Origin of the sequence: Siphonobacter aquaeclarae, from assembly GCF_900103285.1 — a bacterium.
GTDB classification, from domain to species: domain Bacteria; phylum Bacteroidota; class Bacteroidia; order Cytophagales; family Spirosomataceae; genus Siphonobacter; species Siphonobacter aquaeclarae.
Genome location: NZ_FNGS01000008.1, coordinates 1 through 53,748, shown reverse-complemented (window position 1 = coordinate 53,748; position 53,748 = coordinate 1). Strand labels below are relative to the sequence as shown.

Below are 53,748 nucleotides of genomic sequence, written 5' to 3'. Positions count from 1 at the left end.
TCAACAGAGCCAACGCCCAGCTCTTTGAACAGGACTTTCCAGTATTCCGAAATAGCCGGGTTATTGATTTTGGAGGACGCGGTAGGTTCGAACGGCAGCACCATGCGGATACTGGCCTTTGGCAGGTTCGGGTACTTGCCGAGGATCGTCTTCGCATCAGATTTGGCCCACAGTTCCGCTTCAGTTGAAGAAGCAGGCGGTGTCCGGTGAAAATCCCGGCGACCGGCTTCTTTCATGCTTTCCACCATATCCGAAAAGAAATAGGCTTTCACGCTGTATCCCTCGCTGACTTTCTGATTGATGGCGTCGAGACTGGCCCGGATATCCGTTTGCTGATTGCTTTTGGAATCGTTCGGGATTTCGAGCTGATCGACAATCTGTTTCGCGAAACCGGTACGCTCCTTCTGAAGAGACAGATCATAGGTGGTTTTCGCGGCTTCGATGTCGGTAGGACTCATGCCTTCGGTACTACCCATTTCCGAATGGGCGGTGAGCTCCAGGGCTTTGCCTTTCGCGGTATTTTCATGAAGGAGCCATACCTCGACTTCGTCACCTGCATTTTGAATACCCGATTGGACGAGTTCGTTGATCGCCTTCGTGTATTTCTGCGTCACAAATGCCTTATTGGCATTGACGCTAAGCGATTTATCCAGGAAAACCAGCGTACTGGCATGTACGGCTGAAGCTGTTTCGGTTGCTGGCGTTTCCGTTTGGGCTTGCTGGCTATCCTGCCCTCCGCAGGCCCAGAGAAGAACGGGAAAAAGAAGAAAATACCTTTTCATGGTGATGGTGCGGACGCATTCCTGTCCGGAAAATATGTACGAGAAAAACGCCAAATCGGTGCTGATCAGGCAAAGAGAACGGCCAGCAGTGCCAGCACCGCGGGAAGCCCCTGTTTGATAAAGATCGAACGGGAAACCGTCATCCATCCGTATAATCCGGCGACGATCACACATCCCAGAAAAAAGCAGGCCACGTTTTTCGACCAGGCCGGATCCTGAATGAGCAACGACCAGATCAGACCAGCCGACAGAAACCCGTTGTACAGCCCCTGATTGGCGGCAAGCGCTTTGGTCGGCTCGAAAAGCTCCGCCGGGAAGCCCCGGAATGTTGCTTTGCCCTTTGTGGTCCAGGCAAACATTTCGATCCAGAGGATATACAGGTGTTCGACGGCCACAAGGCCTACCAGAATTTTCGGAAGAAGGGACATGGGTAGTCGGCTTGGAATTGCCTCCGAATTAGCAACTATTTTTTACCTTCCGGGAAGGTTTCGTAAAAAAAATTACCCCGGGGGGCAACCCTCGCCCTCCTTCCGGCATATATACCGATGAAACCCGGCCTGCATGGACAAGGAACTACTCGACGCTTTACGGAAACAGAACCCGTTCGCCCAGAAACGGGTGTACGACCAGTATGTGCGCCGGATGTTCCGGGTATGCCGCCGGTACCTGGCCTCGGACGAGGAGGCACAGGACGCCCTCATGACCGGGTTCGTGAAGTTTTTCCGGCATGCAGACCGGATCGAGGTACCCGGAGGCCACACACTGGAGCCATATCTCCGGAAAGTCATGGTCAACGAGTGTCTCCAGCTTCTCCGGAAACAGCGCGTCACTTTTGTGTCCATCGATCATTTGCCCGAGGGAGAAGAACCCTTCGAGCCGCCTGGTGAAAACTGGCAGGCAGAAGAATTATACCAGCTTGTCCTGAGCCTGCCCGACGGATACCGGACCATTTTCAACCTCTATGCGCTGGAAGGGTACAGTCACCGGGAAATTGCCGACAAGCTGAACATTACCGAGAGTACCTCGAAAACCCAGTTGCACAAGGCACGTCTTTGGTTACAGAAAAAACTCAGCGGAACAGACTATGGAAGAACCTATCGATAAGTGGCTGAACGAACGGCTGGAAGACCTTCCGGAAACCGTTCCGTTTGATCCCGAAGCGCTCTGGAAATCCGTGCAGCAGGCGCAGAAAGCGCCCCGGAAACGCCGCTGGACAGTACCGGCCGCCGCCGCGCTGGTCATCCTCGCCGGTCTTGTTACCGCATCCCTGTTCCATGACACGCCGCAGGCAAATCACGTAGCCGCAACCCCGCCTGCAAAAGCTGCTCCGGCGCCCGAAGTACCTGTCGCGGTGACGCCTCAGGTACCTTTGCTCACGCATTCGCCGGCTCCTTCCCGGAAACCGGCTATCAAAACCAGGCCGTCCGTTACGGAGCCGGTCGCCATTCACCCTGCGGAGGAAAAGCCCGCCGACATCCCTCAGGCGGAGGTTGTTCCGTTACCCGATGTCGCGGTGGCCGTGCCTGCCCCTGCATCTCCGGCGGTCGTTGCCCAACCGACAACGAAGCCGGGTACTGCAAAAGCCTCCCGCCCCCGTTTCCGTATTTCTCACATCAATGACCTGCGGGAAGAAGAAGAGACCCGGGCGAAAGTATACAAATCCGAATCCTTCGTCCGGATGGGTATCTCCGAAGTTTCGCCGGGTCCTGCTCCCAGCCTTTCCACTCGAAACAAACAATTCTGATGACACAACGCGTATGGTGGCTTGTCCTGCTCCTTTTGCTGAGCGGGGCCGGGCCTGTACTGTCCCAGGGGCCGAATCTGCCCAAGCAATACCGGCTCAACAACCAGATTCTCCTGAAACTGGAAAAAGGAAGTATGCTGGGTATCAACTATGAACGGTACGAGGACTTGCTCCGCCACAAAAACATCGACTCTGTCCTTCACCTTTTTGTGCAGGATTATGACAAGATCCGGGATACGACCCGGCCGCTCGACGGGCGGCGGGTTACCTTCCACGTTAACCGGCATCTGCGGAATATTCAGGTAGAGTTTTTCCCGCAGAAGTCCGACTATTTCGGGTTTCGGGAAGGAGACGACCAGCCCGTTCAGCTAAAAACGGGCACGGATACCCTGCTGATTCCGGGGTGGTCGGACAACGAGGCTTCCCGCCGGCGCATCGGTTACTATCTGATCCTCAACAACATCGACCAGGTACGGCAGTACCTTTCGGAGGGAGGGTTCAATACCCGTATCGATTCGGCACAGGCGGAGATTATCCGGTTCAAAAAACATCCCCTGACCAAAGACCGGGTCTCGTATCGCCTGGAAATGACAGGGCGAAAGGCGGAATTTTCCCGGTTGCATTCGCAAACAGCCGGCTTTCTGTCCATACAGCCACGGGTAGAGGCCGGTTTGGTCCGGCACCGGCTGGTACCTTCTCTGGTATTCGATGTCCAGGTAGTTCCGAACAGCTTCCATCGCCTGGGCTATTCCATCGGAATACGGTCTGACTTTTTCTTCCGGGAACGACCGGAGGGGGGGTATACCACCGAACGCAATGACTTTCTCAACTTCGGTCTGCATATCTATAAGAAGGAAAGCGGTGAAAAGCGGGCCAATTTCAACAAACTTTTTACCAGCCTGTATGTGGGTATTCCGATCCGGCGGCGGGGAGATTATTACGACAGCAATACCATCCGCATCGGAGGCACAGCCTATACGAAAGGCCTCGTCCGGATTCAGCCGGAACTGTATATGAATGGCTTTTTCCGGAATGTTTTTCCGGGAGTACGGGTGGGTTTCGGGCTGTAGGCAATACACGGTAGACGGTGTGTTTATTCACTTTCTTTTAACCATCCCTTACGAAGTCCGGCTGGTAATCAATAGCCGATAGAGATCCAGATAATCTTCAGCTGTCTTCCCCCAACTGAACTGTTCAGACCAGCTTTTGATTTCACGGCTGTTGTCTTTCGTCTGTATTTTTTCCAACGTTAGAGAAGCCATATCACTCACCTCGTCAGTCTCAAAACCCCGGAAGTAATGCGCGTGTGGTCCACCGATCTCCGGCAGAGAGGTAGCTGTCGACAAAAGCACATTCTTTCCAAAATGCATCGCCTCTATGACAGGCAGGCCAAATCCCTCTGCCAGCGAAGGGAAACAAAATAACTCGCAGTGCTGCAAAAGCCAGTATTTTTCCTCCTCAGTCACCGGGCCGATAATGCGGGTTCTATCTTTGACACCTAATCGTTTGGCTTCTTCCCATATTTTGTTGCGATATGCTTCGTTATCAGCCACACCAACAATGAGTAGGTCATAATCATTGTTGACGAGAGCCGCGGGCAACACGTGAAAATTTTTCTTAGGGACAACCGTACCAATACTTAGCAAAAACGGCCGGTCAACTCCAAAACGAGGTTTCCTTGGAATGATACTTTCCTGGATATTGCATCCGTTATAAACAACGTCAACCCGACGCCCGCTCAGATCGAGATAATCCATCATCTCTTTCCGGACATAGTTTGAGATCGTAACGATGGCATCTGAATAGTCTATCTTCTTCTGAAGACTGTCCAGGTATTTCTTCTTTTTCCGTTCAGACGTGAATTCGTGAAGAAAATTGAGATCATGAACAGTCAGAATTTTCTTCGCTCGGCTTTGAAAAGGGAAGTAATGTGTATTTTGATAGGTTGAGTGCCAAATATCGACAGGAATCGACAAGCGGAACTTGTGTAGAATATTCTGTCGGCGAGTCTCTGCATCTCCGAAAACCCCAGTTAGACCTCGTGGAACAAAATACTCAACGATTTCGCTCGCTCTTTTCTTCTTCTGCAACGCTTTTCCCAATTGCAGACAAAAGTGATAAAGCCCTGTATGAGGATATTTCATCCGCTCGCAATCGAGCAGAATCCTCGTGTTTTGGTTGTTCATTTCAAGACAGGTGGTACTATAGAATGGTAATATTCGAAACCGGCTGCAACCAGATTTCCAGACTAATTAACGCTGGCTGGCAGGCGCTCATTTCATTCATACTCCAGATTTGAGCTGGCGCCGAAGATCCTGCGACTGGATGGCGCATTGAAACAGCTAATAACTAAGATAGTTGGAATACGAAGAAACGTCTGGAACCACGCCGCCCTGAGGAGTTTTCCGGATCGCCCAAATCTCATACCAGAATCTATTAGTTTAGCTTTCGTACGTGGATTCATAAAGGCCTATAGCGTTTTGGGATGCACGGAGACTGCCTGCGGCAAAACCTCCGTAAAGACAAATCTCATGTACTTTTGGTTGGAAGTCAATCGAAAAGGTAATTGTTTTTCATATACGTATAAACAAAAACCCCGGCTGTTGCCGGGGTTTTTGTTTGATTGATTCTGCTCTGTGTCAGGGGTTAGCTGCCGCCGGAGCGTTCTTGAGGGAGTTGATCCACGCCGCAATTTTGAGAGCATCTCCGCGCGGAACCTGGGGCATCGGGGCCATCGGAGTGGCGTATCCCGGCCAGTTTTCCGGCTTCGGATTGTAGATCAGGTCCACGATTTTCTCGTTGGAATAGTTACGCTTCGCTACGTCGCGGTACGCCGGACCAACCTGGCGCTTGTCTGCGTTATGGCAGGCGAGGCAGGTATACTTCGTCAGAAGGGGCTTTATTTCCTCAAACGACAGTACTTTGGTCGCTGCCTTGGCGCCGCCTTTGGCAGGGGCTTCCTTCGCAGGCGTAACCGGCTTTTTGGTCGTCGCTTCGGCTGTGGCTGAGGACTTCGTGCTTACGCCGCTGAGCGACAGCTTCTCCCCGGCGGGGATGTTGTTCAGCGTATAGTAGGCGTTGGTATGCACGAGGCTGAACTTGCTGTTCTTTTCGCGGATGCCGTCGAGCGTCAGCTGGTGAATGTAGTACTGGCGCAGGCCGTCTACGATGATGCGGGCCTTCAGCCCGTCTTCCGATACTTTCACACCCTTCACGGCATTATTGACTTCATTGATAGTCGGGCTGCCATACGTAGAGTGATACTTATAAATGAAGCTCTTGACCTTGTAGCTGGCGAGGTCTTCGGCGCTGGCGCGATCAATCGGCTGGGTAAACTCGATTTCGAATCCGTCGGGTTGTGCCCGGACCGTCTTCATTTCGAAAGGAGTTTTACCCGTCCAGACCAGACGCTGAAGTCCTTCGTTCGCTTCTCCGGCAGAACCCCAACCGCGGTTGGTTTCACCTACAAAGAGGGAGTTGTCTTTCGCAAAAGCCATCCGGAGTACCCCTGACTGGAAGCCGGAACGGAAATCGAAGGCTACGCCCTGGAATTCGCCGTTGACTTTTTCGAGGGATACGCGCATGATTTTCGACTGACCCTGATCGCCTACGAGCATCTGGCCGGCAAACGGACCGAATGCTCCGTGGGTATCGTCGCTGATGATTTCAGAGTTTGAAATACCCAGGACGCCGTGGGGCAGCCATACTGCGGGTAATTGAATTTCCGGGAATTTCTTTTTGGCTTCGAAGAGGAGCAGCGGGTTTTTGTCCGTCGCGTCGTTTTCGGGTTTGATGGCCCGGCCGTTTGCGTCACGCTTCCGGCGCTCGTCGAACGTTTTGTAGAATTCTTCCTGGGTAAGTTTGACGGGAGAGTTCGGAAGACCGGTCCAGCGCAGACCTGCCGGGTGACCGACAAAAGCGCCTTTCTTCACGTGCCATACCCCGCCTGAACCCATCCAGTCACCCTGGTTGTCGGTGTAGAACAGTTCACCGTCAATCATACCAAGTCCGCACGGAGAGCGCATACCGGTAGCCCAGGGCTCCATTTTACCGTCCGGAGAGATCTTCATGACCCAGCCGCGGTAAGGTACCTTGCTTTCTCCTCTCCACCACTCTTCGTCGCCGAAGGCCACGTTAGCACTGACGAAGAAGCTGCCGTCCGGCGCAATCTTCGGGCCAAAGCTGTACTCGTGGTAGTGGCCGGATACGGGCCAGGCAAAAACGGTTTCATACTTATCGGCCTTGCCGTCTCCGTTGGTATCGGTCAGCTTGGTCAGCTCGCCGCGCTGGGCGCAGTAGAACGAACCGTCTTTCCAGACCAGACCCAGAATTTCGTGCAGACCGCTGGCAAATTTCCGGAAAAACGGCCGGGGGCTGGTCGGGTTTTCGATCACCCAAACTTCGCCGCGGCGGGTAGAAACGGCCATGTCGCCATTCGGAACGGAAGCCACGCCACCGATTTCCAGGATAATGCCTTCGGGGGAACTTACTTTGACAATTTTATAGAGATCACTCTCCGCCGGTGAGCTGTCCTGCGCATAGGCAGACGTCGCCAGAGCCAGGCTGAGGAGTGCGGTTTTAAAAACGTGTTTCATCGCATCAGAACTATTTCCGAATAAGAAGAAGCCGCTGATTTTCGCTTGTTCTTACTCCTGTTGTGTGAAAATCAGAACAGTACTTCGTATTTGATTTTGCCTTCGCTCACGGGAAGGATCAGCTCCTGGCGGTCGCCGGATTTGCGCAGCTTCGCACCGGTAGCCCGGACGTAGTAGCTTTTTCCGTCAACGGCATAGAGTCCCGGCTGAAGCTCGGTAATATCCTTGCCGGCCGCTACCAGGTGATAGAGGTTGGCGGCGGGTTTCTTCACCGTGATTTCGCGGACGAGGTACTTGTTGCCTTCTGCGGGACGAATCACATCCTGTACGTCTCCGCCAAAATAGACATAGCGGAACGTCGGGAGACCGGCTTCGTCAACGTCGTATCCTTTCGGCACAAAGTTGCCGCCTTCTGCGGGAGCCGTTTCCGTCCAGGCCTGATCAGGAGAGCTGAGGACAGCAAAAGCGGGGGAATCGTTCAGGGCAACGACCAGACCGCGCGGACGGGAAGAACCGTCGCCGCGGTCGTGCCACATCGGAGTAGCGTCGAGGAATTCGCCTCTCCATACCTGCGCCAGAGCGCCGTTATCGAGATCGAAGGTATAGTGAATGCCTTCCGGAGAACCTACCTGAACCGCGTGCACGATACGCTTGACACGCTTGCCGTCCCGGAAGTAATCCATGAAGCTGCGGGTAATCGTGTTTTCGCGGGCGTCGATCAGGATGGGATCGGTAGCCGGCGGCGTCAGCATGGAAGCCGGAGCGGTGAGCGTCGTCCGACGGAAGCCGGGGCCTTCCACTTCAACACCCAGTGCCGGGCGTACCCATTCATCACGCTTTACATACGCGATTTCGACGGAAGCTTCACCGGCGGGAAGGGTCACCTTACCTGTCCGGTATCCGCCGGGCTGGTTCCAGCTTTCCTTTACTACTTCCTGTCCGTTGACCTTGAGGCGTGCCGTTCCACCCTGTGAAAGGAAGAACTGGTAGTCGCCGGCAGTCGGAACATTCAGTTTCGCGGTGTAGACCACACCGAAATTGTTGGTCTGATTCGCAACATCCCAGGTTACTTCCTGGCCGTTGCCGCCGCCGGTAGACTTCAGCTTCGCGAAATCGGGGATTTTGGCGAAGTTATCCGCATCGGTCGGCTGGTATACCTTGTATTGAATACCGGTCAGGCTGGGCTGCTGGCCGGCATAGCTGCGGTACTTGATGTTGCGGAAGGCAACAGCTCCGTGATCGCCCTGGATCATGATGGGGCCGACAGCCGCTTCCTGCTCGGAAATCGGACCGCCGGTCGGGCCGGACAGCTCGACGTTTTCCTGAATCGTCACACCGTTGAGGACGATGCGGATTACTTTGGCATTCGCGATTTTCTTTCCGGATGCATCAAAACGCGGAGCCTGGAAGGAAATATCGAAGTGTTGCCAGAGGCCCGGAGCTTTTCCGGCATTGACGCGGGGAGCGTGTCCTTCGTACATGCGGCCGGAGGGCAGCTCGCGGCGCTTGTAGATTCCGCCGACGTCTCCGGTAGAGGGGGATTTGACGCCCCAGCTGTCGAGCAACTGCACTTCATACCGTCCCTGGAGGTAAAATCCGGAGTTGGAGTGGGTAGCCATCATGAAATCGAACTCAATGTCGAGATCACCGTGCTCAAAAGCGGTTTGAAGATTGGCCCGGTTTTTCGGGTCGGGTTGGTTGACGAGGATACCGGAACCGGCGCCTGTCGTCAGGACTTCTTTCTGATTGAGATCGGCGGAGACATCTCCGGCGATTTTCCAGTTGGCGGCACCGGTGGGGCGAAACGCACTCAGATCGGTCAACGGGACGGATTGCTGGGGGGTACCAAACTGTGCCGAAGCAACTCCGCTCAGCCCGGCCACGAGCCATCCGGCGGCCCACAGCCGAAGAAGAGGTTTTCTCATAGTTAAACGTCGAAATGTGAAATAGTTAGTAATCAGTACGCAAAACAACGGGAATAGAAGAAGATTTCCTCACACTAATACTGCATTCACCATAAATTCTTCCATATTATCCAACCTTAAGTACTATTTGTTTGGTTTCAGCCAAACCCGTACAAGTCAGAACATCTCCCGCCTCCATTTCCCGCTCGGTCAGCACGTCGTTGATCGTCATTTTGACGCGGCCCTCGAGGCACCGGGCCACACACGTGCTGCAACGCCCTCCCCGGCAGCTGTACGGCAGGTCGATGCCGGCCTTCAGCGCCGCGTCCAGCAGGTAGGTTCCTGCCGGTACGGTCAGCGAGCGGGTTTCTCCTTTATATAGTATCCGGACGTCGGCTTCAACTCCAAAACCGACAGGAATTTCCGGAGAAGGTGCAATTATGACGAAGTTCTCTTTCCGGATAGCGTCTGCCGGGAAGCCCATAAACAGCAAAACGATGCGCGCCATGCGCATGAAATCCTCCGGCCCGCAGAGGAAAAACCGCGGGTTTTCCTCCTGGATATAGGCAGCGGCGGCCTTTTCGAGCAGGGTATTGTTAAGCCGCCGGGGCGTTTGGGTGCCTGTTGTAAAAAAATACTCGACATCAAGCCGTCCCGGATACTGTGCTGCGAGGTCATCCAGATCCTTCTTAAAAATGGTTTCGCCCGGATGGTGACTGCTATACAGCAGGACGAGGCGCGGTCCGTCTGCCTGCGCAAGCGACGACTTGATAAGCGAAAAAATCGGGGTAATACCGCTACCGGCAGCAACGAATACGAGCAGGCCCGTGTCTTCGTCCGACAGGACAAACCGGCCGGCCGGTGGCAGCGCATACAGCAGGTCCCCTTCCTTCAGCGTATCGAGCATCCACCGGGAAATTTCTCCGTTAGCGACCCGCTTCACGGTGAAGTAAGGATAGGGGTCTGTCTCTGGCGCCGATCCCAGCGAGTACGACCGCCGGACTTCATGGCCCTGGTGCCGGAGGAGTAACGTCAGAAACTGCCCGGGCTGGTAGGACAAGGGTCGCCCGTCGGTTCGTTCGAGAAAAAAACTCTTGCTTTCGCGGGTTTCCGGACGGATTTCCCTTACCCGCAATTCGAGCACGTCACGCATGTTTGGCCTTTTTCATTCCGAAGGGACCTGTGTTACCAGAGAACCAACCGGAAAATGTCTGTATTTTTTAACTTTTGTTTCGTTTTTTAAATCAAACGATTGACTGAATAACGAAACCGTCTATCTTTGCTCGACTAAAAGCTACAAAACACGTACACGATTCAGCATATCCGTCAATCCAACCCATTTTAACCTTATTATTTTGTTTCAGAGCTGCCATCTACCTTTTCATCCCTCCGATCAAACGCTTCGTCAGAAATTGGTAGAGGGCTGGTCTTTTTCGGCGCAGCTTTGAAACGTGAAAGACAGGAAAAAGGTCTTTCGTTTGGCCGGGGCCGCCTCCGGCAGAACCGTCCAGGAGTTGTGCAATACTGAGGATCAGACCCCGAACCGTTCAACCCTGTTCACAGACCACTCTTCCAAAATCGTCAAGAAACTTTACGACTTGCGAAAGTTTCCGTAGTTTTGACCCCTGTGTCACTAACTGGCCGGGGAGTCATCCGCCGGCACCGGAAACGTCCATTGTGGAAATAAGCGAGCGCATATTACTCAGTGCAGAGGAATTGTTTTTTCGTTACGGGGTCAAATCCGTCACAATGGATGAGATTGCCCGGGAATTAGGGATTTCGAAAAAGACGATTTATCAGCACTTTCCGGATAAGGACGAACTGGTTTTTCAGGTGGTGGAAAAACGGATGGTGAAAAACCGGACGGACATGGTTTGCAGCGTCGGAGCGGGGAAAAACACCGTGGAGCGGGTTGTTCTCATGAACGAAGTCATGCGCCAGATGCTCTCCGTCGTCAATCCGGGCATTCTTTTTGAGATCAAGAAGTATTATCCGAGAGCCTGGCAGGTGTTTCAGAAGCACATGCAGGAGCACGTGCTCATCGACACGGTCGCGGACTTGCGGCAGGGCATTGCAGACGGGCTTTTCCGGTCCGAAATAAATGTCGACGTCATGGCGCGGCTACGGCTCAAGGAAATAGAGTTCGGATTTGACAACCAATGGTTTCCACCCAATGAATACAGTCTCGCACAGGTCCAGTATGAGTTCATGGACCATTTTCTCAGGGGCATTCTGACCGACGAAGGCCTCTCCGTTTACCTCAAACACTACCCTGCCTAAGGGGACAACCTATCGGACGTCCGGTGTCCGTGATCGCCGGCCTGTCTCGTTCAACTCAAAACGATTCCCATGAAAACACTCTACCTTTTCCGGTGGGGCGGCTTACTATGCAGTCTCATCGTGAGTTTTTCCCTTAAAAGCCATGCCCAGCAATCCTTCTCGCTGAAGGAAGCCGTTGATTACGGCGTAAAAAACAATCTGAATGTCAACAGTTCCCAGCTCGACCAGGCCATTGCCAAGGCCCGGATCGGCGAAATCAAAGCATCCGGCCTCCCGCAGGTGACGGTCGCGCTGGGACTCTCGCACACCATCAAACCCCAGCCCTTCTTTCTCCCTCCGGGATTGAGCTTCGGCGGTCCGGCTCCGGCCGATCCCGACGAAGAAACAGCCCTGTCTCTCGGCGGGGTTCGCTACTCTTCCAATGCCGTAGCGAACCTGAACTGGCTGTTGTTCAGCAACTCCTACCTCCTCGGCCTGAAAGCCGCGAAGGTTTATACGGAGCTGGCGGTGAAGAACGTCACGGCAAGCAAGATTACCGTGGCTGAAAACATCGCTAAAGCGTACTATGGCGTACTGGTGAACGAAGAGCGGCTTTCGCTGCTGGATGTGAACGTTTCCCGGCTTGACAGCCTCCTGCGCGAAACCCAGGTATCGAACAAGGAAGGCGTCGTCGAGAAACTGGACGTACAGCGTATTGAGGTACAACGGAACAACCTGGTTACGGAACGGCAGAACGTCATCCGGCTGCAGGAACTGGCCCTGATACTGCTCAAGTACCAGATGGGCTATCCGCTGAATCAGAACCTCGTTCTGACCGAAAAACTGGCCAAAATAGACCTGAACGAAAACACGATTCAGGATGTAAAGCGGCCCTTTACCTACGGAGACCGTATCGAATACTCCACGCTTCAGACGCAGCGGGTACTCCAGACGATCGATGTGGAAAACGTCCGGAAAAGCAATATGCCGACGCTGTCGCTGGCCGGAAACTTCGGCTACTTCAACGGTCGCCAGAGCATTGCCCGGTTTGTGACGCGGCCCTGGCTGGAAGCCGGATCGATCGGATTCAACATCAATGTACCGGTCTTCGATGGTTTCACACGGAAATACAAGCTGTCGCAATCGAGAAGTAACCTTCTGAAAGTAGAGAACAACATCAAGCTGCTGGAGCAAAGCATTGACATGCAGCTCAGCCAGGCGGAAATACAGCTCCGGAACTACTGGTTCACGCTTCAGGAACAGCGGAAAAACCTGGAACTGGCCGAAGAAGTAGTCCGCGTAACCCGCGTGAAGTACAAGGAAGGCGTCGGCGCCAACATCGAAGTGATTAATGCCGAGGCCAGCTTCCGCGAAGCGCAGACCAACTACTATACGGCGCTGTATAATGCCCTCGTGGCCAAAGTAGACCTCGACAAGGCAGCCGGCAAACTCTACTCGGAATAACCTTCCTCAACCAATCTTTCACTTCTTATTGAACTACTTCGGTATGAAAACCCAATACATCGTCCTGTTGACTCTCACCCTGGCAGCCTGCTCTCAGAAGAAAGAAGGAGGGCTCGACGGTAAAAAAGCGGAACTGGCCGAACTGCAAAAGCAGCAAGGCGAGCTGAACACCAAGATCCAGACGCTCGAGGCTGAGATTCTCAAACTCGATCCCAAGAAAGCGGAAGAAGCAAAAGTGAAGTCAGTGGCCGTGACGCCCCTGGCCGCTTCCACGTTCAAGCACCTGATTGAAGTACAGGGTACGGTCGACGCGAAAAACAACGTATCCGTCAGCCCGCAATCTTCCGGTGTAATCAAGGCCGTTTACGTGAAGGAAGGCGACGCGGTTGGCGTTGGTACCGTTCTCGCGAAACTGGACGACGATATCCTCCGCGAATCCATCGAAGAAACGAAAAACCAGCTTTCCCTGGCCAATACGCTGTACGACAAGCAGAAGCGCCTCTGGGATCAGCAGATCGGCACCGAAATTCAATACCTCCAGGCCAAGAATAACAAGGAATCCCTGGAAAAACGCATCGCGACGTTGCAGGTACAGCTCGGTCAGTCGAAAGTACTGGCGCCGATCGCCGGAACGGTAGATCAGGTCGACGGAAAAGTAGGCATGATGGCCTCCCCCGGCGTCGGTATTCTCCGGGTCATTAACCTCAGCAGCCTGAAAGTAGTGGCGAAGGTGGCCGATTCGTACGTTGCCAACGTTCGTCGCGGCGACGCGGTGACGATCCGTTTCCCGGACCTGCAGAAGGAAATCCAAGCGAAGGTATCGTTTGTCTCGACGGCGGTGGATCCCCTTTCACGGACGTTCACGATCGAAGCTCTTCTTCCGGCGTCGAAAGACCTGAAACCCAACATGCTGGCACAGGTTTTAATCAATGACGTGACGAAAAACAACGCGCTGATCATCGACCAGAACCTGATCCAGAATACGGAAAACGGACAGATCGTCTACGTAGCTGTTTCGGAAGGCAACAAGAAAGTAGCAAAGGCCCGCACGGTGAAGACCGGATTGAGCTACGCCGGTAAAATCGAAATCACCGAAGGGCTGAAGGCGGGTGATGAACTGATCACCATTGGATACCAGGAATTGACGGACGGGCAGCCTATCAGCTACTAGTCCTGTGCATCTGACCAAAAAGCCATAGCGAAATGAAATTCGAAGAATACAAAACCCTCGGTTTCACCAACTGGTGCGTGGAAAACCGAACCACCGTGTACATCTTCACGGTGATCATCACACTCGCGGGTTTTCTGATTTACAACAACCTGCCGAAGGAGCAGTTTCCCGATATCAAAGTACCCCAGGTATACATCAATACCGTGTACTTCGGGACGGCTCCGGCTGATATCGAAAACCTCATCAACAAACCCATTGAAAAGCAACTCAAGTCGCTTTCAGGGGTGAAATCGGTGAAATCCAATGCGTTGAATGACGTATCCGTTATCCTGGTGGAATTTCTTCCGGAAGTCAATTCCGAAGTAGCCCTACAGCGTGTCCGGGACGCCATTGACAAATCGAAGCAGGATTTGCCGGTCAAGCTCGATGCCGGTCCGACAGCCCAGAACGTGGAATTTTCCGAATTCCCGATCATGAACGTCAACCTCGCCGGAAACTTCCCGCTGCAAAAGCTGAAAGACTATGCCGAGGACCTGCAGGATGCGTTTGAAGGACTCCCCGAAATCAGCCGCGTCGATATCGTCGGCGCCCTGGAGCGGGAAATCCAGATCAACCTCGACCTGAAGCGTATGCAGGCTGCCGGGCTGACGTTTTACGACGTACAGACGGCCGTTCAGGGTGAAAACATCAACATCTCCGGTGGTGAACTCAATGTGGACAATGTCCGCCGGACGCTGCGCGTCAAGGGTGAGTTTACCGACGTGACGCAGATGCGGGAATTGCAGATCCGGACGTCAACCGGCGCGACGGTCCGCCTCGGCGACGTTGCCGACGTGGAAGACAGCTACGAAGAGCGGCAGGATTTTGCCCGTCTCGACAACAAGTCGGTCGTTACCCTCAACGTCATCAAGCGTGCCGGTACCAACCTGATTTCAGCTTCTGAGTCGATCGAAAAGATCATCGAAGAATACAAGCAGAATCATTTCCCGTCCGGGTTGAAAGTACAGATTACGGCCGATCAGTCGGAACGGACCAAAGCCGATATCCATGACCTGATCAACACGGTTATCCTCGGTTTTATTTTCGTGGTACTCGTCCTCATGTTCTTCATGGGCGTACGGGACGCGATCTTCGTAGGTCTGTCGGTGCCGTTGTCCACGCTGGTGGCATTTGTGGCCTTCCCGATCGTCGGTCCTATCATCGGATCTGTCTTTACACTGAATACCCTGGTACTTTTCGCATTCCTGCTGGGTCTGGGTATTGTGGTGGATGACGCCATCGTGGTTATCGAAAACACGCACCGGCTCTTCAACCAGCACAAGGACTGGGATATCAAACAAGCGGTAAAAGCGGCAGCTGGTGAAGTATTCATTCCGGTACTTTCCGGTACGCTGACGACAATCGCGCCGTTTTTCCCGCTGCTGTTCTGGCCGGGTATTGTCGGGGAGTTTATGAAATTCCTGCCCATTACGCTGATTATCACGCTGTTTGCTTCGCTTTTCGTGGCCTATGTCATGAACCCGGTGTTTGCCGTATCGTTCATGAAACGGCACGATGACGAGCACGGGGATCACGTTGAGAAGAATCACTGGAAAGAGCTGCGCCGGCCGACTATCGCGATGGCCATTCTGGCTATCCTCGGTTATTTCATCCACGTAGGCATCGGGAATTTCATGGTGTTTTTCCTCCTGCTGTACTACTTCAATCATTTTATTCTGACGCCGCATATCCTTGTTCCCTTTCAGGAAAACCTCCTGCCGAAACTGCGGAACGGGTACCGGAAGCTCATCAGCTGGGTCATTACCGGCTACCGCCCGATTTTCGCGGTACTCGGTTCGGTTGTATTGCTGGTTCTCGCTTTTGTGGCGACGGCTATCCGCCAGCCGAAGGTGATCTTCTTCCCCAGCGGCGATCCGGATTATGTCTATATCTACAACGTCATGCCGGTAGGTACTGACGCGTTGGTGACGGACAAGGTAACCAAGGAAATCGAGCGCCGGGTATTCAAGGTACTCGACGACAACAAGGCTCGCGGTATTGTCAACTCCGTCATTTCAAACGTCGGGAAAAACGCCGGCGATCCGTTTAACCCCGACCGGTCGGATACCCCGCACAAGTCAAAGGTGACGATTGCCTTCGTGAAGAGTACCGAACGCGGAGATATTTCGTCTGACGATATTCTCCGGAAAGTCCGCGATGCGATGCAGGGTATTCCGGGAACAGAAATCTCGGTGGAACGTGAACAAAACGGACCGCAGACCGGGAAACCCATCCAGGTGGAAATCGCTGGTGACGATTTCGAGCCGCTCATGAAGATTGAGAAGGAGTTCCGGGCCAAACTGAAAAAATCCGGTATCACCGGTATCGATCAACTGAAGTCTGACCTCGTGACGAACAAGCCCGAGATCATCGTGCAGATCGACCGGGTGAAGGCACTCCGTGAAGGTATTTCTTCCCAGCAGATTGCCGGCGCGATCCGGACGGCGCTCTTCGGTCTTGAAATCAGTAAATTCCGGGATGCGAAAGACGAGTATCCGATCATGCTGCGCCTCAAGCCGGACGATCGTACGAAAATCGAGCAGCTCCTCGACCAGAACATCGTCTACCGGGACATGAACATGGGCGGACAGCTGCGTCAGGTACCGCTGACGTCTGTAGCCAACATCAGCTATTCGACGACCTTCAGCCAGATCAACCGGAAAAACCAGCAGCGGGTCATCACCCTGAGTTCTGACGTGGTTCCGGGCGCGAATGCCAACGAAATCAACGCGCAGCTAACCCGCCTTATCGAGCAGATGCCCATGCCCAACGGCTACACCATCCGCCTCGGCGGCGAGCAGGAAGCGCAGGCCGAAACGAGTAACTTCCTCGGCGTGGCCTTCCTCGGCGCAGTACTGCTGATTTACCTCATCCTCGCGACGCAGTTCAACTCGGCCGTGAAGCCCATCATCATCTTCAGTACCATTGTGCTGTCGCTGATCGGGGTACTGTTCGGGTTTACACTCTTCAACCAGACGTTCTCCATCATCATGACGGGTGTCGGTATTTTCGCTCTCGCCGGTATTGTGATCAAGAACGGTATCCTGCTGATTGAGTTTACGGAAGAGCTGCGGATGCGGGGCTTCCCCCTGCGCCAGGCGATCATCGAGGCAGGCGGTATCCGGATGACCCCGGTATTGCTGACGGCGTCGGCGGTTATCCTCGGGTTGATTCCGCTGGCGATCGGTCTGACGATCGACTTCGCCGGATTCTTCACCAATTTCGATCCGCATATCGTCATCGGCGGAGACAGCGCGGTGTTCTGGAATATCCTCGCCTGGACGATCATCTACGGGGTAGTCTTCGCGACCATCCTGACGCTGGTCATCGTTCCCTGTCTCTACTATATCAACGAGAAGATCCGGATGAAGTGGTTTGGGAAAGTCGATCCTGCCGAAGGCATGACGACGCCCCACGAATCGGCAGAGCTGGCGATCTGATTGTCTTTCTGAGAAAAACACCGGGGCGTATGTCTCCGGTGTTTTTTTATGCATAAACTACTGAAATAAAGACTGATACCCGTGCGATACTTGTCCAGAAGCTGAAAGATCTACAGGTGTTTTTGGGCGATTATCCGATGTAGTACTCCGCTAATTTTTCACCCGTTCCTAAACAAAATTCAGGGGAAATAGTGTTATTACGGGAAATCTTACTTGTATGAATGCACTTGTTCACGGGAGTACAGGTACTCCCGACCCCCGTCCCAAAACCAGTGAAGAAAGCGAAGAAGCAGAAGAACCTGCCAGCACCGAGACCCGCGAAGAATCCGACTTCCCCAGTGTAGAAGTCCCGGGCCTCGGAGAACTGCTCGAAGAGTTGGAAGAAGGCAAGAAAAAATAACGAAAGAGCCTCCCGTCGGGGAGGCTCTTCTTATTTGCCGGCCAGCCAGCTTTCCGGATTCAGCTTTCCGTTGCCTTTCCAGACCTGGAAGTTGATTTCCGCGCCGCCGTCTTTATCGGCCATCGCCGTGCCGATCGGCTCCCGGGCTTTGATGCGCTGCCCTTCGGAAACGGCGGCGCTGGCCAGTTTGGCATAAATGGTAAAGTACTCTCCGTGCTGGATGATGACGACCGTCCCGACGCCCGTCATCGACGAAACACCCCGCACAATGCCATCATAAACAGCCCGTACCGGCTCGCCGGGATTCGTAGCAATATCTACACCGAGGTTCCGCGTGGTAATGCCCGGCATAGGTGAGTTCAGTCCGAAGTGCTCGGAAATGTATCCGGAGCGGACGGGCCATGGCAGCCGGCCGCGTGAAGATCCGAAAGACGCTCCGGCTTCTGCTTCCGGTGCAGCAGCAATGGCTGCACGCGAGCGGGTAGATTCAGAGCTGCGCACTACCGCCTCGTTTCCGGTGTTTTCCGACGCTGCTGCGGCCTTTTCGACGGCCGTCGGCTCGTCAGGCTTCGCTTTTTCGGAGGTTACCCGGGAGGCTGCTTCTGCTGCCCGGGCACGGGCTGCTTCACGCTCTTCCGCCTGCTGCCGGGCCAGGCGCTCCTTGCGCGCCCGCTCTTCCCGTTCCAGTGTCGCACGCCGGATTTCCCGCTCGATGATCCGGGTAATCATGTTGTCGAGGCGGTTGATTGCCTTGGTACGTTCCGCCAGTTCGGATTTGAGGTCGGTTTCCTGCTTGCTCAGCTCGTTTACCACGGCTGCCTGCCGTACCTTAACATTCTCCAGGTTTTTGTTTTCCGTTACCTGAGCGGTAAGGACTTCCTTCTTCCGGTACTGTTTGTACTTGATCGTATGCTGCTTGCTGACGAGCTGCCCCCGTACTTCTTCGATATGGCGCACCTGCATTTCCCGCGCTTCGGTGTATTGGCGCAGGTACTGGTACCGCATCACAAGGGAGTTGAAGCTATTGGCCGAAAAGAGGAAACTCAGTTTGCTATAGGTATTGGTGGTCTTCGAAGCCGCATAGATCATCGAAGCATATTCCTTTTTCAGGTTCTGAAGATCTTTCGTCAGCTTTCCGGTGACGACATTCAGTTCCTTCATTTCCACGTTGAGCAGGTCAAGGTCTTCCGAGAGGAGCTCAATTTGCCGGGATTTTGTCTCGATTTTACTGTTGAGGGCCTTCAGCTCCGTCAGGGACGCCTTTTTTTCCGTCGTTGTTTTGTCCAGTACCTGGTTGATTTCGGAAATACGTTCCTGGTTACGGCGCTTTTCGGCTTCCAGCTGGGTACGGCTCTGACGGGTGCTGAGTTCGTCTTCATCCGAAGTACGGCGGCGGGTGGCCGAGCGACGGGGCTGCGGTTTGGCGGGTTCCTTCTTTTGTGCCGGAGCCTCCTTCTTTTTTACTTCTTTTTTCGAATTAGCTTCTTTTTGGGAAGCGCCTTTTTGCTTGACCGAAGAGGCTTTCTTAGCCGGCTGATGGGTCGCCGCCTTCTTCTTACCCTTCTGGGCGAAGGCCTGAGGAAGAACGCAGCAAAGCAAAACAACCAGCAGCCCATCTCTCAGAAGTCGGGCAGGTATCCGGAATACAGAAAAAGGCACGAAGGAACGCAATCTTGAGGGTATTTGATGAAACCACAAAAATAACAACCCAATGCTTAGAATTTCCTCGAATACCGGGAAGGAATACTAAACGGAAACGTCTGGGTCTGGTCAGTTATCTCTACTTTTTTGTGCCGGAGCTCGATAACAGTCTGGTAAGTAGCGCCGGAAACCGGGTTTTGCTTATCCAGCGTTATCAGGCTCGTATAGGGAAACAGGTAGTCATTAAGAGCTGTAAAATGGTCGAACGTCAGGTTGAGCGTGTTGTTCGTCCGCAGTTCTACCGCCTTTAATTTCCGCAGCTTGCGGTCTTTGTTACCGATGTAGTTGTCCACCAGTACCTTTCCTGCATCCTGCCGGATGATGAAATAGTCCGGGTCCTTGCTCACCTTTCGCGGCTTTTTCTTGAGCGGCATATTGCCGACAATGATCGACTGCAGCAGGTCAAAGTTGAGATCAATACCAAACCGGGCACTCAGCGTGTCGAAGCTGAATTTGACATAGCTCCGGTGCAGGACGTCCACAATCGTCACCGTATCCCGGGTAATGAGCCCGCGGGCGCCGGTAATGCCAAACTGCCCCACGTTGAACCAGATCAGGCTGTCTTTCCGGATCTTGATATTCAGGTCGGCATTGTCGATACTGCTTTCCTTTGATTTGAACGATACTTTCGACCGGGAAACAAAGTATGGAAAGTCGATTTCTGCGACATCCACCTTTTCCTCATCCCCGGCATTGCGGGGCATTTCGATCCGGGGAGGAGCCGGAATTTCGGTCGGCCCGGCTGAGTCCGTTATGGTAACGGCCGGAGCAGTGGATTTCTGGAGTTTGTGTCGTTTACACCCGGTAAAGCCCAGGGCGAGAAGCCACAGGGCTACGAGAACGAACGAATGACGTTTATGCATAACAAGTTGCCGGACGGATCCCTCAGAGAGAGCCCGTCGAAATTTTCTTTTCGATCCGGTCGGATGTCTGACCGAGTGATTTGGCTTTCCGCCAGTATTCCAGGGCTTTTTCCTTCTCTCCCAGCTGCGAGGCCACGTCTCCATAATGCTCCCAGAAGGTTCCGTTGGAGGCATTGAGCTTCACCGCCTTATCCAGAAAAGAGGCCGCTCCCTTGAAATCTCCGCGGGCGAATAATACCCAGGCATGGGTGTCGAGGAAGGTCGCGTTTTCCGGAAACAGCTTCACCAGCCGGTTGGTCAATTCCAGGGCCCGGTCGAGCTTTACTTTCCGGAGAGAGAGAAAATAGCCGTAGTTATTCAGGACATGCTCGTTGTCGGGGTCGATTTTCAACGCCGCTTCATACGCCGTATCCGAAGCCTCGTGCTTCCCCATCGCGTTGTAGGCATCCCCAAGCTGCGCGTGGATAAAGGACAGCAGTTTTTCATCGGATGAAAGCCGCCGCGCTTCTTCCATCGCTTCGGCAGCTTTCTGATATTGTTTTTTGACCAGGTAGGCAGATCCTCCCGCATACCAGAAAACAGCCTGATTCGGAAATACTTCAATGGCTTCTTCCGAGTGGGCAATGACGCTGTCCATCTGGTTCAGGTCGCCGTCGAGCTGAATCACCCGTTGCCATACTTCGTTGAGGGAGCCATCGAGCCGCACCGCGCGGACGTAGCTGTCACGGGCGCCGGCTTTATCTTCCCGCTGCGAGAGCAAATCCCCCAGGATCACATGCCCTTGTGCCTGCTCCGGATGGGAGGTGACAAGCGAACGGGCAAACCGGAGGACGTCTTCGTTTTTCGATTCCTGCGGCAGCATCGCCATGTAACTCGTCAGTACCCGGGCTTTGGTTGTCGCGTCCAGGGAAGGGTCGGCGAATGCTTTCGAAAGCTCTTCGTTGCAACGCTTGAGATCGCCCTTCTTCCGGTACAGCTCCGCCAGCATGATGTGTGCCTGCGCATTTTCCGGCCGGGAAACAAGGATTTTCTCCAGCCAGGGAATGGCTTGTTCAGCCCGGTCGTGCGTCATGAGCAGCTCCGCCTGTTCCACCATGTAATCCACTTCGGTGGGATCGGACTGAATCAGCCGCTCGCCTTCCCGTACGGCGTCGTTGAGTTTTCCCTGCTTCAGGAGGATGAGCTGCTTCTGACGGGTAATCTCTTCTGTAACGCCGAGGGACTTTTCAATTTTTTCGTAGGACTTCAGCGCCTCGTCGTAGTGATCCTGCTGGATATAGAGCGAGGCGAGCTCGATGGCGTATTCGGTATTTCCCGGAAAACGGGCCACGAGCAACTGATACAAACGGGCCGCTTCCGAAAACTTATGCCGTTTTTCGTATAGTTCTGCGAGCAGTACAACGTTGTATTTGTTTTCCGGATCGAGGAGAAAGGATTTTTCAGCAAAAGTTATCGCTTTTTCCGCGTCGCCCTTCTTGTCCAGCGCTACTGCGAGCGAGTAGTTCATCCCGGCGTTTTCCGGCGTCAGGTCCAGCGCTTTCTGAAACTGGGGAATTGCTTTTTCGAAGTCATCCTGCACGAAGAACTTCATCCCGTCCGTAAATACCCGCTCTGCCTCGATGACCTGTTCTGCCGAGGGACCTTCTTTTTTCTTCTTCTGAGCAGAAACCGGCATGGAGAACCAGGCCAATACCACCAACCATAACGCAATTGCTTTCATAGAAAGAACAAGCTTTGGGCCGTTGGCGCATGCTTCGGGCGATAGTATACTCCGCTTTCGGGAGAAAGGACGTTCCCTACTCAAGTTACTAAATGTCAGCGGAATGCGTCGCAGTCTTACGGAAATTCTTATACGGTGATGGAGTTGTAATCTCCGACGCTCAGATCGGCTGCCTTGCTGGTCAGGTGGACAAAGTTACCCACCATGGAGTTGGCCAGGTGGACGCTTTCGATCACCGTATTTTCCTGAATGATGGAATTCCGGATGACGGAGTCCTTGACGCTCGTCTTCTTTCCTACAGAAACGTGCGGACCGAGTACTGTATTTTCAATCACGGCGTTTTCTCCGATAAATACCGGAGGAACAACAACGGAATTGATCAGTTTCACGGACGGGTGAATCAGCTGTTGATCACGGACAAACTCGAGGTAGCGCCGGTTTGTTTCGACCGTAGCCTGTTTGTTGCCGCAGTCGAGCCACTCCTGTACCTGCCCCGGAATAAACTTGATTCCCTTCCGGCGCATGTTTTCGATGGCGTCAGTCAGTTGGTATTCTCCGGAAACGCGGACGTTGTTGTCGATGAGGTACTGCAGTTCTTTCCGGAGGTTTTCACCGTCCTTGAAATAGTAGATACCGATGATGGCCAGGTCGGAGACAAACTGCTGGGGTTTTTCCACAAAGCCGCTGATCTCTCCTTTTTCGTTGAGTTCGGCGACGCCGAAGGCGCTGGGGTCTTCCACGCGCTGCACCCAGATGATAGCATCCTGGTCCTGATCGAGGCGGAACTCAGCCCGGAAGAGGGTATCGGCATAAGCCACGATCACGTTGCCATGCAGGCTCTCCGCACCGGCGAGAATAGCGTGGGCGGTTCCAAGCGGCTCATGCTGATAGCAAATACGGCCTTTGGCCCCTACTGAGGCGGCAATGGCCAGGAGGCGGTCTTCCACTTCCTGCCCGAAATCGCCGATGACAAAGGCGATTTCATCAATCGGCGATTCGCAAACCCGTGCAATGTCTTCGACGAGGCGCTGGACGATCGGTTTTCCGGCAATGGGAATAAGAGGCTTGGGAATGCTCAGGGTATGCGGGCGCATCCGTTTGCCCATCCCTGCCATGGGAATAATGATATTCATGTGTTTGGAATGTCAGTCGCTGTTGCCCGGAGGCAAATTTTCCCGCAGTACGCGGAAGCGCCGGGGGGAAGTCGTGCAAACATAGCGCCATCCCGCTGCTAAAGCAAACATGCTCAACCGACTAAAACCCTCCCGCAGGGGCGGATTGCGCCGGCGCTGCCGTTCTTTCCGGAATCCCTTTTTCAACTTTTTTCAAAAAAATATCAGCAGGGTATTGCATTCGGCCTTTTCTGCTGCTACTTTTGCAGTCCCAAAACACAGATGGTGTGGCGGAAAAACAAGGTGAAGTAGCTCAGTTGGTAGAGCAACGGACTGAAAATCCGTGTGTCGGCGGTTCGAACCCGCCCTTTACCACGAAAAACACGCTCAAAAGGCGTGTTTTTTTGTTTTAATACGCTTCTAATCTCCCTTTCTTCCGACTTCGCCGGAAAAATCTTCTCTTTGCGGCCGGAAACGGCATGCATTCATTCCCGCCGCTTTTTCCTTAACTTTATTCACGTTTAAAAACCCGCTGTCTCTTCCTGCTGCCTGTCGGCCGGACAGACGTCCTTCAACCACGCTGCCACCCATGCTCCGGCGTTTTTTATACCCGCCCGATTGACCTGGATCATGCATCCGCGTCTTAACCTCACCTTCCCAGGTGAGCTCCGGTAACCGGAGACATTACCCCAAAAACTTATAAATGATTTTCGCATGAGACTAACCCGGCTGGTCTTCGGACTGGCAATAGTCGCGTTTCCGGCTTTTGCCCAAACGCCCTATTCGTTCCGGAAGACCCTTGACCAGGTCCGCCAGACAAACCCGGTGCTGCGCCTGCAGGCTATGGATGTCGAGGCTACCCGGTCGGATGAGATCACCGCAGGCCTGAAAAGCAATCCCGTCGTCAATAATCAGACCCTTTTGCAGCTTTCCTCCCGGCACCTGCCCGACGGAGGCGGGTACCTCAGTGCCCGCAACCGGCAGTTCTGGCTGCAGCTGACGAAGGAATTTGACCTCTATGGAAAACGCGAGCGCAAAGTCCGCTTCGCGAAGGGAATGACGTCGCTGTCTGAAAATAACCTCCGCGAGACCTCCCGGACGGTACTGCGCGATGCGGGCCTGGCCTGGGTGGACGCCTGGTATGCCTCGGTCCGCCTCGATCTGCTGCTACAGACACAGGTCAACCTAGACAGTCTCGTACTCCTCAACAAAGTGCGCCTCCGGAATCAGGTAGTCACGACGACCGACCTCACCCGCACGGAGCTGCTGGCTGAGCAAAATTCCCTGCAAATCCGTACTGCCCGGCAGAACTATGCTAACCAGCTCGCTCAGTTGAAGTTGCAGACCGGGCAAACAGACAGCCTGCAGATTGATCTTTCGGATCCGGTTCTGACGCCGCTGTCGGCCGACAGCCTCCTTACCTTCGCATTGAACCAGCGGTCGGATATGCAGGTGGCCCGCAGCGGTCTGGAGGCAGCCGACCGAAATGCTGACCTGCAACAGGTACTGGCCAAACCCCGCAACGAAATGGGTACCATCTGGAACCCGCAAAACGCCGTTCCGTACCTGGGCATATACCTGACATTCGAATTGCCGGTCTTCGCCCGGAATCAGGGGGAAATTCAGAAATCGCGTATTCTGCAACAGCAGGCGCAGGATCTGATTACGTTCACGCAGAAGCGTATCAGTACTGAACTGCGGACGGCGCTCGTCACCCTTCACAATCACCAGAATACGATTCAGAAATACCAGCAGATACTGAGCCAGTCAGACAAAGTACTGGCTTCTGTCCGCTATGCCTACCTCAAGGGCGCTACGACGCTCGTCGACTACCTGGAGGCACAGCGTTTCTGGTTCGATACCCGACAAACCTATTACGACGCCCTCTACGAATACCGGAAGAGTTTCGTGGAAGTCCTTTACACCTCCGGCTTGATCTCACAATGGTAAAGAAACTGCCTTATCTCGTCCTGTTCCTCGGCCTCGCCGCCTGCCATAAAACCGAAAAGAAGGCGCCGCCCGAGGTACTTCGCCCTGCCGTTCAGGAAGACGGCCGGGTGATCGTCATGCCGAACGATACCATGGCAGCGGATTTCCGAACGATCCCGGCGTCGGCTTCGTCCCTCGTTGCCGACCTGGAAGCGCCGGCGCAGGTAGCCGCCACAGTAATCCCCTCGCGGGAGAATCCGTCGCAGAACCTGGTGCTGTTTAATGACGCGGAACTCGCCTCTCACTATACCCAGCTCGTCCAGCATAAAATCAATATCCGTACGCTGGAAATAAGCCTGGCCCGCGCGAAAGACCTTGCTACCAACGGCGCCGGAACCGGCCGGGACGTACTCGAGGCCCAGACGCAACTCGAAAATGAAAAGATATCCCTGATCGAACACGAGGCGCAGCTTGAAATGGGCGGTTTTCCGGCCGATCTTCTTCTGAAAGCCAAAGCCCAGACGGCCTGGGTAGTCTGCGAAGTGCCGGAGAATCAGCTTACCCGCGTCAAAAAGGGGCAGGTGTGCAAGTTGCGTTTTACCGCCTATCCGAACGAGGAGTTTACCGGTATTCTTCAGGCTGTCAATGAAATAGCCGACCGGCAGACTCGGATGATCAAGCTGCGAATTTTGGTGCAGAACGGAGGCGGGCGCCTCAAAGCGGGTATGTTTGCCACGGTGCGCTTCGGCGTCGCGGAGGGTAATTTCCTCTCGGTTCCGCAGACCGCCATTGTTACGATACAGGGGCAGGACTACCTGTTCGTCCGGACAAAGCCCCGGACGTTTGAACGCCGGCAGGTCACGACCGGCCAGCAGACGGGGCAGTCGATCGTCATCTTTTCCGGTATCCGTTCCGGCGACGAAGTCGTCACCGAAAACGCCATGCAATTGAAGGGTATCAGTTTCGGTTTCTAACCTCCCACTCCCATGATTTTACAGGCACAGATTATCCTGGATAAAGACGAAATGGATCAGCGGGGCCGCCCCCTCTACATCACCATCCTCCAATGGCTGGTAGAGCATGATATCGTCGACGCAGCTGTTTTCGAAGGAATCAGTGGTATTGGCTCGAACCGGCGGATTTCCCGGCCGGGAGCCCTGTTTTCGTTTGACGAACCTCCGGTCATGATCCTCTTCAGCGATGAAGCCGGCAAAGTCAAAAACGCCCTGCATGAGATCCGGGCGTTTTGCCCGACGGCCCTCATGATGTCCTACCACGTTGAAATGCACTGACCTCCATGATCCGCAGTTTATTACTTTTTTCCCTGAAGAACCGGTGGGTGGTTGTCGCCCTCGCCGCGGCGATGATGGGGGTCGGCTACTGGTGCTTCCGGATGCTCAAAATCGAAGCCTATCCGGACATCGCCGATACCAACGTCATCGTCATCGCCCCGTACAACGGGCGGGCCGCCGAGGAAGTCGAGCAGCAGGTGACCATTCCCATCGAAAGGGCTCTTAACAATACGCCGCACGTCACTGACCGCCGCTCCCGGACGATCTTCGGGCTGTCGGTTGTACAGCTCAACTTCGACGAAACCGTCACCGATTACTTCGCGCGGCAGCAGGTACTCGAACGCCTGCAAACGGCGGAACTGCCGAACGGCGTGGTTCCGGAGCTGGCGCCGCTGACTACGGCAGTCGGAGAAATTTACCGCTATGTGGTGGAAGCGCCGCCGAGCTATACGCCCATGCAACTTCGCGATTTGCAGGACTGGCGCATTGTCCCGCAGTTGCTGCAGGTACCGGGTATTGCAGATGTGGTAACCTTCGGCGGACCGCTCAAGGAATTCCATATTCTCGCTGACCCGGCAAAGCTCCGGAAATACGGACTCAGCCTGCCGGAGGTAATGGAATCCGTCGAAAAGAATAACCAGAATACCGGCGGAAACGTCATCAGCCGCGGCGGACAGGGCTTTGCCGTGCGCGGACTCGGGGTCTTGAAGACGACGAAGGACATTGAAAACATCGTCCTCACGGCGATCGACGGCGTACCGGTATTCCTCCGGGATGTAGCCAGCGTGGAAATCGCCCCGCCGCCGCCGTCGGGTATCCTTGGCTATAACGTCCGGGATGCCAAACTGGATATCACCGGCTCGACGGAAGGTATTGTCGTACTCCGCCGCGGTGAAAACCCCAGCGAGGCGCTCGTTGCCCTCAAGGAAAAAATCGCCGATCTCGAAGCGCGCGAGCTGCCCAAAGGCGTGAAGCTGCGGGTGTTGTACGACCGGAGCTTCCTCATCGACCACTCGCTGGAGACGGTCGCGCATACCCTGTTTGAAGGTATCTCCATCGTCATCGTACTGCTGGTCCTGTTCCTGGGAAGTTTCCGGGCGGCGCTGGTCGTGACGATTACCATTCCCTTTTCGCTCCTTTTTGCCTTCGTTCTGATGAAAGTAGCCGGTATTCCGGCCAACCTGCTTTCGCTGGGGGCGATTGACTTCGGGATTATTGTGGATGGTGCCTGCGTCATGGTCGAGCACCTCGTCCGACGATACCGGGCCGCCACAGCGGAAGAAAAGCAGCGGGGTATTATTCCGCTGACCATGTCGGCGGCGCAGGAAGTAGGGCGGGAAATCTTTTTCTCGGTGACGATCATCATCCTTGCCTACCTGCCTATTCTGCTCATGCAGCGGGTAGAAGGCAAACTGTTCCGGCCGATGGCCCTGACGCTGGCGTTTGCGGTAGTCGGCTCGATGCTCGCCGCGCTGACGTTCATTCCGGTGCTGGTATCCTTTGCCTTCCGGAAAGCGCTCGACCCCAACGCAAAACCGCTCAAGGAACACAAAAACATACTCCTCACGCCCTTCGAGAAAGGCTATGCCTGGCTATTGAAGCGCTTGCTGAAGATCCCGAAAACAGTACTGGCGATCGGCTTTTCCGTTGTGATCGTGATGATAGGTATGGGATCAAGGCTGGGCAGCGAATTTTTGCCTGAACTGGATGAAGGTTCGATCTTCCTCCGCTCCTTCATGCCGTCGGGGGTGACGATTCAGGAAAACGCCAAAATCGCCCCCGAAATCCGGCGAATCATCGCGAAGAACTATCCCGTTGATTTTGTCATCACCCAAACCGGACGGAACGACACCGGAACAGACCCCTTCCCGCCAAACCGGACGGAAATACTCGTCGGGTTGAAGGACTATTCCATGTGGACGGATAGTCTCCGGAAAAAAGACCTCGTTGCCCGTATCCAGACCGAGTTGCAAAACCGGTTTCCGGGCTCCTTCTTCTCGTCCGGGCAGCCGATTATTGATCAGGTAATGGAAATCGTAACCGGGTCGGCAGCGGATCTCGCGATTTCAGTTGTCGGAAATGACCTCGACCTGCTTCGCTCCAAAGCCGATAGTATCGCGACGATTGTACGGAAGACAAAAGGCGCCGTTGCGGTTAATATCGAACAGGAAGGACCTCAGGACCAGCTGTCTATCCAGATCAACCGGCAGGCGGCTGCGCGGTATGGCGTCAACGTAGCCGATGTGGAGACGATGGTTGAGGCGGCCGTAGGCGGCAAAGCCATCGGTACGATCTATGACGAAGACCGGCGCTACGACCTCATGATCCGCTTCACGCCTGAAAGCCGCAGCTCCATTGATGCGATCCGGCAGTTGCAGGTACCGACCGCCGCAGGAGCGCTGATTCCGATGAACGAGCTCGCCGACATCCGGTATGTGCAGGGACAAACGAATATCTACCGCATCAACAGCAAGCGCATGGTGACGGTCCGGACTAATATCCGCGGCCGCGACCAGGGTGGTTTTGTCAAGGAAATTCAGGATAAGGTTGATAAAAACGTCCACATTCCGGAGGGGTATTCGGTCATCTACGGCGGGCAGTATGAGAACCTCGAGCGGGCAGGCGGGCAATTGCTGCTGACGATTCCGCTGACCGTACTCGTCGTTTTCCTCTTCCTCTATATCCTGTACCGGAATTTCCGGGATACCCTCCTGACGCTCACCTGTATACTCTTTGCGCTCGGCGGGGGTATCGTGGCGCTGCTGTCACGCGGGTATAACTTCAACGTGTCGGCGGGGGTTGGGTTCGTATCCATCTTCGGGATTTCGGTAATGGCCGGGGTATTGCTGGTTTCGGCGCTCAACCGGGCGAAAACCGGCGGCAGCGATCTCTTCGAACTAACCTATGAAATTTCCAAAGAGCAACTGCGTGCCATCATGGCGATCATGATCGTCGCCATTATCGGGCTGGTGCCGGCCGCTACGTCTTCCGGTATCGGATCAGACGTCCAGCGGCCGCTGGCAACGGTGATCATCGGCGGATTGACCTCCACCCTGATCCTGACGCCGCTGCTGATTCCGCCTTTGTTCCTGTTGCTCGAAAAACGCGCGATGGCAAAACCCAAAACAGTTGCGCCGCGGGATGAGCCGGAGCTGTAGATAGGAAGGGGCTGTTTTTGTGACAGCCCCTTTTTCTTGCAATACATTGCCTGTCAGGCGGTTGTTCCAACGAAAAGTATCAAACTCACCTTCGGAAACGTTTTCCCGAAAGACGCCGGAAAGCTGACCTGAATCGGTTTTCTTCCGTTGCCGGACGAATCATCCTATCTTGCGGTTTCATTCCCACTTCAACTGAACATGATCCGATACCTGTGCTGTGCCTTGCTGACGATGTGGAGCGTGAAGACCTTCGCGCAGTCTCCCAAACGGGAACTGCGGGCCGTCTGGATCGCAACCGTCGATAATATTGACTGGCCCAGGCCGGGCGATTACAACCCTGCCTCCCAGCAGCAGCATTTCCGGCAGATACTGGATACGCATCAGCAGACAGGTCTCAACGCAGTTTTTGTTCAGGTGCGGGATGCCGCGGATTCATATTACGCCAAAGGGCAGATGGAACCCTGGTCGGAATGGCTCACCGGCCGGCAGGGAAAAGCGCCGGAGCCCTTCTATGATCCGCTGACCTTTATGCTCGAAGAAGCGCACCGCCGCGGCATCGAGTTTCACGCCTGGTTGAACCTGAACCGGGCGGTCTTCCGAGGCCATACCAATGTGACGCCTGATCACGTCAGCCGGTTGCATCCTGATTGGATGATTACGTACGATGGTACCAAGATTTTCAACGTCGGCGTACCGGAAGTCCGAAACTACATCACGAAAATCGTTACGAACCTCGCCCGGAATTACGACCTGGACGGTATTCATTTCGACGATTATTTCTATCCTTACCGCGTTCCCGGCCAGGTACTTGACGACCAGGTCGCGTTTTACAAGTACGGCGCAGGGTACCGCAGCATCAACGACTGGCGGCGGGCCAATATCGATCAGCTGATTCACCAGATTTCTGATTCGCTCAAAGCCATCAATCCCCGTATCAAATTCGGCATCAGCCCTTCGGCAGTTTGGCGAAACCGCAGTCCGCTGGTCCCGGATGGTTCCGAAACCCGCGGCCTCAGCGCCTACGAGGAGCTCTATGCCGATACCCGGAAATGGATCCGGGAAAGCTGGATTGACTACATCGCGCCCCAGGTGTATTTCCACCGGACGCACCGGCTCGTCCCCTATGAACCGCTCATCGAATGGTGGCGGAAGAATTGCTACGGCAGGCATCTGTACATCGGCCAGGGCGCCTACCGCCTCAACGGCCGGGAAAACGGCTGGGAAACCGCCTCCGAGATCGCCGACCAGATTCGCTGGAACCGGAAACATCCTGAAATACAGGGAAGTATCTTCTTCAGCTCCCGGTCATTGACCAACAATTTCAAAGGCGTTCAGGATACCCTCCGGAACGGTTTGTACCAGCTTCCGGCCTTCGTTCCGACGATGCCGTGGAAAGACGCGACCGCGCCGCTCCCGCCCCAGGAATTTTCCATCGAAAAAGACGGAAACGGGATTGTGCTCAAATGGGAAACGCCGCCGCCGGCTGTGGACGGCGACCGCCCCTACCGCTACATCGTGTACCGGTTTCAGGAGCAGGAGGCGATCAACCTGGGAAATGTCCGGCATATTGTCGGTATACTCAATGCGCCGGGTACGTCTTTCCGTGATACACCGCCGGCGAAGGGAAATTACCGGTATGTCGTGACGTCAATGGATCGCCTCAGCAACGAAAGCCTGGGCGTCATGTCGGATGTGGAGAATCAGTAATACCCGCAGATTTTTCCTGACAAAGCGGAAGAATAGCACATAAAAAAGGCTCCGGGAATGTACTTCCCGGAGCCTTTTTCTTTCCCTTCTTTTTCTTTTAATGCCCGATTACCAGATCCGCCAGCGTACCGAGCAAAACAGCAAAAAGCATGGATGAAATCATGCCCAGCATATACGAAGCAAATGCTTTGAAATAGCTGGCCATTTTCTTCTTGTCAAAAAACTGACCGATTGCCCAGACACAATAGGCAATCGCTACAATACCACCTGCCTGCACCACATTCAGGTGTGTCAATCCTTGCACAATGGCGAAGACGGCGTAAAACAGCATCCCCATCCCCATGACAAAGCAGAGCAGTATCAGTATTTCATAGAAATTATCGTCGTACTTCCTGAAAAATACCTTCGTCCAAAAGGCGATGAATACGCCCATGATGATATTCGCGTAGCCATAATGATCCTGTACCCATTTGAAAATCAGGTCGGTTGACGATTTTTTCGCCCCGTCGTATTTGACGTAGCCGTCGTCGATGTGAAAGAAATGGGTAATGAGCGTGTAAATCAGCGACGTGACAATAATGAAGATAATCGGTTTGACGAGCCGGCTTCTGTTTTCGGTAATGAAGTGCCGTACGCTGTCTCCCGGCTTCGTCAGCAATTCGCGGACGGTAAACAGAATACCCTTTTCGAAATGCAGTACGTGTTCAATTTCATGCAGGATATAGTGTCCGTTGATCCTTTTTACTTTCGCAGGTTGGCCGCAGTTCGGACAAAAATTCAGGGTTACTTCTGTGTTACAGTTTTTACAATTCATCGTTTGTTGGTGAGTCAATGGGTGTGGCGGGGACAGGGCTCGTCAAGGGTTTGAGGTTTGGTATTCAGGGGAAAAATACCCGTTTGAGGAGGCTGTCAACTGAAGCTATTCTATCTGTCAGCCTACCCGGTACGGTACCCGCATACCCGGCTAAGATATGTCAACAAACAGATAAAATCAAAGCCCGCACTACCGAAGGCTTCCGTGTAAAACTGATGTATTTCCCCAACGGATTACCACCTAAAGCCTATCACTTACAGCTGTAACAATACCAGCCACGCCTCCCGTACCTTATTCTCTGCCAGCCGCCGCCGGGCCAGGTGATGCCTTTCCTCACGGGAAGAAGGAATGTGATTTTCAAGCTGATATGCCTGTACTTCCTCCGGTTCCGGCAGCCGTTCGGCATTGGCCAGCATACCCAGCTCGTTTCCGGTGAGGATGGTGCTGTTTCGGACGTTTTCCGGCAGCTGATCAAATCCGATCCCAAGGTTGCGGGCGGGCTTCGGTACTTCAAACAACCCGGCCGACGCACGCGAATACCAGTCCGCCCCCAGGCGGGCTACCCAGTCGGTTTTCCGCTGGTCGATTACTCCCCGCTCGTCGAGCAATTCGTCGGCAATGTGCATGCGGATGACTTCGGCAATGACCAGATTCGCATCACCGATGGATTCGATTTTCAGCACTTTACACTCCAGCTGTACCGGCGCTTCCGCTACCCGCGGCGGCCGGACCAGGTCAGACGGTATCTCCGTCAGCCCCGCCTTGATAAACTCATTGGTGCCTGCGGGGTACTCGCAACTCGCGAGAGACGCCTGCTGCACCATCGCATAGTCGACGAGATTGATGACCATCTCCGGTACTTCCAGCAAATTGAGATAGGTGTGTTTCTGGGAGCCGTCGCGCGCGCGGCGGTTCGGCGAAAATACCACGACAGGCGGCTCGGTCCCGAACAGGTTGAAATAGCTGAACGGGCTCAGGTTCACCACTCCGGCGGCATTTACCGTGCTGGCAAACGCAATAGGTCTCGGCGCCACAGCCGATTTGATATTCGACAGAAAAAGGGCTTTCTCGGAAGGATCAAGGGTTATCATGCAGAGGTATATCATGGGCCGGCAATATCCGGCCGGTTACTTCCCCGAAACCGACGCGGATATCCCCTTTCCGGCCGAAACCGGAAAGCGTTACCCGGTCGCCGTCGAGGAGATAAGTTCGGGAAGACCCGTCGCTGAGCAGGACCGGTTCCGTTCGTTCCAGGAGACAGCCTTCGTCGTCGGGACCGGATACCGTTCCGGAGGCCAGCAGGTCTCCGACCGACAAATTACAGCCATTGCTGGTATGATGGACGACCATCTGGGAAAAGTTCCAGTACAGGTCGGCGAGGTTGGTCCGCGCCGTGACGGTATCGTTTAGCCGTACTTCCAGCCGGATGTCGAACTGCCGGTTACCGGGTGTTTTCAGATAGGGGAGTATCTCTTTCTCCGGCTCGGCTACACGGAAGGGGTCGAGCGCATCCAGCGGAACGATCCAGGGCGAAATCGAGGTGCAGAAGTTCTTTCCCAGAAAGGGTCCCAGCGGCTGGTATTCCCAGCGCTGAATATCCCGGGCTGACCAGTCGTTCAACAATACAAACCCGAAAATGCAGGCTTCGGCCTCTTCTGCGGGCACTGTTGTACCCGGTTGGGTATTCCGGCCGATGACGGCGGCGACTTCCAGCTCATAATCAAGCGATTCGGTAGGAAGATAAGCCGGTTTCCCATTTTGCAGGATCTGACCTTTCGGACGGGGAAAGTCGGTTCCGGACACAACCACCGAACCTGCCCGGCCGTGATAGGCTACCGGCAGGCTTTTCCAATTGGGCATGAGTGGATTATCGGGGCGAAAGCGCTTGCCTACCCGCGTCGCATGGTATTCAGAAGCGTAGAAATCGGTGTAATCGCCGATGTGCAGCGGCAGGTGCAGCATTACATCCGCCCGTCTGTGGGAAAACGTCGGCAGCAACGGCTCCCATCCGAGCCGGTTTTCAACCCTGAAAATGGATTGTACGGCCTCCCGCACGCGGGTATGAATCCCTTGCTCAATGAATGGATTCAGTACCGGCTGCCGGAAAACCTGCACGTCTATTCCCGGAAAAAGGCCCAGTCGCGACAGGGCGGGCAAGTCCAGAACGAGGTCTCCGAGCGCAATACCTGCCCGGGGTTTGGTACCTTTTGTGGAGAAGATCCCGTAGGGAAGGTTATGGATGGAAAAGTCCGAATCCGGATCGGTAAGCAGCCAGGTTTGCATAGGGCAGGATCACGGGCTGCCGGGGCATTATCCCGTGATATTCAGGTAAATAGTATCGAGAATACGGACGAGGTCGTCGAAGTCGTTGTCCGAAAGGTTGGCCCAGCCCATGCGGCGGACTTCGGCGACAACCGGAAAGGCGGCGTGAAATTTCTGCTCGCCGGCCTCCGTCAGGTAGATGTTAAACTTCCGGCGGTCTTCCTCGGACATCCTGCGTTCGACGAGTCCTTTTTTCACCAGCAGATCGAGAATACGGGTGACCGTCGGGTTGTCTTTCGCCGTCATCTCCGCCAGGACGTTCTGGCTGATGGCCGGGTAGTGAAAGACGTGATCGAGCAACACCCACTGGTCTACTGTCAGGTCCATTCCGGCTTCGTCCAACCGTTTCTGAAACACATACCGTACTTTCTTGATGGTTGTGTCGATCTTGAAAAAATACGCTCTCTGATCGGAAGCTGTCATCTCGGAATCGGGGATTACCCGGCGCCGGGTGTCGGAGCGGCGCCGGATGTTGATTAATCAAAAGTAATCCGCAATTCGGGAATTCGGCCATTCTGCGGGTTTATAAAGTACCCCGAAGCGCCTGTTCACGTTCGATTGCTTCGAAAAGTGCTTTGAAATTACCCTTTCCGAAAGAACGGGCGCCTTTTCGCTGAATGACCTCGAAAAACAGCGTCGGACGGGAGACAACCGGCTTCGTGAAAATCTGAAGGAGGTAGCCTTCGTCGTCCCGGTCAACCAGAATGCCCAATCGCTCAAGCTCTTCCAGGTTTTCGTCGATTGGCCCTACCCGCTCTTTCAGGTCTTCGTAATAGCTGGCCGGCACTTTCAGAAACTCAATCCCCCGGGCGCGCAGGGCGGTGACGGTGCACAGGATATCCTCCGTCGCCACAGCGATGTGCTGCACCCCCGCGCCTCCGTAAAAATCGAGGTACTCCTCTACCTGCGATTTCTTCCGCCCTTCCGCCGGCTCGTTGATCGGGAACTTGATGCGCCCGTTTCCGTTCGACATTACCTTGCTCATCAGGGCGGTGTATTCGGTGGAAATATCCTTGTCGTCGAATCCGACCAGCTGACTGAATCCCATTACTTCGGCGTAAAAACGTACCCAGGTATTCATCTCTCCCCAGCCGACGTTTCCAACCATGTGATCGACGTACTTCAGGCCCGCCGGATCAGGCCGGTATTCCGGATTCCAGGCTTTGTAACCCGGTAGAAAAACGCCGTTGTACCGGCTCCGGTCTACAAACACGTGAATGGTATCTCCGTAGGTCCGGATGGCGGAGCGGGTGACAGAACCCTGACTATCCGACTCCGTAACCGGCTCGAATACCGGGACAGCGCCCCGGTGCGTGGTTTCTTCAAAAGCAGAAAAGGCGTCCTCGACCCACAGTGCAACGGTCTTGACGCCGTCGCCGTGGTGGTCGATGTGCCTGCCGATCTCCGTACCGCCCGACAGCGGCGCGGTCAGTACCAGGCGGATTTTTCCCTGCTGGACGACATAGCTCTCGCGGTCCCGGATACCGGTTTCCAGGCCCGCGTATGCCAGGGGCTGAAATCCCATAGCCGACTGAAAGTAATGAGCCGCCTGCCGTGCGTTGGAGACATACAGCTCGATGTAGTCGGTACCGTTGATGGGCAGAAAGTCGACCGGCGGCGCAGCCGGTGCAGAAAGGACGGACGGATTCATAGGTTCGGATGTTTAGTGGGCGAGTACCACCGCAGCCCCGAGGAGGTGCTCCAGTTCGGTTTCAATCGCCGGGATGGAATGGAAAAGCTGGTCGTAGGAGTCAATCACAAAGTATTGATCCTGATAGTGTTCCTTGATATAGGGCGTCTGGAAGATCATCCGGATATCATAGGGAAAGGTGGCGACTGAGCCGCCGAGGCAATACTGGCTTTCGCCGGTGGACGACAGGATACCCGCGCCGTAAATGCGCAGCTCCCCCTTTTCCCGGACAAGCCCGAATTCAATGGTATACCAGTATAGTCGTGCGATGTATTCAATAGCCTCCGGGATATCCACAAATCGCAGGGCGATCCGGGCCAGTTCTTCCAGAAAATGGCAAACGGCCTTTTTGGAGAGCATCGGTACATGCCCGAAGATGTCGTGAAACATATCCGGCTCTTCGAGGTAATCGAGCTGCTCACGGCTGCGGAGCCAGGTAGAGGCGCAGAACTGTTTGTCGCGCATGAGCTCAAAAAACGGCCGGTTGGCGATCAGCCCCGGGACGACGTGGATCGCCCAGCCGGTCAGTTCCCGTAACCGATCGCTGACTTCTTCGTACCGGGGAATGGCCTCTGCCGTCAAACCCGTCAGCCGGAGCCCTTCGAAATATGCTTCCGAAGCCCGGCCCGGCAGCAGTGCCAGCTGGCGCTCAAAAAGTATCTTCCATACATCCTGGTCGTCGGAAGTATAGCGTGCATACTCCTGCTTCAGGGAGTAGGGCACAAAGGCATAGGGGCTGCTCATGGGATGATCCGGTTTAGTCGAGCCAGGAACGGAAATAGGTGCCATCGTCGATGCCCAGGGCTGCCTCCGTCACCATCAGCGGCCGGAAGGTATCGACCATGACGGCCCATTCTTCGGTACCGGTTTTGCCGATACTCCGCTCGGTAGCGCCCGGCGCAGGGCCGTGGGGTATACCTCCCGGGTGCAGGGTGATATGGCCCGGCGCGATGTCATTCCGGCTCATAAAATCTCCGTCGACATAGTAAATCACCTCGTCCGAATCGATGTTGGAGTGGTTATACGGTGCCGGGATCGACTGCGGGTGGTAGTCAAACAACCGCGGCACGAACGAACAAACCACAAAGGCATCGGTCTGGAACGTCTGGTGAACCGGCGGCGGCTGGTGCACACGCCCGGTAATCGGCTGAAAATCCTGAATCGACAGTCCCCAGGGAAAATGGTATCCGTCCCACCCGACTACATCGAACGGGTGTGTGGCATATACTACTTCGTGCAGGGTATTCTGTTTCCGGATTTTGAGCAGAAAATCGCCTGTTTCGTCGTGCGTTTCAAGGTCGCGCGGGAGTTTATAGTCTCGCTCACAGTACGGCGCATGCTCCAGCAACTGCCCGAAGTAGTTCCGGTACCGTTTGGGTGTATAGAGCGGATGGAAGGATTCGAGGTAAAACAGCCTGTTTTCGGGGGAATCGAATTCGATTTGATAAATCGTCCCCCGCGGAATAACCACATAATCACCGTATTCAAACGGCAGGGTTCCGAACATGGTGCGGAGGCGGCCGCTGCCCCGGTGGATAAACAGGAGTTCATCCGCATCGGCATTTTTGTAAAAGTATTCCCGGAGGGATGCCTGCGGAGCCGCCACGCCGATATGCACATCCCGGTTGACCAGCAGCGGTACACGGCTTTCAAGGAAATCAGCCGCTGGCGACACCTGAAATCCTAACAGTTTGCGGGAGGTAATGCTCTTTTCTACGGCAATGCGGGGTGTCAGGTCGGTGGTTTTTCCGATTTCCTTTACCTGCGTCGGGCGGTGGCAATGGTACAGCAGGGAAGACATCCCGTCGAAACCGATGGTACCGAAAAGCTCCTCGTAGTAGAGCCGGCCGTCCGGCTGCCGAAACTGGGTATGCCGCGTCCGCGGCACCTGGCCCAAACGATGATAGAGCGGCATCGCTTTCCCTGTTTATGTTTCCAGGCCGGGGAGAAAGCGGTTCTCCCCGGGCCGGAAACGATCATTGATGAAGTGCAAGTGAATAATTGTCATACTAACTATTCGCTTACAAATAGAACAAAAAGATAAAACAATACCTATAAAAGATTAGATTATTTTTACGAAAGACGCATACCACCGGCAGGCAGCCGCTTGCTTCATGTCAACGGTGAGGGGAATACGCCCGATGCTGGTTAGTTTTGCGGTTTAAGACCCTTTTCCATGCAGAAGAACGACGAGCTGGTATTGGCGAGCGTGGGTAACCGCTTTCTCGCCAATTTGATTGACAACGTAGTGATCGGACTGATTTCCTTTATGATTGCTTCCCTGGCGGGTATTCCCATTCTGGAGCTCAACCTGGAGGCCATGAATGCGAACCCGGATGCCTTTGCCCAAACCTACAGCCGGTTTCTGATGGTAGCCCTGCCGGCAAGCTTTCTGTACCGGTTTCTTCAGGAATCTTCCTCCCGGCAGGCGACACTTGGCAAACGGGTGATGAAGCTGCGCGTGGTAAAAGTCACCGGCGAAAACCTGACCCTGCGCGATTCCCTTCTCCGGAACCTCGTCAAAGAACTCAGCGGCTATCTCTACATGATTTACCTGGTCGGGTTGTTCAATCCCCTGCACCAATGCGTACACGACCTCGCCGCGCGGACGTACGTTGTCGATAACGTCTGAAACCATGAAAAAGAAGTGGCTCGCCGGATGGCACGCCGGACGGTACACCCGTTGGCTCGCCGGGCTCCTCGGATTGGGGCTGCTGCTTTTTCTGACTGATCTTCTTTTTCCCTTTCGGGTGGCGCCGCGGTACTCGACGCTGGTGGAAGCCGCCGACGGCAGTGTTCTGCATGCTTTTCTGAATGCGGACGACAAATGGCGGCTCTATACCGAGCTCGATGAAATCAACCCTACCCTCCGCAAAACCCTGATTTTCAAGGAAGACAAGTGGTTTTATTACCATCCCGGCGTGAATCCGGCGGCGGTAATACGGGCACTTTTTAACAATACGGCCAGCGGTCGGCGTACGTCCGGCGCCTCGACCATTACCATGCAGGTGGTACGGCTGCTGGAGCCGCGACCACGCACGTACGCGAGCAAATTCATCGAACTTTTCCGTGCCTTTCAGCTCGAAGCGCATTACAGCAAGGACGAAATCCTGCAATTGTACGTCAACCTGGTACCGTACGGCTCCAACATCGAAGGCATCAAATCGGCCTCGCTGCTGTACCTCGGTAAACCTCCGGAATTACTAAGCCTGGCGGAAGTAACGGCGCTGACGATTATTCCCAACCGGCCGACGAGCCTCCGCCCCGACGGCGTCAACAAACGTCTCATCGCCGAGCGAAACCGGTGGTTGCGGCGTTTTGACGGGCTTTTTGACCGTCAAACGATTGACGACGCCCTCAACGAACCGCTCACCGCCCGTCGCCGCGAAGCACCCAAAGCCGCTCCTCACCTGGCGATTCGCCTGCGTGGCGAGCACCCCGGCGTACCCATTCTCAAAACCACCCTGCAACGAAGCCGGCAGACAGCCATCGAGCAACTGACGCGGAATTACTCCGGCCGGCTCCGCTTTCAGAACATCCGGAACGCAGCGGTTTTTGTGTTGAACAACCAGACCATGACCGTCGAAGCCTACGTAGGCTCCGCTGATTTCAGCGACTCGACAGACGGCGGGCAGGTCGACGGTATCCGCGCCATCCGCTCTCCCGGCAGTACCCTGAAACCTTTGCTTTTCGCTACTGCTTTTGAAAAGGGAATGCTGACGCCCAAGTCAGTCCTTTACGATGTGCCCACCAACTTTTCCGGCTTCGAACCTGAGAATTTTGACAAGCTTTTTCACGGAAAAGTGACGGTAGAGTTTGCCCTTGCCAACTCCCTTAACGTACCCGCCGTACAGGTACTGAGCAAAATGGGGACGAATGCCCTCGTCGAAAAACTAAAAAAGGCGGAATTTCAGACAGTAAAGAAGCAATCGGGACGACTCGGGCTGTCATTGATCCTTGGAGGATGCGGCGTTACCCTGGAAGAACTGACGACACTTTTTGCTGCATTCGGGAACGAAGGGCGCTTTGAAAAACCTCAGTTTCTGCGCGACAAACGGAGTAATGCCGTCGCCGAACTGGTCTCTCCCGAAGCGACCTACCTCATCACCCAGATACTGACGCAGGTTACCCGTCCGGACCTTCCGAACAATTATGCCTATACCTATCACCTGCCGCGTATCGCATGGAAAACGGGTACATCCTACGGAAAAAAAGACGCCTGGAGCATTGGTTACAACGGCAGGTATACGGTCGGCGTATGGGTCGGTAATTTTTCGGGAGAAGGCGTTCCGGAGCTCAACGGCGCCAATATCGCCACACCGCTGCTCTTTGATGTATTCAATACCATCGACTACAACGCGCCGGCCAACTGGTACCAGCAGCCCGACGGCCTGTCAAAGCGGCTGGTATGCGCCGAAAGCGGGCAGGTACCTTCTGAATTTTGCACACATCGTATTGAGGATTACCAGCTTACGGGTATCTCCTCTACGCTGCCCTGCCAGCACCGCAAGCGGGTATGGCTCGACCTGAAAAAGCGGTTTACCTATTGTACCTACTGCATGCCGGCCGACGGGTCGGTGCGGGAAGAATGGGCGCCCAACGATCCGCCCGAGCTGATCAGCTGGTTCGAAAACCGGCATATTTCGTACGAAAAGATTCCGCCGCATAATCCGGCCTGCACCCGCGTTTTTGGCAATACGCGCTCGCTGCTGATCAGCTATCCGGTCGACGGATCGACCTATCGCCTCAACCGCCGGGAGCAAAACCGGCTGAGTCTGAGCTGCCAGGCCGGTAACGACGTGGCGAAAGTGTACTGGTACCTCAACGACAAGCTGCTACAGGCCGCCGCGCCGGGCGAGCCGGTCTTCTGCCTGCCGCCCGCAGGAAAGGTCAAAATATCCTGCGCGGACGACAAAGGCCGGCACACAGATAGTTATGTGACGGTCATTTATGAATGACTTTTTTCTGTGTATGCTGTGCTTTCTGTGAGAAAAAATAAGTCTCTCACAGAAAGCACAGCATACACAGAAGGCAAAAAGAAAGCGGGGCCGCCTCCAGAAGGCAACCCCGCTTTCTTTTTATCAGACGATTAATCCCGGGCTCCCGCGCCGAGGATACTCGAGACCAGCGAGACAATAAACCCGAAGATCAGCGCCACGAGCCAGTCTCTGACGGCGAACCCGTCGACGAGGTACGCGGCCAGTTTGATGATCAATACGTTGATCACCAGGAGAAAAAGGCCCAGCGTGAGAACGGTAATCGGCAGGCTCAGAATCTCCAGAATCGGCTTGACGAATGTATTCAGCAAAGCCAGTACGATGGCAACGATAATGGCAGTACCAAAACCGGCCACCGTCACACCCGGCAGAAAATTGGCGACGAGGTAAATCACTACCGCGTTGATGAGCAGGCGTACGATCAGACCCATAGGAGGAAGATTTGATGTTTCTCCGAAAGATGGAAAAATTCATACCAAAAGCCAATGGTACGGCCTGATCGGCGGTTATTTCTTCCCGCTGTGGCGTTCTTCGAGGACGGCGATGATTTCGTCGAGGTCGATTCCGCGGTTTTCGAGGAGAAGCAGGTAGTGGAAAAGCAGGTCGGCTGCTTCGTTCTTGAAGAGCTCGTCGTTGTCAGACAGGGCTTCAATCACGAGTTCAACGGCCTCTTCCCCTACTTTCTGGGCAATTTTATGCGTACCGCGTGAAAAGAGTTTGGCTGTGTAGGAACTTTCGGGAGAAGCGTTTTTCCGCTCGCGGATAACCGCTTTCAGGTGATTGAGAAATTCGACGGGCATACTGATCCTTCGTTGATTTTCCGTCTTTCCGGAAAATATCCTGCAAAGGTAGGATACCCCCTGAAAAAACGGCAACTCTTTTTGGCATTCATTCCGCTTGTTTTCAAAACACCCTACTTTTGGCGGGAACTATGAAGATTCTGCTTGTCGAAGACGAACTCAGCCTCGCCTCCTTTATCCGGAAGGGTATCGAGAGCGAAGGCTATGAAATCGAAGTGGCGTACGACGGCCTGATGGGTAAACACCTGGCCGACCGGGATCCGTATGACGTCATCATTCTCGACATTAATCTTCCGCATATCAACGGGTTCGAACTATGCCGGCATATCAAGCAGCAGACGCCCCGGCAGCCGGTTCTGATGCTTACCGCATTGGATAGCCTCAACGACAAGGAAAGCGGTTTTGAAGCCGGCGCCGACGACTACCTCGTCAAACCCTTTGCTTTCCGGGAGCTTATCCTGCGGATCAGGGCGCTGGCCCGGCGGCCGCTCGCATTCATCGGAAAAATCCTGAAAGTCGCCGATCTGGAGCTGGATACCGAAGCCCGTACTGCCACCCGCGCCGGGCAGCACCTCGACCTCACCGCCCGGGAGTACTCCCTGCTGGAATACCTGATGATCAACCAGGGGCGTATCGTCAGCCGCGTGGATATCGCCGAAAAGGTCTGGAATCTGCATTTTGATACGAATACCAACGTTATTGACGTCTATATCAATTACCTGCGAAAGAAGATTGACAAGCAGTTTGAAGCCAAACTGCTGCATACCGTCATCGGAATGGGATACGTTTTACGGGCGCCGTAATGCAGATCAAACACAAAATCATCCTTTGGTTTTCTTCCCTGCTGGCAGGTAGTCTGCTGGTGTTTTCGGTGTATGTCTACTTCACCTACGCGGCGCTCCGCCAGCGTGCGATGGAAGGCTGGCTGGAACGGAAGGCCCGGGTGACGGAGCAACTGCTGACGACGAAAGGAGAAGTAGTCGGTAAAGTAACTACCTCCATGGCCGAGCAGGCAATTCTGTTATATACTCCGGCTGACAGCCTGCTGCTCGAAACCGTAACGGGAGCGGATTTCGCGCCGGATACCCGCTTCCGGGAAACCGTCCGAAAGAAGCGCTTTCTGCCTTTTTCCTATCCATCGCCGCGGCACGACTATCCCAAGGAAGGCATGGCGCTGACCTATCCCGGTCCGGCGCCGTCGCCCGACGGAAAAGAATACCTCGTCGTCGTCACGGCCTATGACCAGGAAGGGTACATCCGTCAGAAAAACCTCCGCGACCTGCTGTTGATCGGCAATGCCGTTGCGCTCACGTTTGTCGGGCTGCTCGGGTATTTCTTCTCGAAACAGGCGCTCAAGCCCCTGCATCACCTCATTGACCAGCTGCAAACATCACCGGCAGGTCCCGCGCCGTTCCGGCTTCGCCCGGATAACCCCGGGGATGAAGTGGGCGTATTAGCAGCGGCGTTCAACGACCTGCTTGTCCGTCAGGAAAAGCTGATTGAAAACCAGCGGTCGTTTATTTCCCAGGCTTCGCACGAACTCCGGACGCCGCTGACGACGATCAAAGGCTGGCTCGAAACCTCCCTGACATATGATTCCGACGCGGCCGGTCTCCGGAAAGGTATGTCCCAGGCGATCCGGGAACTAGACCGGCTTACCGGCCTTTCCAACGGGCTTTTGCAGCTCGCGCAGATTGATGGCGTTACGGCCGGCCTCCACCCGCTCGACCTCACCGAAGTACTCCTCGACGCCGCCGATACCTTTGGCGAACAACGCCCCGGGCAGGTATTGTCGGTTTCTTTCGGGGATGAACTAACGCGGAATGGCAATGCGCTGCTGGTAGACGGAAACGCGTCTCTCCTCAAAATCGCCCTCGCCAACCTGCTCGATAACGCCGCCAAGTACTCCGGCGGGCAGGCGATAGACCTGGCCGCCGACCTGGAATCTCCTGAAAGGGTCACCGTAGTGGTCAAAGACCGGGGCATCGGCCTGAAACCGGGTGAGGAAGAGCAGGTACTCCTGCCGCTCGTCCGGGGTTCCAATGCCGGTACTATCAGCGGGTTTGGTATCGGCCTGACGCTGACGCACCGTATTGTTCAGTTGCACAAAGGCCATTTTACGCTCCGGGCGCGGGTGGGCGGAGGTACCGAGGCTGTTCTTTCCCTTCCGCTGCTGCCGCCTTCTAATGCGATCTAATTCCTCTCTAATTTCGCTCTAATCCGGCTTGTGTTGCTTTGTCCGGTCCACGGATAAAGCACCCATGAAAGTCCTTTTGTTTTTACTTGTTCTGATTCCGGCCGGGGTTGTTGCCCAGGGATTGTCGCTGGACGATGCCCTCGAAAACGCCCGGAACAATTATCCCTCGCTGCGGGGTAAGCTTTCGGCTATCCGCGCCGCCGAATCTGATGCGCAGGCGCTGCGGATGTCGTTTCTGCCGCAGGCGGGCGTACAGGCTCAGGCACTGAATGCCACTTCCAATCAGGTACGGGGCGCGTACGTTTCAAACGGCGGGCTGGCCCTGCCTATCGCCGGGGTTCGTACCGACGGGTTCAACAGTCAGGCGGCATGGACGAGCTTCGGGTCGGTTGTAATCGATTGGGAAGCTGTGACATTCGGTCGCCGTCAGGCCCGGAAAAACCAGGCAAGGCTGGCCATTGAGCAATCCCAGGTTGATTATGATGTGGAATTATTTACCCATCAGGTCCGGGTATGCGACGCTTTTCTGCTGGCGCTCAACGCCCGGAAGTCTGTCGAGCTTCAGCAGGCCAATCTCCAGCGGGCCGAAGCCCTTCAGACCATCATCCGGGCCGGTACTGCCGGCGGTCTTCGTCCGGGAATCGACAGCTCCGTTTCCAATGCGGAAGTAGCCCGGGCCAGGTTATTGCTCCTGGAAAGCCAGAAAAACGCCCAGCAGCTTACCCTGCGTCTGACGGAACTGATCGGAAAGCCTGACCCTTCTGCCCGGATTGATTCCATGCATTTCTACGACCGGCTTCCCGAAGCGGCTCCGGCCCCGAACCAGGCGCTGACAATCCACCCGCTGCTCCGCTCGTACCACAAGCAGCTGGAACTAGCGGAGGCATCCCGGGCGACGCTGAAAGCGTCTGCGCTGCCGTCGGTTTCACTGATCGGATCGCTGGAAGGCCGGGGATCGGGTATTTCGGAACAAGCCGGAACGGACGGGAAATTCGACATAAACCCGTCTCTCGGCTCCGGACTACCCTTCCGGGCCTATAACTACATCGTCGGGGTAACGGCGCTATGGCGGCCGACCGAACTTTTCCGCACCCGATACGCCCTGTCGTCCCAGAAAGAACGCGCCAATGTCTCCCGCCAGGCTTACAACCAGCAGGTACTCACGCTGGAAGCCAACGGGCAGAATGCGGCCTTGCAGCTCGAACTCGCACAAGCTACCGTCCGGCAATCTCCGTTGCAGCTCGACGCCGCCCGGCAGGCCTATAACCAGTCCCGGGCGCGGTACGAATCCGGCCTTGACAACATCCTGACCCTGACGCAGACGGCTACGTTGCTGAACCGCGCGGAGGTCGATCAGGCCCTCGCAGTCAATAACCTCTGGCGGGCCTTTCTTCTCAAGGCAGCTGCCGCGGGCGATCTGCAGGAATTCCTGAAGCAGGTCCGGTAATCTCACTCCTTCACTTCCAAACGGCCGGCATTACCGGCGCAGGTATGATTAAAGCAGCATTGGCCAGGCCCGTCACCATCCTCATCGCCCTCGTCGGCGTGCTGGTGTTTTCGGTGCTGGCACTTCAGCAGATACGGGTCGATATTTTTCCGCAACTCAACCTCCCGACGATTTACATCGCCCAGCCCTATGGCGGGATGTCTCCGGCGCAGATGGAAGGGTTTGTTTCTACCCGGTACCAAAACCAGATGCTCTATGTATCGGGTATCAAAAACGTCGAAGTAAAGAATATTCAGGGCCTGTGTCTCGTGAAGTGTACGTTTTACGAAGACGTAGACATGGCGCAGGCTGCGGGTGAAGTAGCCAGCCAGGTCAGCCGGGTCATGAGCTACCTGCCGCCAGGGTCGGTACCGCCCATTGTGGTCCGGTTTGACGCCTCCAGCCTGCCGGTAGGGCAGTTGGTTTTCAGCAGTCGCCGGGCCTCTCTCGGTGAAATGCAGGACCTCGCGGCGACGCGCATCCGCCCGTTGTTTTCCCAGATTCCAGGAGCTTCCGCGCCTTCTCCTTTTGGTGGAAACGAACGGACGGTGGTGGTGAAAGTCGACCCGGAGCGCATGCGCAGCTATGAACTGACGCCGGACGATATCGTCTCGACCGTTGTCCGGAACAACCAGATTGCCCCGGCGGGTAATGTCCGGATCGGCGATTTCACGTTGATGACACCCAGCAATACGGTTATCGACAAGGTAGACGAGTTTCTTCAGATTCCGCTGCGGAAGGGCGTCGGGCCGACGGTATTCCTCCGGGACGTCGCAACGGTGGAAGACGCCGCCGATATCACGGTGGGGTATGCGCTCGTCAACGGCAAGCGGTCGGTTTACATTCCGGTGACGAAATCCGCCGACGCGTCGACCATGAGCGTCGTCAACAAACTGAAAGAGAAACTGCCGGAAATGCGGGCGTTGTTACCCGATGACGTACAATTGACCTATGAGTTTGACCAGTCGGTTTACGTCACCCAGGCCGTACACAGCCTGGCGGTAGAAGGCGGCCTGGGCGCGCTGCTGACAGGTCTGATGGTACTGCTGTTTCTGAAAGACTGGCGCAGTTCGCTGATTGTCATTCTGACGATTCCGGTCTCGCTCCTCACAGCTATCCTGCTCCTGCAACTGACGGGGCAGACGATCAACATCATGACGCTGTCGGGCCTGGCGCTGGCCATTGGTATTCTGGTGGATCAGGCGACGGTCGTCATCGAAAACATCCACCAGCACCTGGAAATGGGCAAATCAAAGGCCCGCGCTATCCTGGATGCCTGCAAGGAAGTATCCTTTCCGCTGTTTTTGATTACGCTGTGTATTCTGGCGGTTTTTGCGCCGGCGTTTCTGATGAACGGCGTCCCGCGGGGGATGTTTCTGCCGCTGTCGCTGTCGGTTGGGTTTTCGATTATCGCCTCGTACCTGCTGTCCCAGACGTTTGTACCCATTGTCTCGAACTGGTGGATGAAAAGCCATCCGCATGGCCCGCACGAGCTGACAATACTGCCCGACGTCGTCGAAGAGCCGCAACAGGAGCAATTTGAACGGAAGCATCCCGAAAAAGTCACCGGCTTTGAGCGGTTCAAGCTCGGCTACCTGCGGCTGCTGGACCGGCTGATGCGCCGCAGGCTGCTGGTCACGGGCGTTTACCTGGCGATTTGCTTTGCACTGATCGCCATCGGGTTTTCGAAAATCGGGCAGGATATGATGCCCCGGCAGCACCACGCGCGGCAGTTTCAGGTACGGATTGTTGCGCCGGAGGGGCTTCGGCTGGAACGGACAGAAGAAATCACGAAGGAGGTCGTCCGGCTGATCGGCGGTATCGTCGGGCCGAAAAATGTTGCGATCTCTTCTGCTTTTGTGGGAATGACGCCGTCGAGCTACGGTACGTCTGCCCTGTATGTCTTCAACTCCGGCCCGCACGAAGCCGTGCTGCAGGTCAAGCTGAAGGATTCGTACGAAGTAAAATCCCTCGATAAACTGAAAGACAAGATTCGGAAGACCGTCGCCCAAAAACAACCCGGCGTACGGCTGTCATTTGAGCCTATTGACCTGACTGACAAGATCATGAGTCAGGGCGCACAGGCGCCGATTGAAGTACTCATCGGTGGAAAAAGCCTCGAAGAAGGGCAGCACTACGCCAACCGCCTGCTGACGAGGCTCCGGTCGATTTCCTACCTGCGGGACGTTCGCATCAATCAGCCGCTGCACTACCCGACGATACAGATTCAGATCGACCGGCAGCGGGCAGCGCAATTGAACCTGAGCATTGATGAAATCGCGAAGTCGCTCGTTGCGGCGACTTCTTCCAGCCGGTTTACGGCGAAAAACCTGTGGCTGGATCGCTCCAAGGGCTTTGCTTACCAGGTACAGGTGGAGCTGGAGCAGCAGCAGATGAAAACCGTCGCGGATATCCAGAATATCCCGCTGGTGAAGGGGCAGCTACGACCGACGCTGGGTGACGTCGCCACCATCGCGCCGACTACCGTACCGGCGGAATACGACCGGATGGGCCCCCGGCGAATCATCACAGTATCCGCCAACATCTACAAAAAAGACCTGGGTACTGCAACGCGCGACGTACAAAAAGCCATTGACGAAGCGGGAGATCCGCCGAAAGGCTCTGTCGTCGAGCTCCGGGGTATGGCACAGCTCCTGCAGGAAACGCTGAGTAGTCTGCAATTCGGGCTCGGGCTTTCGATTGTGGTGATTTTTCTACTTCTGGCCGCGAATTACCAGTCGCTCAAAGTAGCTGCCGTCGTACTCTTCAGTATTCCGGCGGTACTCGCAGGGTCGCTGACGTTCCTGCTTATCACGGAGCAGACGCTGAACCTGCAATCCTACATGGGTATCATTATGTCGGTTGGGGTATCGGTTGCGAATGCCCTGCTGCTGGTGACGAATGCGGAAATGCTTCGCCTCAAGTACCGCAGCGCGGAAGAAGGCGCGCGGGTAGCGGGCGCGTCCCGTCTGCGGCCGATTCTGATGACGGCCCTGGCGATGGTGGCGGGGATGATTCCGATGGCCAGCGGCCTGGGCGAATCCGGCGAGCAAACGGCTCCGCTGGGGCGCGCGGTCATCGGCGGGCTGGTCTTCTCGACGTTCGCCGCGTTGCTGGTACTCCCTGTCGTCTTTGCTTTTATTCAGCGGAAGGCGGGTTTTGTATCTCCCTCTCTTGATCCTGACGATCCGACGAGCGCCGTATACGATGCTCCTGAACTTTTAACCGAACACGCATGACCCGCTTCCCCCTTTTTCTGCTGACGTTGTTCCTGGCGGTGCTGACCTCGTGCGAGCACCACGAAGAAAAGGAACATGACGAAGACCCGGCGCTTGACGATGACATCCGCTATGAAGTCATTCAGGTAGGCGCCTCCCGTCCGACCCGGGAACTGAACCTTCCCGGAGAACTTGAAAGCTACTACGAAACCGACCTCCTTCCCCGGGTAAGCAGCTATGTGAAGGCCTTGCACGTGGATATAGGCGATAAAGTCGTCAAAGGGCAGGTACTGGCCGAACTGGAAGCACCGGAGCTGACAGCCAACCTCACCGAAGCCTTCTCCAAGGTCAAAGCCGCCGAAGCGGTATATGAAACCAGTAAGGCGACCTACCAACGCGTACTTCGTGCCAGCCGGACGCTGGGCGCTATCTCCCCTGTTGATCTGGACGGCGGGCGTACGAAGGCGATATCCGACAGCCTTGGCGTAGTCGCGGCGCAGGCCCATTATGCGTCGGTGCAGCAACTGGTGAGCTACCTGCAGATCACAGCGCCGTTTACGGGCGTGATTACGGACCGTCGCCTGTCGCCGGGAGCGTTTGTCGGACCAGGCGGGCAGAATACCATTCCCATCCTGAAAATCAAGCAATTGGACCGGCTGCGTTTACGGGTAGCCGTACCGGAAGCCTACCTCGGGGACATCCACCCCGGCAGCCCGGTACAGTTTAGTGTGCGGAGTTTTCCGGATCGGACGTTTACAGGCCACATCAACCGCATTTCGAATGCCGTCCGTCCTGAAACCCGTTCCGAGCTGATCGAAATCGACATCGCCAATCAAAAAGAAGTGCTGAAACCGGGGATGTACGCCTCTGCCCGATTGCCTGTCAGCCAAACGCAGGAAGGCAGCCTATATGTACCCAAATCGGCCCTGGTCAATACCATGGACCGCAGCTACGTCATCCGGATGGAAAACGGAAAGGCCCGCCGCGTCACAGTTCAGAAGGGCGACGACGTAATCGGTGAGGTACAGGTATTCGGAGAGTTGAAAGCCGGCGATCTCATTCTCAAGACCGCCAGCGAAGAAATACCCGACGGCGCCGCACTGAACGTACAGCCTGCGGGAAAGTAGTTTTATCTCGGATTCTCTTCAAAAAAGCACGTATCGGCTCCGGTATGGCATACCGGCCCGGCCGGTACGGCTTTGATGAGGAGGGTATCCTGGTCGCAGTCTACCCGGATTTCCTTTACGTGCAGGAAATTCCCGGACGTTTCTCCCTTGGTCCAGAGCCGGTTTTTAGTCCGGCTGAAAAACGTGACGACACGCTCGGCCTCGGTTTTGAGGTATGCCTCTTCGTTCATGAAACCCAGCATGAGTACCATCCGGGTATCTGCGTCCTGTATGATCGCGGGGATAAGCCCGCCGGCTTTTTCGAAGTTTAGTGTCATGGTGTGATGAGGGGTTTGGAAGGGGGAGGGGCATTAGGCTATAAGCGTTAAGCTATAGGCCGTAAGCTGAGGAGACCGAAACCGGCTATTGCCAGCGGCATACTGCCTATAGCTTAACGCCTAGAGCCTACTGCTTAAGGTCTCACCGAAATCCCCTCCCCCTTCAAATAACTTTTCAGTTCAGGAATACCGATTTCGCGGAAGTGGAAGATACTGGCGGCCAGGCCTGCGTCGGCCTTGCCGGTCGTGAATACCTCCGTGAAGTGCTCCATGGTACCGGCGCCGCCCGAGGCGATGACGGGAATACTCAAAGAGCCCGATACTTCGGCCGTGAGCGCCAGGGCAAACCCGGCTTTGGTACCGTCCGCATCCATCGATGTCAGCAGTATCTCGCCGGCGCCGCGCTCCTGTGCTTCTTTTGCCCAGGGGATTGTACGCAGGTCCGTAGGCTTGCGGCCGCCATGTGTATGGACTACGTGCTCGATACCCGATTCTCCGGGTACTTCCCGGGTATCGATGGCCACGACAATACACTGGGAGCCGAATTGCAGGGCCAGTTCGTTGATCAGCTCCGGCCGGCGCACCGCCGAAGAGTTGATGGAAATCTTGTCGGCGCCGGCATTGAGCAGGGCCGATACGTCGGCCACAGAACTGATGCCTCCGCCGACGGTAAAGGGGATATTCACATGCCGGGCGACGTTCCGGACGAGGTCAACGAGGGTCTTGCGGTTGTCGACCGTCGCCGTAATATCCAGAAACACCAGCTCATCCGCGCCCTGCTCGGCATACAGTGCGCCGAGGGCGACGGGGTCTCCGGCGTCGCGGAGGTTGACGAAATTCGTGCCTTTCACCGTGCGGCCATCCTTGATGTCCAGGCAGGGAATGATGCGTTTGGTCAGCATGCGGCGTTGAGCTCTTGCAGTTGGGAAAGGGTCACGCGGCCTTCGTAGATGGCTTTTCCGACGATGACGCCGAATACGTTCATTTCGGCCAGTTTTTCCAGGTCTTCCATCGAACTGACGCCACCGGAGGCGATGATATCCAGGCCCGGCGCTTTCAGTTTTTCATAGAGATCAAAGCTCGGCCCCTGCAACAGGCCGTCTTTGGCGACGTCCGTCGAAATCACGTACCGTGCGCCTTTTTCCTGCCATTCCCGCACAAAATCATACACCCACAGTTCGGTACCTTCTTCCCAGCCGCCGACGGCGATTTTTTCGTTTTTGGCATCGGCGCCGAGGATCATTTTCTCTCCTCCGTACTGCTTCAGCCAGCTTTCGAAAAGGGCCGGATTTTTGACGGCGATACTGCCGCCGGTCACCTGCCGGGCACCGCTTTCGAAGACGACGCGCAGGTCGTCATCCGACTGTACACCACCACCAAAATCAATGTGAAGCGATGTTTGAGAAGCGATTTTTTCCAGTACCGTCCAGTTGATGACTTTCTTTGCCTTTGCGCCGTCGAGGTCAACGAGGTGCAGCCGGGTCAGACCCGCGCCTTCAAATTCCTTCGCTACCTCGAGCGGGTTGGCATTGTATACCTTTTTCTGCGAATAGTCTCCCTGTGTCAGCCTGACTGCCTTTCCTTCGATGAGGTCAATGGCCGGAATGATGAACATACTAGCTCAGTTTTAGAAAATTCTCGAGAATCTGCTGTCCTTCTTTTCCGCTGATTTCTGCGTGAAACTGGGCAGCATAGAAATTGTCCTTCTGCAGCATGGCAGAAAAGGGAACCATGTATTCGCAGGTGGCCACGGTATACGCACACACCGGCGCAGCATAGCTGTGAACGAAATACACGTAGGGATTGTCCGACATCCCGGCCGTCAGCTCCGAACGCAGGTTTGTCAGGTTGTTCCAGCCGACGTGCGGTACCTTCTGATCGCCGGCCGGAAAGCGCTTCACGTCCACCGGGAATATACCCATGGCGGTGGTGTTATTTTCTTCGGACGAGCGGCACAGCAACTGCATTCCCACACACGTACCCAGCACGGGTTGTTTCAGCGTGGGAATGATCCGGTCGAGACCCTTGTCCCGGAGGTACGCCATCGCGGTAGACGCCTCGCCGACGCCGGGGAAGATCACCCGGTCGGCGGTACGGATTTCCTGTTCGTCATCCGTCCAGAGATACCCGGCGCCGATGCGTTCCAGGGCGTACATCACGCTCTGGACATTGCCGGCATTGTACTTGATGATAACCGTTTTCATACAACAGGTTAAAAAAAACGCCCGATTCGTTGGGAATCAGGCGTTTGGATATGCTATTCGGTTGTTTCAGATGGGAAATACCGTCGCTCCTTCGGCCTGAAAGGCAGAAACTTCATGCACATGATGATGAAATGAGCGGGTAAACATGTTGCAAAAATAAGCGAATTTCCGGATTAAGCGGTGTCAGGGACCTTTTAAAACGAGCGTACCGGCTCCGGAGTAGTTGAGCTGCGCATTGGCCTCCAGTTGCAGGTTTCGGGCTTCGGCATTCGCAATGGTGATAACGTGTCCGTTTTTGATCACGACGTCGTCGCAAACCGACGGTACCCGCCCGCAGCTCCAGGTCGTTTTGACCTGCCAGCTTCCCGATGCCACGCTCTCGCATTTATCCCTGGAAACAACAATATCGTCGATCCGAAGCTGATCCCTCGACCCCGACGTGCCTATGCCCGTGTAATAATACTGCCACAGTAATTGTACGTAAGGCTGGTTGAGCAACGCCGCCGGCAGCGCCACCGGGCCGAAGGTCTGGCTATGGCCGGCAGTAGTATTCCGGACGTATTCGACGGGATTACCGCCGCCGTCGGTCAGGTCCTGAAACGGGCCGGTATCTCCGATCCGGTAGCGCAGGCGGATGCGGTACTGCCGGCTGTTGGGCGTGACTGTCCCGCCGGTCCACTGCACAAAGGCCTGGTTGAGCCCGAGCGTCCGCAGGGCCAGCAGCGCACCTCCCAGGCGGCTCGGTACATACCCCGGATTGGTATTGTCGTTGCCGGTATTGATAAAGGCGATTCCGTTACTACCCAGGCCGTTGATGCGGGTGCGGGAGGAGTAGTTGTAGGCGCCTTTAACCGTATCGGCAGGAACCGCAGTAAGGCCCGGATCGTCCTGATTCATCGAGACAAACTGCATATTGGGCGGATAGGTACCGGCCGGCGCGGCAGCATCCCAGCTCTGGAAACGGTAGTCGCACAGGACCAGGTTATAGGCCGGCGGCTTGCTGTTGAAGGCCGAGTCGACGACGAAAACGGCCAGCAGGGTGCGGTCGGCAGTAAGCGATGCCAGCGTCAGCGTCGTATCTGTCGTCAATATCGTTGCTCCGTCTTTCCAGTGTTGAAATTTGTAGCCGCGATTGGGTTTGGCGACCACCGTTACCGGCACGCCCTGAAAGTAGATACCGGTCCACGGGTATGGATTGGCGGGTACACCGGGAGTAGCAGGCAGTACATCGATGGTATTGACTTTGACATATCCCTGAGCCGCGTCGGAGACATTGACGGTCAGGTTTCGGTTGGA

General features: G+C 55.2%; 42 protein-coding genes, 1 tRNA gene and 2 pseudogenes. 21 read left to right on the top strand and 24 right to left on the bottom strand.

All coding sequences use genetic code 11. From position 1 onward, the window contains the following. Both BLR09_RS25580 and BLR09_RS19670 read right to left on the bottom strand, forming a co-directional pair. Positions 1-782 (bottom strand): hypothetical protein (locus tag BLR09_RS25580; RefSeq protein ID WP_176785617.1); only part of this gene is annotated, 782 nt, incomplete at its 3' end. A gap of 65 nt (positions 783-847) precedes the next feature. Continuing rightward, positions 848-1,210: a DUF1304 domain-containing protein gene (locus tag BLR09_RS19670; protein WP_093207038.1), complete on the bottom strand. Its 363-nt coding sequence runs from the start codon at positions 1,208-1,210 to the stop codon at positions 848-850. A 133-nt stretch (positions 1,211-1,343) separates the two neighbouring features. Here BLR09_RS19670 and BLR09_RS19665 point away from each other — a divergent pair, with 133 nt between their 5' ends. From BLR09_RS19665 to BLR09_RS19655, 3 genes are read left to right on the top strand one after another with little or no spacing between them, the layout of a single operon-like run. Continuing rightward, entirely contained in the window at positions 1,344-1,886 is a 543-nt protein-coding gene (locus BLR09_RS19665; protein ID WP_093207036.1) for an RNA polymerase sigma factor, read from the top strand. Beyond that, positions 1,867-2,526, top strand: coding sequence for a hypothetical protein (locus BLR09_RS19660; protein ID WP_093207033.1), 660 nt, complete (start codon positions 1,867-1,869; stop codon positions 2,524-2,526). The genes BLR09_RS19665 and BLR09_RS19660 overlap by 20 nt, the downstream gene beginning before the upstream one ends. After that, positions 2,526-3,596: a hypothetical protein gene (locus tag BLR09_RS19655; protein WP_093207031.1), complete on the top strand. Its 1,071-nt coding sequence runs from the start codon at positions 2,526-2,528 to the stop codon at positions 3,594-3,596. The genes BLR09_RS19660 and BLR09_RS19655 overlap by 1 nt, the downstream gene beginning before the upstream one ends. Positions 3,597-3,644: 48 nt before the next feature. Here the strand turns inward: BLR09_RS19655 and BLR09_RS19650 are convergent, their stop codons facing one another. From BLR09_RS19650 to BLR09_RS19635, 4 genes are all read right to left on the bottom strand, one after another. Next, positions 3,645-4,712 (bottom strand): glycosyltransferase family 4 protein, encoded by a 1,068-nt coding sequence (locus tag BLR09_RS19650; RefSeq protein ID WP_093207028.1) that lies wholly within the window; start codon positions 4,710-4,712, stop codon positions 3,645-3,647. 453 nt (positions 4,713-5,165) lie between these two features. Next, entirely contained in the window at positions 5,166-7,121 is a 1,956-nt protein-coding gene (locus BLR09_RS19645) for a DUF7133 domain-containing protein (protein ID WP_093207026.1), read from the bottom strand. A 71-nt stretch (positions 7,122-7,192) separates the two neighbouring features. Next, positions 7,193-9,046 carry a 3-keto-alpha-glucoside-1,2-lyase-like domain-containing protein gene (locus BLR09_RS19640; RefSeq protein ID WP_093207023.1) on the bottom strand — a complete coding sequence of 618 codons (1,854 nt, stop codon included), beginning with the start codon at positions 9,044-9,046 and terminating at the stop codon, positions 7,193-7,195. A 106-nt stretch (positions 9,047-9,152) separates the two neighbouring features. After that, entirely contained in the window at positions 9,153-10,178 is a 1,026-nt protein-coding gene (locus BLR09_RS19635; protein ID WP_093207021.1) for a ferredoxin--NADP reductase, read from the bottom strand. A 524-nt stretch (positions 10,179-10,702) separates the two neighbouring features. Between BLR09_RS19635 and BLR09_RS19630 the strand changes: the two genes are divergently transcribed. From BLR09_RS19630 to BLR09_RS19610, 5 genes are all read left to right on the top strand, one after another. Beyond that, on the top strand, positions 10,703-11,305 hold the full coding sequence (locus BLR09_RS19630) for a TetR/AcrR family transcriptional regulator (RefSeq protein WP_262507506.1): 603 nt from the start codon (positions 10,703-10,705) through the stop codon (positions 11,303-11,305). A 69-nt stretch (positions 11,306-11,374) separates the two neighbouring features. Next, complete coding sequence (locus tag BLR09_RS19625) at positions 11,375-12,748, top strand: TolC family protein (protein WP_093207016.1); 1,374 nt, start codon at positions 11,375-11,377, stop codon at positions 12,746-12,748. Positions 12,749-12,791: 43 nt separating this feature from the next. Then, positions 12,792-13,919, top strand: a complete 1,128-nt coding sequence (locus tag BLR09_RS19620; protein ID WP_093207013.1) for an efflux RND transporter periplasmic adaptor subunit — start codon at positions 12,792-12,794, stop codon at positions 13,917-13,919. Positions 13,920-13,951: 32 nt separating this feature from the next. Then, the gene (locus tag BLR09_RS19615; protein ID WP_093207011.1) at positions 13,952-17,398 is read left to right on the top strand and encodes an efflux RND transporter permease subunit; all 3,447 of its coding nucleotides are present in this window, start codon (positions 13,952-13,954) and stop codon (positions 17,396-17,398) included. Positions 17,399-17,615: 217 nt separating this feature from the next. Beyond that, complete coding sequence (locus tag BLR09_RS19610; protein WP_093207008.1) at positions 17,616-17,798, top strand: hypothetical protein; 183 nt, start codon at positions 17,616-17,618, stop codon at positions 17,796-17,798. 30 nt (positions 17,799-17,828) lie between these two features. Here the strand turns inward: BLR09_RS19610 and BLR09_RS19605 are convergent, their stop codons facing one another. The 4 genes from BLR09_RS19605 to BLR09_RS19590 all read right to left on the bottom strand — a co-directional run bounded on the left by BLR09_RS19605 (position 17,829) and on the right by BLR09_RS19590 (position 23,215). After that, positions 17,829-19,457 (bottom strand): murein hydrolase activator EnvC family protein, encoded by a 1,629-nt coding sequence (locus BLR09_RS19605; protein WP_143011162.1) that lies wholly within the window; start codon positions 19,455-19,457, stop codon positions 17,829-17,831. Between the two features lie 56 nt (positions 19,458-19,513). Then, positions 19,514-20,362 carry a lipoprotein insertase outer membrane protein LolB1 gene (locus BLR09_RS19600; protein WP_093207003.1) on the bottom strand — a complete coding sequence of 283 codons (849 nt, stop codon included), beginning with the start codon at positions 20,360-20,362 and terminating at the stop codon, positions 19,514-19,516. A gap of 22 nt (positions 20,363-20,384) precedes the next feature. After that, entirely contained in the window at positions 20,385-22,082 is a 1,698-nt protein-coding gene (locus BLR09_RS19595) for a tetratricopeptide repeat protein (RefSeq protein WP_093207000.1), read from the bottom strand. 128 nt (positions 22,083-22,210) lie between these two features. After that, a complete protein-coding gene (locus tag BLR09_RS19590; RefSeq protein ID WP_093206998.1) occupies positions 22,211-23,215 on the bottom strand; it encodes a sugar phosphate nucleotidyltransferase in 1,005 nt (334 codons plus the stop codon). Positions 23,216-23,496: 281 nt separating this feature from the next. Between BLR09_RS19590 and BLR09_RS19585 the strand changes: the two genes are divergently transcribed. The 6 genes from BLR09_RS19585 to BLR09_RS19555 all read left to right on the top strand — a co-directional run bounded on the left by BLR09_RS19585 (position 23,497) and on the right by BLR09_RS19555 (position 31,280). Beyond that, a tRNA-Phe gene (locus BLR09_RS19585) sits at positions 23,497-23,569 on the top strand. 339 nt (positions 23,570-23,908) lie between these two features. Beyond that, positions 23,909-25,144: a TolC family protein gene (locus BLR09_RS19575; protein ID WP_093206994.1), complete on the top strand. Its 1,236-nt coding sequence runs from the start codon at positions 23,909-23,911 to the stop codon at positions 25,142-25,144. Further along, positions 25,138-26,097: an efflux RND transporter periplasmic adaptor subunit gene (locus BLR09_RS19570; RefSeq protein ID WP_093206991.1), complete on the top strand. Its 960-nt coding sequence runs from the start codon at positions 25,138-25,140 to the stop codon at positions 26,095-26,097. Before BLR09_RS19575 ends, BLR09_RS19570 begins: the two co-directional genes overlap by 7 nt. Positions 26,098-26,109: 12 nt before the next feature. Further along, a complete protein-coding gene (locus BLR09_RS19565) occupies positions 26,110-26,415 on the top strand; it encodes a DUF190 domain-containing protein (RefSeq protein WP_218126698.1) in 306 nt (101 codons plus the stop codon). 5 nt (positions 26,416-26,420) lie between these two features. Further along, entirely contained in the window at positions 26,421-29,573 is a 3,153-nt protein-coding gene (locus BLR09_RS19560; RefSeq protein WP_093206990.1) for an efflux RND transporter permease subunit, read from the top strand. Between the two features lie 198 nt (positions 29,574-29,771). After that, complete coding sequence (locus BLR09_RS19555) at positions 29,772-31,280, top strand: glycoside hydrolase family 10-like protein (RefSeq protein WP_245689957.1); 1,509 nt, start codon at positions 29,772-29,774, stop codon at positions 31,278-31,280. Positions 31,281-31,377: 97 nt separating this feature from the next. On the opposite strand, the gene BLR09_RS19550 is transcribed toward BLR09_RS19555, so the two are convergent. From BLR09_RS19550 to BLR09_RS19515, 7 genes are all read right to left on the bottom strand, one after another. After that, positions 31,378-32,094, bottom strand: a complete 717-nt coding sequence (locus tag BLR09_RS19550) for a DUF3667 domain-containing protein (protein WP_093206987.1) — start codon at positions 32,092-32,094, stop codon at positions 31,378-31,380. A gap of 254 nt (positions 32,095-32,348) precedes the next feature. Beyond that, on the bottom strand, positions 32,349-33,185 hold the full coding sequence (locus BLR09_RS19540; RefSeq protein WP_093206982.1) for a flavin reductase family protein: 837 nt from the start codon (positions 33,183-33,185) through the stop codon (positions 32,349-32,351). After that, entirely contained in the window at positions 33,172-34,377 is a 1,206-nt protein-coding gene (gene fahA / locus BLR09_RS19535) for a fumarylacetoacetase (RefSeq protein ID WP_093206980.1), read from the bottom strand. The genes BLR09_RS19540 and fahA overlap by 14 nt, the downstream gene beginning before the upstream one ends. A gap of 27 nt (positions 34,378-34,404) precedes the next feature. Continuing rightward, positions 34,405-34,839: a MarR family winged helix-turn-helix transcriptional regulator gene (locus BLR09_RS19530; protein ID WP_093206977.1), complete on the bottom strand. Its 435-nt coding sequence runs from the start codon at positions 34,837-34,839 to the stop codon at positions 34,405-34,407. A gap of 100 nt (positions 34,840-34,939) precedes the next feature. After that, positions 34,940-36,067 (bottom strand): 4-hydroxyphenylpyruvate dioxygenase, encoded by a 1,128-nt coding sequence (gene hppD, locus BLR09_RS19525; protein WP_093206975.1) that lies wholly within the window; start codon positions 36,065-36,067, stop codon positions 34,940-34,942. Between the two features lie 12 nt (positions 36,068-36,079). Beyond that, a complete protein-coding gene (locus BLR09_RS19520) occupies positions 36,080-36,850 on the bottom strand; it encodes a phenylalanine 4-monooxygenase (protein WP_245689956.1) in 771 nt (256 codons plus the stop codon). 13 nt (positions 36,851-36,863) lie between these two features. Next, positions 36,864-38,021 (bottom strand): homogentisate 1,2-dioxygenase, encoded by a 1,158-nt coding sequence (locus tag BLR09_RS19515; RefSeq protein ID WP_093206972.1) that lies wholly within the window; start codon positions 38,019-38,021, stop codon positions 36,864-36,866. Between the two features lie 261 nt (positions 38,022-38,282). Between BLR09_RS19515 and BLR09_RS19510 the strand changes: the two genes are divergently transcribed. Further along, complete coding sequence (locus BLR09_RS19510; RefSeq protein WP_093206970.1) at positions 38,283-38,738, top strand: RDD family protein; 456 nt, start codon at positions 38,283-38,285, stop codon at positions 38,736-38,738. A 4-nt stretch (positions 38,739-38,742) separates the two neighbouring features. Further along, positions 38,743-41,064 (top strand): penicillin-binding protein 1C, encoded by a 2,322-nt coding sequence (pbpC, locus tag BLR09_RS19505; protein ID WP_093206967.1) that lies wholly within the window; start codon positions 38,743-38,745, stop codon positions 41,062-41,064. A 131-nt stretch (positions 41,065-41,195) separates the two neighbouring features. Here pbpC and BLR09_RS19500 read toward each other — a convergent pair whose 3' ends face one another. Further along, positions 41,196-41,534, bottom strand: a complete 339-nt coding sequence (locus tag BLR09_RS19500; protein ID WP_093206964.1) for a phage holin family protein — start codon at positions 41,532-41,534, stop codon at positions 41,196-41,198. A 75-nt stretch (positions 41,535-41,609) separates the two neighbouring features. Beyond that, positions 41,610-41,894 (bottom strand): annotated as a pseudogene (hisE, locus tag BLR09_RS19495) (phosphoribosyl-ATP diphosphatase); the annotation flags it as partial. Between the two features lie 140 nt (positions 41,895-42,034). On the opposite strand from hisE, the gene BLR09_RS19490 reads away from it, so the two are divergent. The 5 genes from BLR09_RS19490 to BLR09_RS19470 all read left to right on the top strand — a co-directional run bounded on the left by BLR09_RS19490 (position 42,035) and on the right by BLR09_RS19470 (position 49,931). Further along, positions 42,035-42,706: a response regulator transcription factor gene (locus BLR09_RS19490; RefSeq protein ID WP_093206959.1), complete on the top strand. Its 672-nt coding sequence runs from the start codon at positions 42,035-42,037 to the stop codon at positions 42,704-42,706. Beyond that, positions 42,706-44,100: a HAMP domain-containing sensor histidine kinase gene (locus BLR09_RS19485; RefSeq protein WP_093206957.1), complete on the top strand. Its 1,395-nt coding sequence runs from the start codon at positions 42,706-42,708 to the stop codon at positions 44,098-44,100. Before BLR09_RS19490 ends, BLR09_RS19485 begins: the two co-directional genes overlap by 1 nt. A 64-nt stretch (positions 44,101-44,164) precedes the next feature. Continuing rightward, entirely contained in the window at positions 44,165-45,547 is a 1,383-nt protein-coding gene (locus BLR09_RS19480) for a TolC family protein (RefSeq protein ID WP_093206954.1), read from the top strand. A 44-nt stretch (positions 45,548-45,591) separates the two neighbouring features. Beyond that, positions 45,592-48,825 (top strand): efflux RND transporter permease subunit, encoded by a 3,234-nt coding sequence (locus tag BLR09_RS19475; protein ID WP_093206952.1) that lies wholly within the window; start codon positions 45,592-45,594, stop codon positions 48,823-48,825. Beyond that, a complete protein-coding gene (locus BLR09_RS19470; protein WP_093206949.1) occupies positions 48,822-49,931 on the top strand; it encodes an efflux RND transporter periplasmic adaptor subunit in 1,110 nt (369 codons plus the stop codon). Before BLR09_RS19475 ends, BLR09_RS19470 begins: the two co-directional genes overlap by 4 nt. Before the next feature lie 11 nt (positions 49,932-49,942). On the opposite strand, the pseudogene hisI reads toward BLR09_RS19470, so the two are convergent. The 5 genes and pseudogenes from hisI to BLR09_RS25575 all read right to left on the bottom strand — a co-directional run. Further along, positions 49,943-50,248: pseudogene (hisI, locus tag BLR09_RS19465) on the bottom strand (phosphoribosyl-AMP cyclohydrolase); the annotation flags it as partial. A gap of 134 nt (positions 50,249-50,382) precedes the next feature. Beyond that, positions 50,383-51,150 carry an imidazole glycerol phosphate synthase subunit HisF gene (gene hisF, locus BLR09_RS19460; RefSeq protein ID WP_093206110.1) on the bottom strand — a complete coding sequence of 256 codons (768 nt, stop codon included), beginning with the start codon at positions 51,148-51,150 and terminating at the stop codon, positions 50,383-50,385. After that, the gene (gene hisA, locus BLR09_RS19455; protein ID WP_093206108.1) at positions 51,144-51,863 is read right to left on the bottom strand and encodes a 1-(5-phosphoribosyl)-5-[(5-phosphoribosylamino)methylideneamino]imidazole-4-carboxamide isomerase; all 720 of its coding nucleotides are present in this window, start codon (positions 51,861-51,863) and stop codon (positions 51,144-51,146) included. Before hisA ends, hisF begins: the two co-directional genes overlap by 7 nt. A 1-nt stretch (position 51,864) precedes the next feature. Further along, positions 51,865-52,452 (bottom strand): imidazole glycerol phosphate synthase subunit HisH, encoded by a 588-nt coding sequence (gene hisH, locus BLR09_RS19450; protein WP_093206106.1) that lies wholly within the window; start codon positions 52,450-52,452, stop codon positions 51,865-51,867. 183 nt (positions 52,453-52,635) lie between these two features. After that, positions 52,636-53,748 (bottom strand): InlB B-repeat-containing protein (locus BLR09_RS25575; protein WP_449441355.1); only part of this gene is annotated, 1,113 nt, incomplete at its 5' end.

Bases quoted from the DNA above. Each gene is read 5' to 3' on its own strand.
- BLR09_RS19485 (WP_093206957.1), top strand. From the start codon at position 42,706: ATGCAGATCAAACACAAAATCATCCTTTGGTTTTCTTCCCTGCTGGCA.
- BLR09_RS19665 (WP_093207036.1), top strand. From the start codon at position 1,344: ATGGACAAGGAACTACTCGACGCTTTACGGAAACAGAACCCGTTCGCC.
- BLR09_RS19510 (WP_093206970.1), top strand. From the start codon at position 38,283: ATGCAGAAGAACGACGAGCTGGTATTGGCGAGCGTGGGTAACCGCTTT.
- BLR09_RS19610 (WP_093207008.1), top strand. From the start codon at position 17,616: ATGAATGCACTTGTTCACGGGAGTACAGGTACTCCCGACCCCCGTCCC.
- BLR09_RS19490 (WP_093206959.1), top strand. From the start codon at position 42,035: ATGAAGATTCTGCTTGTCGAAGACGAACTCAGCCTCGCCTCCTTTATC.
- BLR09_RS19660 (WP_093207033.1), top strand. From the start codon at position 1,867: ATGGAAGAACCTATCGATAAGTGGCTGAACGAACGGCTGGAAGACCTT.
- pbpC (WP_093206967.1), top strand. From the start codon at position 38,743: ATGAAAAAGAAGTGGCTCGCCGGATGGCACGCCGGACGGTACACCCGT.
- BLR09_RS19470 (WP_093206949.1), top strand. From the start codon at position 48,822: ATGACCCGCTTCCCCCTTTTTCTGCTGACGTTGTTCCTGGCGGTGCTG.
- BLR09_RS19520 (WP_245689956.1), bottom strand. From the start codon at position 36,850: ATGAGCAGCCCCTATGCCTTTGTGCCCTACTCCCTGAAGCAGGAGTAT.
- BLR09_RS19645 (WP_093207026.1), bottom strand. From the start codon at position 7,121: ATGAAACACGTTTTTAAAACCGCACTCCTCAGCCTGGCTCTGGCGACG.
- hisA (WP_093206108.1), bottom strand. From the start codon at position 51,863: ATGTTCATCATTCCGGCCATTGACCTCATCGAAGGAAAGGCAGTCAGG.
- BLR09_RS19550 (WP_093206987.1), bottom strand. From the start codon at position 32,094: ATGAATTGTAAAAACTGTAACACAGAAGTAACCCTGAATTTTTGTCCG.
- BLR09_RS19515 (WP_093206972.1), bottom strand. From the start codon at position 38,021: ATGCCGCTCTATCATCGTTTGGGCCAGGTGCCGCGGACGCGGCATACC.
- BLR09_RS19590 (WP_093206998.1), bottom strand. From the start codon at position 23,215: ATGAATATCATTATTCCCATGGCAGGGATGGGCAAACGGATGCGCCCG.
- fahA (WP_093206980.1), bottom strand. From the start codon at position 34,377: ATGCAAACCTGGCTGCTTACCGATCCGGATTCGGACTTTTCCATCCAT.
- BLR09_RS19570 (WP_093206991.1), top strand. From the start codon at position 25,138: ATGGTAAAGAAACTGCCTTATCTCGTCCTGTTCCTCGGCCTCGCCGCC.
- BLR09_RS19560 (WP_093206990.1), top strand. From the start codon at position 26,421: ATGATCCGCAGTTTATTACTTTTTTCCCTGAAGAACCGGTGGGTGGTT.
- BLR09_RS19575 (WP_093206994.1), top strand. From the start codon at position 23,909: ATGAGACTAACCCGGCTGGTCTTCGGACTGGCAATAGTCGCGTTTCCG.
- BLR09_RS19540 (WP_093206982.1), bottom strand. From the start codon at position 33,185: ATGATAACCCTTGATCCTTCCGAGAAAGCCCTTTTTCTGTCGAATATC.
- BLR09_RS19500 (WP_093206964.1), bottom strand. From the start codon at position 41,534: ATGGGTCTGATCGTACGCCTGCTCATCAACGCGGTAGTGATTTACCTC.
- hisF (WP_093206110.1), bottom strand. From the start codon at position 51,150: ATGCTGACCAAACGCATCATTCCCTGCCTGGACATCAAGGATGGCCGC.
- BLR09_RS19640 (WP_093207023.1), bottom strand. From the start codon at position 9,046: ATGAGAAAACCTCTTCTTCGGCTGTGGGCCGCCGGATGGCTCGTGGCC.
- BLR09_RS19620 (WP_093207013.1), top strand. From the start codon at position 12,792: ATGAAAACCCAATACATCGTCCTGTTGACTCTCACCCTGGCAGCCTGC.
- BLR09_RS19565 (WP_218126698.1), top strand. From the start codon at position 26,110: ATGATTTTACAGGCACAGATTATCCTGGATAAAGACGAAATGGATCAG.
- BLR09_RS19530 (WP_093206977.1), bottom strand. From the start codon at position 34,839: ATGACAGCTTCCGATCAGAGAGCGTATTTTTTCAAGATCGACACAACC.
- BLR09_RS19600 (WP_093207003.1), bottom strand. From the start codon at position 20,362: ATGCATAAACGTCATTCGTTCGTTCTCGTAGCCCTGTGGCTTCTCGCC.
- BLR09_RS19595 (WP_093207000.1), bottom strand. From the start codon at position 22,082: ATGAAAGCAATTGCGTTATGGTTGGTGGTATTGGCCTGGTTCTCCATG.
- hppD (WP_093206975.1), bottom strand. From the start codon at position 36,067: ATGAATCCGTCCGTCCTTTCTGCACCGGCTGCGCCGCCGGTCGACTTT.
- BLR09_RS19615 (WP_093207011.1), top strand. From the start codon at position 13,952: ATGAAATTCGAAGAATACAAAACCCTCGGTTTCACCAACTGGTGCGTG.
- BLR09_RS19625 (WP_093207016.1), top strand. From the start codon at position 11,375: ATGAAAACACTCTACCTTTTCCGGTGGGGCGGCTTACTATGCAGTCTC.
- BLR09_RS19475 (WP_093206952.1), top strand. From the start codon at position 45,592: ATGATTAAAGCAGCATTGGCCAGGCCCGTCACCATCCTCATCGCCCTC.
- hisH (WP_093206106.1), bottom strand. From the start codon at position 52,452: ATGAAAACGGTTATCATCAAGTACAATGCCGGCAATGTCCAGAGCGTG.
- BLR09_RS19480 (WP_093206954.1), top strand. From the start codon at position 44,165: ATGAAAGTCCTTTTGTTTTTACTTGTTCTGATTCCGGCCGGGGTTGTT.
- BLR09_RS19635 (WP_093207021.1), bottom strand. From the start codon at position 10,178: ATGCGTGACGTGCTCGAATTGCGGGTAAGGGAAATCCGTCCGGAAACC.
- BLR09_RS19650 (WP_093207028.1), bottom strand. From the start codon at position 4,712: ATGAACAACCAAAACACGAGGATTCTGCTCGATTGCGAGCGGATGAAA.
- BLR09_RS19555 (WP_245689957.1), top strand. From the start codon at position 29,772: ATGATCCGATACCTGTGCTGTGCCTTGCTGACGATGTGGAGCGTGAAG.
- BLR09_RS19655 (WP_093207031.1), top strand. From the start codon at position 2,526: ATGACACAACGCGTATGGTGGCTTGTCCTGCTCCTTTTGCTGAGCGGG.
- BLR09_RS19670 (WP_093207038.1), bottom strand. From the start codon at position 1,210: ATGTCCCTTCTTCCGAAAATTCTGGTAGGCCTTGTGGCCGTCGAACAC.